Below are 55,096 nucleotides of genomic sequence, written 5' to 3' on the forward strand. Positions count from 1 at the left end.
GCCACCCGGCGGCTTGCCATAGCCGGTCACGATCACACCGGTAAACGGGTCAACTTCCTGTACTGGAAGGAAATTCAGCACATCCAGCGAAGCGCGCCACAGATAGCGGTTCACATTTGTGACCTGCTCGGAGTTGTTCGGTCCGAAGACATCCCAGATCGTTGTACGGCCCGGATCGCTGAGTTCGCGTTCATCTGTCGAAGAGCCATCGACAGTCAACGAGCGTGCATCCCCCGGCAATGGCTGGCTGCGCCCGCAGGCGGCGACAGCGGCGGTCAGTATTATCAAACCCAGAATCGTTTTCAGGCGCATCGTCGACAGGTCCTGCTTCATTGGTTTTGCATTGTTGGTTGATACTCCTAGACAAGGCGCAGTGCAGCAACAAGCCTATTCTTTTCTTATATTGGCGCAGAATGCGGGTTCCGGGGGTGGAAATCGACTGTGGCATCCTTGCACCAATCCGGGGCCAATGCAGGCGACGCAATTAAGGTAAGCTTGCGCGAAGGGGGCAAAAAGAGCGAAACGGTGTCCGTGCTGAGACATGTGCTGAGGCATATGTCGAGTAGAAAAACTTTTGAAACCGAGGGAAACAAGATGAAAAAAGTTCTCTTCGCATCGACCGCTCTGATTGCAACCGCAAGCGTTGCAGCGGCTGATGTTCGCTTCAGCGGTTACGGCCGTTTTGGTATCGGCTACCAGGAAGACCGTAGCTTCTCGACCTCCGCCGTTGTCCGCTCCGTGACAACCGGTGGTGCTGTCACCACCACAACCCTGACTGCATCGGTTCAGGGCTCGGACACCATCCTGGTATCGCGCTTCCGTCTGAACATCGACGCAAACGTTGAAACCGACGGTGGTGTAGAGTTCTCGGGTCGTGTTCGTCTGCAGGCTGACGAAAACGCGGCAACCGGCGAAGCCAACTCGGCTGGCCTGAACGGCGCACGTTTCTCGGTCATCTACGGTGGTCTGCGTGTTGACGCCGGCAACGTATCGGGTTCGTTCGACAACTTGGCAAACTACTACGGTAACGAGCCTGGCCTGGAATCGTTCATCGGTCAGTACTCGGGCGTTGACTACAGCTTCCTGTCGTACTCCTCGACCGGTTCGGGCGCAAACGCTGTGTTCTTCCAGTACGCAGTTGGTGATTTCGCCTTCGGCGCGTCGTACGACCAGGTTGACACTGTGACCACCACAATCGGTACCGTCGCAGGTGGCCCGGCTCTGACAACCGTTTCCGGTTCCGGCGACCGTTGGGACGTCAGCGCGACCTACAGCTTCGGCAACATCACTGCCGCTGTTGCTTACGGTCAGACCGACGTTTCGGGCGGTGGCAGCAAGCCTAGCCTGGCTGTTCTGACCCTGGGTGGCGAATGGGGCGACTTCTCGGGCACCCTGTTTGTTGCTGACGATAAAACCCGCGTAAGCGGCACCGACGGCACCGCATACGGTCTGTCGCTGGCTTGGAACGTTGGCGCAGCAACCACCATCACCGCAGCATACGGTGACGGTTCGGCAAGCAACGACACCCGTCAGTATGGTATCGGCGCTATCTACGACCTGGGCGGCGGTGCATCGCTGCGCGGTGGTGTAGGCAGCTCGAAGCCGGGCGGCGGAAGCAGCACCATCCGTGCTGACTTCGGTGCTCAGTTCAACTTCTAAGTTGATCTGAAACCGCAAGGTTTGAGGGCAGGTCGAAAGACCTGCCCTTTTCTTTTGTGCCGACTTGGTGTTTGTCTGCGCAGGTAGGCAGATTGAGGAACCCCATGTCGCTGCAGGAAATCACCGACCGTATCGCCGAGGCGGAAATTGCCAATGGACGGCCCGCTGGCGCGGTAAAGCTGATCGCCGTTTCCAAGGTTCAGCCCGATGAACGGGTTCAGGCGGTGCTGGATCAGGGCCATCGGTGTTTCGGTGAAAACCGGGTGCAGGAAGCAGCAGGAAAATGGCCCGCCTTCAAAGAGCGGTACGACGGCATTGACCTGCATCTGATCGGCCCGCTGCAAACCAACAAAGCACGTCAGGCGATGGAACTGTGCAACGCGATCCACTCGGTTGACCGCCCCAAACTTGCCAAGACACTGGCGCGTCTGGCGCAGGAACTGGGCCACTGCCCTGACCTTTTCATTCAGGTGAATACCGGGGAAGAGGAGCAGAAGGCCGGAATCATGCCTTCAGATGCGGATGCGTTTGTTGCCGAGTGCCGTGACCTCGACCTGCCAATTCAGGGATTGATGTGCATTCCTCCGATAGAGGAGGAGCCTTCGCTGCACTTCGCGCTGCTGGCAAAGATCGCAGCACGAAACGGCTTGTCCGGACTTTCCATGGGCATGAGCGGGGATTTCGAGAAAGCCATCGCGCTGGGTGCAACGCATGTTCGCGTCGGTTCGGCAATTTTTGGCGAGCGGGTCAGGCCGCAGGGATAATCAATCGCGTGCCTTGGGCGACACGCCTGGCAATCCATTTCAGATGGTCCCGGCGAAAGGCCACGCAGCCTTCGGTGGGAAACCCCTGTCGCCGCCATTGATGAATAAAGATGGCCGAGCCGCGCCCTGGAATCGCGTCGGGCCAGTTCCAGTCAACGACGAGCACAAGATCGTACAAAGGGTCTGATCTGCGCAGTTTTTCGTGGCTGTGGGCGTAGGGCGCCCGGACCAGATGGTTATAACCCGCATCCTGCATGTCGTCAGACCAAAGATCCCCCGGACCGATCGGACGCGCCCATGGCACGGGCCGACAGATGCGGTCCGGCCGGTACAGCATGGCCACAATCCGGTGCGTTCCAACCGGTGTTGCACCGTCGCCTTCGCGCTTGTCCGCGCTGATCCCGCCTTTGCCGATGGCGCAGGGGAAGACCCGGCCCAGAAACCGGACACCGCGTGGCGTCAGCACAAGATCATTTGGTGTCACAGCAGATGGCCTGACTTTGCCGCCTTGGTCGCCAGATATCCCCGATTATGCGCCGTTTCACCAACCTGCAGCGGTACCCGTTCGGTTACGGCGATTCCTGTTTTCTCCATCATCGCAATCTTTGCCGGGTTGTTGGTCAGCAGGCGGACTGCATTGAAACCAAGGGATTTCAGGATATCCGACCCCAGGCGAAAATCTCTCTCGTCATCTTCAAACCCGAGGCGGTGATTGGCCTCGACCGTGTCAAACCCTTGATCCTGCAGGAAATATGCGCGCATCTTGTTGGCCAGCCCGATGCCGCGACCCTCCTGATTGAGATACAGCAGGACGCCGGCACCTTCCGTGCCCATCTGGGCCAGGGCCCCGCGAAGCTGCGGGCCGCAGTCGCATTTCAGGCTGCCCATCAGATCGCCTGTAAAACACGCCGAGTGCAATCTGGCCAGAACCGGCTTGCTCCGATCCGGGCGTCCGATCTCGATGGCATAATGCTCTTCTCCACCATCTTCGGGGCGGAAAATGTGCAACCGGCCTGCCTCGGACACTTCCATTGGCAGGCGCGCTGCAACGACTTCGTGCAAGGCGCTGCGGTCGGCCAGATGAGGTGCCGCGCGCGTATGATCAATGCAGGTCAGTCCATGCGCTGCCGCAAAGGCGCGGCCGTCTTCGATTGCGGTGACAACAGCGGAAGGCAATAGGCGGGCGGATTTCGTCAGCGCAATCGCGATCCGGTGCAGATTGGCATGTCCCTGACGCTCGGACATCAGGGGGCCTTTCATCGGTGCGTTCAGATCGTCTGACGGATCGGCGACGGCCTGCACCCATCCAATATCCGCATCCGCCGGAAGGATCACGCGCGCCAGATCGCCGTCATAGGCCCGCGCCTTGAGCGTTTCCGCCCGCCGTCCGGTGATCGTGACAACCGGGTCGCTGCCAAGACCCCTGAGATCGGCAAGCCTTTGCGCGCTGAGTGTTTCCGACGCCAGGGCCAACACGCTAAGCCCGCCGTCATCTGTCAGGACCACAGGCAGGCCCATGCGCAGATCTGCCCGCGCCCGTGCCAGCAATTCCGAGATGTCTGGAATGAGACTCATCCGTGTTATCCTATAACGTTTCGTCCATCAGGTAGCCTGATCCGCGGAAAATGTGAAACATTTCCTATACGTCAGACACGAGGTCGTGAGACAGTTGCAGCAAATCTTGTTGATTGCATATTCCACACGCAAGTGATGCAAAAGGCATAGGAGGACGGGAACATGGCTCAGCTCAAGAAAATTCTGCTTGTGGATGATGACGAGGATCTGCGCGAAGCTCTGAGTGAGCAGCTTGTGATGACCGAGGATTTTGATGTCTTCGAAGCATCCGACGGGTCGTCAGCCATGGAGCGCGCCCGCGAGGCGATCTACGATCTGGTGATTCTTGATGTTGGCCTTCCTGACACCGACGGGCGCGAACTATGCCGCCTGATGCGTAAACAAGGTGTCAAAAGCCCGATTCTGATGCTGACTGGCCATGACAGCGACGCCGACACCATCCTGGGTCTGGACGCCGGCGCAAATGATTACGTCTCGAAACCGTTCAAATTCCCGGTTCTTTTGGCTCGCATCCGTGCCCAGCTGCGCCAGCATGAGCAATCTGAAGATGCGGTGTTCGTCCTGGGCCCCTACACTTTCAAACCGGCGATGAAGATGCTGATCACCGAAGAGGATCGCAAAATTCGCCTGACCGAGAAAGAAACCAATATTCTTAAGTTCCTGTACCGGTCCACCGACGGCGTTGTTGCCCGCGATGTCCTGCTGCACGAGGTCTGGGGCTACAATGCAGGTGTCACAACCCACACGCTGGAAACTCATATCTATCGCCTGCGCCAGAAGATCGAGCCCGACCCGTCCAATGCACGCCTTTTGGTCACAGAATCGGGTGGCTATAGACTCGTTTCGTAACTGGGTGTGGATTGAGGTGGATCAAAGTGATACTCTGTAAACATATTTAAGGTGATCGTATCCCGCGCATGTCCGGGTCATGACATGTACCTCCCTGTTGGACTGCCGGGCCTCCGGGCCCGGCTTTTTTTATTGCAACCGAAGGTTTACGTGTGAATTTCGGCGCTCCGGCCGTGTGGTTGCGCGCTGGCATTATGTTAAGTCAGTTGCCATTCCAGCGGTCTTCATACTCTCCGAGCAATCTGGACATCGCCAGCAGTGACGCGAAAAGCCGGGCGTAAACGTCCCGTGACAACATCGGTTTGTTGTTGTCCAGCAACTGCACTAGATCGCTCACACCTTCGGCAAAAGTGTCGCACACCTGGTGGTCCGCGATCGTGGGGTCCAGCGTCCAGATGCCGTTCTGATCGTAGTACGCTGCAGGCTGCGGTTCGTGTTCAATCATGGTGTGGCCTCATTCATCCGATGCACACCTGTGACCGCGACATACAGCGGGCAAGCCTGTTGGCAGGAAGTCACAAGGAATTGGCAAACTCGATAAAGCGATGAAGAAAACGAGCGCCTCACATCAAATTACATGCGGGTTCTTTTTCTCATGGCACCCTGACCACCGGGGCGTTAGGTTGCACCAACCGCGATACAGGAGACCTTCCACATGCCCTTCACAATTGCCACATGGAACATCAACTCGGTCCGGCTGCGCGAACCTATCGTGTTGAAATTGCTGCGGGAAGAGGCCCCCGACGTTCTGTGTCTGCAAGAGTGCAAGTCACCGGTCGAAAAAATCCCCACCGAAGGGTTTGCCGAGTTGGGCTATACCCATCTGATCGCGCGGGGTCAGAAAGGGTATAACGGCGTAGCCATCCTGTCGCGTCTTCCGCTGGAGGAGGTGGGCGACAAGGATTTCGCCGGGCTGGGTCATGCCCGCCATATCGCCGGGCGGCTGGAAAACGGCGTGGTGATTCATAACTTCTATGTCCCGGCAGGCGGCGATGTGCCGGACCGTGAGGTGAACGAGAAATTCGGACAGAAACTGGATTACCTGACGGATATGCGGGACTGGTTCCATTCGGAGAAACCCGAAAAATCCATCCTGGTCGGTGATCTGAACATCGCCCCGCGCGAAGATGATGTCTGGTCGCACAAACAACTGCTCAAGGTGGTGTCGCACACACCCATCGAGGTCGAGCAACTGGCCGAAACGCAGGATTCGGGCGGTTGGGTCGATGTCACACGCAAGGACATCCCCGAAGGCCAGCTTTTCAGTTGGTGGTCCTATCGGGCGCGGGATTGGGATGCCGCGGACAAGGGACGGCGGCTGGATCATGTCTGGGCGACGCCCGATATTTCGAACGCGGGCCATTCCAGCCGCGTTCTGCGCGAAGCGCGCGGTTGGGAGAAACCCAGCGACCATGCGCCTGTCTTTGCGACTTTCGACCTTTGAACCCGAAACTCTACTATTGGTTTCTGCCCTTTGTGGTTGCATATAGAGGCCAAGTTCGAACGAGAGAGTGTAAGCCATGGAACTTCTGAACGCCGCAGCCGGCGCTGATGTCACCGATCTGATCAAGGACGGAACCGAGGCCACGTTCATGGCCGATGTTGTTGAAGCGTCGCAGGAAACTCCGGTCATCGTCGATTTCTGGGCGCCGTGGTGCGGGCCGTGCAAGACGCTTGGACCCCAGTTGGAAGAGGCCGTGACCGCCGCCAAGGGCGCGGTGAAGATGGTCAAGATCAATGTGGACGAGGCCCAGATGATCGCCTCGCAGATGCGCGTTCAGTCGATCCCGACCGTCTATGCGTTTTTCCAGGGCCAGCCCGTTGACGGGTTTCAAGGCGCGGTGCCGGGTTCCGAGGTAAAGGCGTTTGTGGACCGCGTGATCGAAGCGGCCGGCGGCCAAAGCCCGGGCGGACAGTTGGATGATGCCGTTCAGGCCGCCGAAGAAATGCTGGCTGAAGGGGCCGCCGTCGATGCGGCGCAGACCTTTGCCGCCATTCTGGGCGAAGATCCGAACCATGCCGGCGCCTATGGTGGTTTGGTGCGTGCGCATATCGCGTCTGGCGATCTGGAACAGGCCGAAGCCATCCTGAACGGGGCACCGGTCGAAATCTCCGGCACAGCCGAGCTTGAGGCCGCGCATGCCCAGCTGGAACTGGCCAAACAGGCAGCCGATGCAGGCCCGGTGGCCGAGCTGAGCGCCGCCGTCGAAGCCGAACCCGGCAACCATCAGGCCCGGTTCGATCTGGCGCAGGCGCTGCATGCCAATGGTGATGTCGAGGACGCGGTGGCGCAATTGCTGGAACTGTTCCGCCGGGACCGCGAATGGAACGACGGAGCCGCCAAAACCCAGCTGTTCACGATTTTCGACGCGCTCAAGCCAAACGACCCTGTGGTTCTGAACGGGCGGCGCAAGCTCAGCTCGATGATATTTGCCTAATTCCGGATCAGGGCTACACTCGGATACATGATGCATCCCGCCGATCTTCCGGAAACGGTATCCGTTTTTCCATTGCCCGGGGCGCTGCTGTTGCCCCGTTCACGCCTGCCGCTGCACATTTTTGAGCCGCGTTATCTTCAGATGCTGGACGACGCGCTCAAGACTCAGGAACGGCTGATAGCCATGGTTCAGCCGAATCCGTGCCAAAGCGATGAAAGCAAGCTGCACCAGATCGGATGTGCCGGGCGGGTGACACAGTTTTCCGAAACGGAAGATGGCCGATATCTGATCACACTGACCGGGATTTCGCGGTTTCGGGTTAAATCCGAACTGGATGCATTTACGCCCTATCGACGGTGCTCGGTCTCGTGGGATGGGTTTGACCGCGATCTGGGCAAGGCGGAACAGGATGACGGGTTCAATCGCACAAGGTTTCTGAGCCTGCTGGAGCGATTTTTTTCCTCACGCCATCTGTCGACGGATTGGGACACTTTGAAGGACGCAGATGATGAGTTGCTGGTCAACTCTCTGTCGATGCTGCTGGATTTCGACCCCGAGGACAAACAGGCTCTGCTCGAGGCGCCCTGTCTGCGCACCCGGCGTGAAACGCTTGTGACGCTGATCGAATTCGCCCTGCGCGGCGGCTCTAACGAGGAAAAACTGCAATGAGCGAACCCGACACCACTTTTGATCGCCGCATGCTCGAGGCGCTGATCTGCCCGCAAACCCATACGACGCTGCATTATGATGCCGAAAAGCAGGAGCTTGTGTCGAAAGCCGCGAATCTCGCCTTTCCGATCCGCAACGGCATCCCGGTGATGCTCGTGGATGAAGCACGAGAACTCGACTGATCGTCTCAGGGTGCCCGGCGGCGTTTTAGATCGCGCGCCCCTGCAGCAGTTTTGGCAGGTCTCCGGTCAGCCCGGCGGCCTCGCGCACAAAGCCCCGGCGCAACCCGGGCATAGAGCCGACGATGCCCATGCCGATGTCGCGACCGATCCGCAGCAGCGGGTTGTCGTTGGAAAACAGCTTATTGAACACATCCGTCGCCATGGCCAATGCGGCTGTATCGAACCGCCGCCACTCCTGATAGCGTTCCAGCACCAGAGCCGAGCTGAAATCCTCGCCCCGCCGTCCGGCCAGCGTCAGCACCTCGGCCAGCGCGCCGACATCACGCAATCCGGCGTTTAATCCTTGCCCCGCGATCGGGTGCATGCCGTGCGCGGCATCCCCAACGAGCGCCAACCGCTCGCCGATGAAGGAATTGGCGATGGTCAGGTTCAGCGGGTAGGTGAACCGGTCGCCCTGCAAACGGATGTCGCCCAGGAAATCCCCGAACCGGGGGCGCAGGACCTGCAGATAGTCGGCTTCTGACAGGGCGTTGATGCGCCGGGCCGTGTCGGTCCGTTCACTCCAGACAATGGAGCTGCGATTGCCGGTCAGCGGCAGAATAGCCAGTGGACCTGGCGGCATGAAGAACTGGTGGGCAATGCCGTGATGGGGCAGGTCATGTTCGATGGCGCAGACCAGCGCCGTCTGCCCATAGTCCCAGCCGGTGCGCCTGATGCCTGCCCGCGCGGCAGTGCCGCTTCGGCGCCCGTCGCATCCGACAAGCAGGCCGCCGGTCAGAACAGAGCCGTCGTCAAGCGTCAGAGACACGCCCGTTGTATCGCATTCCTGCGCCACGACTGTTTTCCCGCTTAGTTGCGTTATGCCCTTTTCCTCGGCCATCGCCTCAAGAAAGGCGCGACGCAGATGGCGGTCTTCGACCATGTAGCCCATCGGGCCTTCTTCGATCTCGGCATGGTCGAAATGCATCAAGAAGGGCGACGGGCCGGCCCCTGCATGCCCGTCGGTGACCTTGATCTCGAGCATCGGTTGCGCATGCCCGGCAACCCTGCTCCAGACGCCGGTCGCCGCCAGCAATCTTTGCGAAGCAAGCGCAAGTGCGTAGGCCCGGCCGTCAAATGCGGCGTCCTTGCGCACGGTCTCGGCCAGCGCGTCGATTACCGTTACAGAATGCCCGGTCTGCGCCAGTGCCAGTGCCAGTGCGGGGCCGTTCAGGCCGCCGCCAACGATCAGGATATCCGAAACCTTAGTCATGCCCCGCAATATGCGCGCCCTTTCGGGATTGTCCATGTGCGGTCGTGTCGCTACCGTCCCCTCATCGTAGATAAATGGAGGTGAGGGATGCAGGAGTGGCTGACCATGACCGCGTGCGATCTGGGGCGCGGCATCGGAATGGGGCAGATCGACCCTGTGGATCTGACCGAAACCTATCTGGCGGCCATCGACGCGCATCCGCATCGTGATCGTATTTATGCCCGCGTTACCCATGACCGCGCCCGGGCCGAAGCCAAGGCCGCAAAGGAACGAGCCGGCTTGGGGCTGCGCCGATCCTTGCTGGACGGTGTGCCAATCAGCTGGAAAGACCTGTTTGACACGGCAGGCATCGCAACCGAGGCAGGCACGGCCCTGCTGAAAGGTCGCGTTCCGGATGCCGATGCCGTGGTCGTGCGCAACGCCACCGCCATGGGAACGGTGTGTCTGGGCAAGACACATATGAGCGAGCTGGCCTTTTCCGGCCTAGGACTGAATCCCATCACCGGTACGCCGCCCTGTATTGACGATGAAGAGGCGGTGCCCGGCGGCTCATCCTCGGGCGCGGCGGCTTCGGTAGCGTGGGGCCTGGCGGCTTGCGGGATCGGATCGGATACCGGGGGGTCGGTACGCATCCCGTCGGCCTGGAACAATCTGGTGGGCCTGAAAACAACAGCCGGACGCGTCAGTCTTGAGGGCACTGTGCCATTGTGCCTGCGGTTTGACACGGTTGGGTCGCTGGCCCGTTCGGTCGAGGATGCTGCGCACGTGCTGGCGTTGTTGGAAGGTGGCACTCCCGCCGACTTGCGGGGGGCCAGCCTGAAAGGGCGGCGGTTTGCCGATCTGCAGAATGTTGCCAGGGATGATTTGCGGGACGGCCCGCGCAAGGCGCATGAGGAAGCCCTGAACCGACTGCGGGAGGCCGGCGCGCAAATCGTACCGCTGGATGTTCCTGAACTGAACGACGCCATGGGTCTGACCAGTGTAGTCTATACGACAGAAGCGTATGGGCTGTGGCGTGACGTGATCGAAGCGAACCCCGATGCCATGTATCCGGAAATTCTGGAACGATTCCGCATCGGCAAGGCGCATTCCGGCCCGGACTACGTAGCGGCCTGGTCCAGGCTCAAGGCCTGCCGCAGCGCATGGGACGCCGCAACCGCCGGGTTTGACGCGGTTCTGGCCCCGACGGCACCCATTCTGCCGCCGAATCTGGACCGTCTGATGACCGACCATGACTACTACGTCACCGAAAATCTGCTGGCCCTGCGCAACACGCGCATCGGCAATCTGATGGGTTTGGCTTCTCTGACTTTGCCCACCGGAACACCCGGTTGCGGATTGATGATGCTAGGCTATCCCGGTTCGGAAGAAGCGCTGTTACGGTTGGGATCTGCGACCGAATCCGCGTTGGCCTGAATGCCACAATCCCCTGATTCGGCACCTCTTTGTCTGGACGAGGCGGGGTGCGACCTGTAATCTGCCAGAAAATCGGGACAAAAACGATCCCGGCATTGAGGCAGTTGTTATGAATTTCCCCGAGCGGTTTTCGGACCTACCGGCATATGCATTCCCGCGTCTGCGCGCCCTGTTGGATCACCATCAGCCGGGCGGTGAGGTCATTCATATGACTATCGGCACGCCAATGCATGATTTCCCGGCGTGGGTGACGGATATCATCGCCGAAAACGCTGCTGATTTTCAGGGATATCCGCCGAACGAAGGTTCGCCCGCGCTGCGGGGCGCGATCACCGATTGGATCGAACGTCGTTATGGTGTTTCGCTTGATCCCGATACCAACGTGATGGCCCTGAATGGCACGCGCGAAGGTCTGTATAACGCAGCTATGGCGCTGTGCCCGGAGCAGAAGAACGGCCAGCAGCCGATCGTGCTGTGCCCGAACCCGTTTTATCAGGTCTACATGGTCGCCTCGATCTCGGTCGGGGCGCAGCCGGTTTTTGTTCCGGCCACGGCCGCCACTGGTCACTTGCCGGACTATGCCGGTCTGCCCGAGGACGTGCTGAACCGAACTGCGGTGGCCTATATCTGCTCGCCCGCCAACCCGCAGGGCGCGGTTGCGTCGCGGGACTATTGGGCTGAACTGATCCGTCTGGCCGAGAGATACGATTTCCGCATCTTCGCCGATGAATGCTATTCCGAGATTTACCGCGACGAAGCTCCGACAGGTATTCTGACCGTGGCGCAGGAACTGGGAGCGGACCCTGAGCGGATCGTTCTGTTCAATTCGCTGTCCAAACGATCCAATCTGGCCGGGCTGCGTTCGGGTTTGATTGCTGGTGGACCCGAGACGATCAAAAGGGTCAAACAGCTGCGGGCCTATTCCGGCGCGCCTCTGCCAGCGCCTTTGCAGGCCGCTGCCGCCAAGGTCTGGGCGGATGAGGCGCATGTAAGGGAAAACCGCGCGCTTTATCAGGATAAATACGCCATTGCGGATGAGGTTTTCGCTGGCGTGCAGGGCTATATGCCGCCTGAGGCCGGGTTCTTCCTGTGGCTACCGGTCGAAAACGGCGAGGAAACAGCGTTGAAGCTGTGGCAGGAGACAGGGGTGCGTGTCCTGCCAGGCGCATATCTTTCTCAAGGCGATCCGGGACAGAACCCGGGCGAGCAATTTATCCGGGTCGCCATGGTGGCCCCAAAAACAGAGTTGCAGCGCGGGCTGATCACGCTTCGCGACTGCATCTATTCGTGAGGTACGAGGGCAAAATGGCATCATTGAACGCGCGCAACCGCGATCCTTTACTGGACAGCACAACGCAGGCCGCGATTGAGCGGCGCAGCAAGGAATTGATCGGGATCGCCCTGATCCTGCTTGGTTTTGCGGCAGCGGCAATGATCTGGTCCTACACGCCGGATGATCCGAACTGGATGGTATCGACCGACGCGCCGGTGCAGAACTGGATGGGCCGTATTGGGGCCTCGATCGCTGCGCCTCTGTTCATGATCGTGGGCTGGGGAAGCTGGAGCATCGCTTTGGTGTTGATTGGCTGGGGCATCCGCTTTGCCGGTCACTTCGGCGAAGATCGCGCCGTTGCGCGCCTGATCTTTGCGCCGATCTGGATCGCGGTTGTATCGGTTTATGCAGCGACTTTGGTGCCGGGCGACGCATGGCGCGCCACCCACAGCTATGGTCTGGGCGGTTTGTTTGGCGATACCGTGATGGGTGCGTTGCTGACATTGTTGCCGATTTCCTCGCATTTCATGGTCAAGCTGATGTCGCTGGCGATGGCGGTGGGGATGCTGGCGCTGGGCGTTTTTGTGCTTGGGTTTACCAAAGACGACGTCCGGCGTGGGTTCCGGGCTTTCCTGCTTGGTCTTGTTCTGTCCTACGACATGCTGATGAAGGGTCTTGGCCGCAGCGCATCTGCCACGGCGCAGGCCGCGCGTGACCGCCGCGCGCGGTGGGAAGATCGCAAGGCCGCCCGGATCGAGGCTGATGACCTCGTGTTCCAGGACGATATGGATTTTGCCGATCCTGTATTCGAAGAGCCTGAATTCCGGCCCGGGCCGCAGAAAACCGGCCTGCTGGCCCGAATGCCCGCGTTGATCCGGCGACCGGAACCGATGCCGGAACCCGAGCTTGTCGACCCTGAACCGGTTGCAGGTTTCGACGAAATGCCGGGTGAGGATCGTATCCGTTCAAAAATTTCGGCAGCCGTCCGCAGCCGCCGGGTCGCCACTGGTGAGATGACGCCCGAACCCGATCCGAACCTTCCGCTGACCAAGGGCCGCGGCAGAGGGCCCGACCCACTGATCCTGAACACAGCGCGGCCCGGAGAATTGCCGCCCGAGCCACCCATTACTGCGGCCGGGTTGCCACCCGAACCGCCGTTGACTTCAGGGGCGGCGCCGGAATGGCAGGCACCTGATCCGAACGCGTACCTGCCTGAACCCGATCACATACAGGGCTTTCAGCCGGAACCCGATTTTGACGACGACGACGTGTTCGAGGACGCACCCGAACCCGCGCCAGAGCCGCGCCCTGCAATGAAAATCCCGGTGGCCGAACCGCGCAAACCGGTCGTGGCACAGCCTGTTCGCCGCAGCCCGCCACCGTCGCGCCGTGCCCAGGCCGAAGCGCAGCCGACCTTGTCGTTCGAGGAACGGCATTCCGATTTCGAGCTGCCGCCGCTGGGCCTGCTGTCCAATCCGGCGAGCATTCAGCGCCATCATCTGAGCGATGAGGCGCTGGAGGAAAACGCGCGGATGTTGGAAAACGTTCTGGACGATTATGGCGTCAAGGGTGAGATCGTCAGCGTCCGCCCCGGTCCTGTTGTGACCATGTATGAACTTGAACCGGCTCCGGGCCTGAAAGCCAGCCGTGTGATCGGTCTGGCGGACGATATCGCGCGGTCCATGTCCGCCTTGTCGGCGCGGGTTTCGACATTGCCGGGGCGTTCCGTGATCGGTATCGAACTGCCCAACGAAAATCGCGAGATGGTGGTGCTGCGCGAAATCCTCGCCAGCCGGGACTTTGGCGATGGCAACCACGCGCTGCCTTTGGCACTGGGCAAGGATATCGGCGGGGAATCCGTTGTCGCAAACCTGGCCAAGATGCCTCACCTGCTGATCGCGGGTACGACCGGTTCCGGTAAGTCGGTGGCGATCAACACCATGATCCTGTCACTGCTGTATAAGCTGACGCCGGATGAATGCCGCCTTATCATGATCGACCCAAAGATGCTGGAGCTGTCCGTTTATGACGGCATCCCGCATCTGCTGTCACCCGTTGTGACCGACCCGAAAAAGGCGGTTGTGGCTCTGAAATGGGTCGTGGGCGAGATGGAGGACCGCTATCGCAAGATGTCCAAAATGGGCGTGCGCAATATCGCGGGCTACAACGGCCGCGTGAAGGATGCGCTGGCCAAGGGCGAACTGTTCAGCCGTACGGTCCAGACCGGGTTTGATGATGACACCGGCGAACCCACATTCGAGACCGAAGAATTCGCACCCGAAGCGATGCCCTACATCGTCGTCATCGTCGACGAGATGGCCGACCTGATGATGGTCGCGGGCAAGGAAATCGAAGCCTGCATTCAGCGTCTGGCACAGATGGCGCGGGCTTCGGGTATTCACCTGATCATGGCAACGCAGCGCCCGTCGGTCGACGTGATCACCGGTACGATCAAGGCAAACTTCCCGACGCGGATTTCGTTCCAGGTGACCTCGAAAGTCGACAGCCGTACCATCCTTGGTGAAATGGGGGCTGAGCAACTGTTGGGGCAGGGCGACATGCTCTACATGGCTGGTGGGGCCAAGATTACCCGCTGCCACGGTCCGTTCGTTTCGGACGAAGAGGTCGAGGAAATAGTCAACCACCTGAAACAGTTCGGCCCACCGGACTACATGAGTGGGGTAGTCGATGGCCCGGCCGAGGAAACCGCTGACAATATCGATGCTGTTCTGGGCCTGAATACCGGTGGAAACACCAACGGTGAGGATGCCCTGTACGACCAGGCAGTCGGGATTGTAATCAAGGATCGCAAATGCTCGACCTCGTACATTCAGCGGAAACTTGCCATTGGCTACAACAAGGCCGCGCGGCTTGTTGAGCAGATGGAAGACGAAGGCGTTGTTTCGTCAGCAAATCACGTCGGCAAACGCGAAATCCTCGTCCCCGAGCAGTAGGATATTTAATAACAAGGGCAAAGCGCTTATCTGGTGTCTCATGAAACAGATAGCCTTTGCCCTTGCTTTGACACTGGCCGCGCCTGCGGCCTGGGCGGCAGACAAACTGCCATTGTCGCAGATTTCAAAATACCTGAACGATATGAAAACCGTTCAGACGTCGTTCACTCAGGTCAACGATGACGGATCGCTAAGTACCGGAAAGCTTTGGATCCAACGCCCCGGCAAGATGCGGTTCGAATATGACCCTCCTAATGATGCCGTCGTTCTGGCGCGGTCCGGATCGGTGATGATCTTTGATCCGAAATCAAACCAGCCGCCCGAGCAATACCCGCTGAACCGGACGCCGTTGTCACTGGTGCTGAAGCGAAATGTAAATCTGGGTGAGGCGAATATGGTGGTGGGGCACGAGTTTGACGGGACTGCCACGATCGTTACCGCGCAAGACCCCAAAAACCCCGACGCAGGCCGGATTGAGCTGATGTTTACAGGCGATCCCATTGAGCTGCGAAAATGGGTGATTCACGACAATGCCGGGGGGCAGACCACGGTCCTGCTGGGCGCATTGGAAACAGACGGACGCTTGAACCAGAGCCTGTTCTCACGCCCGAATTAGGACAGGCCGGGTAACTGCCGGCCTGCGCAATGGTGTCAGACTCGGCAGGACGCCAGCTGGGCCTGATAAAGACGCGCACGCGCATCGACATCATCCGCCACGTTCAGCAACCAGGATTTACCGTTGTAGGTGCCACGCGCAAAGCCGGCGTGACCTTCGTGATAGGCCAGGTACTGGTTGCGGGTGTCGCTGGGGTGGATGCCGTTGCGTTCGTAGCTTTTGTTCATGTACCAGCCGATGAAGTCCGACGCGTCGCGAATGCGATCCCGCTTGGCGCGCCGTTTTCCGGTTTCGCGCTGATATTGCTCCCACGTGCCATCAAGGGCCTGGCTGAAGCCGTAGGCGCTGCTCTGACGGCCTAGCGGGATCACTCCCAGTGCGTATTTGTGCGGGGTCCGTGCATCGTGGCGATAGCGGCTTTCCTGATAGATTGTCGCCATCTGAACGTGAATGGGCACCCCCCATTTCCGTTCGGTGGATTTGAACGCCTTGATATAGTCCGGCCTTTCGCGCGCAATACTGCACGCGTCATTCAATCTGCTGGGCGGTTGCTTGGAACCGCCCCCACAGGATGCCAAAAGCAGCACCCCAAGGAGTACAACTAGAATTCTGCTCATGTGCCTCGTGCCTTTTTTGTTCATTCTAGCGCAGATTGTAGTTTGAGGAAATCACTTTCGTTACAGAACAATAGCCAGAATGACAGGTAATGCCCCAACGGAAAGAAGGGTCGAGACCATGACCATTCCGGCAACCGCGTCTGAATCGGCCTTGAACCGCTCGGCCAGAAGGTACGATGTGACTGCCACCGGGGTGCACATCTGCAAGACCAGCACACCGAATGCCACGGCCCCAAGATCGAACGTCGCTGCAACGGTCCAGCCCAAAACAAAGCAAACGCCAAGCTTCAGAACAGACAGCCAGATTGCCTGCCCCAGCTTGTCCGTGGTCAGACGTGCAATCGCGACGCCGAGCGTGATCAGCATCATGGGCACCGCCATTTGCCCCAGCAGCTCGAGCGTATTGGTCAGAAACAGGGGCGTTTCCCAGCCTTGCCACAAAAACAGCGCGCCAAGCAGCGTGGCCCAGACCATCGGCTCGCGTATGACTTTGCCAAACGCGCCTTTTCCGGCGACCAGATAGATTCCGTAAGTGAATGAAAACAGGGCCGTGACCGCCAGAAAGATCACCGCATAGCCCAGTCCCGCCTGCCCGAATGCAAAAATACACAGAGGCAGGCCAAGATTTCCGGTATTCCCGAAAATGAGCGGCGACAGATACGTGCGCTGCTCCAGTTTCAGAAGATGCACGGTCACTTTGAAGACCACGGCAAGCGCCAGATTCCCGGCAATGGTGGCCAGCGTGAACCGTGACAGATCCCCGCCCGGAATTTCGGTCTGCATCAAGGCGACGAAGATCAGACTTGGCACGGCCAGTGTCATTGCAAACCGTGTCACGAACTGCAAACGGTACTCGAATCCCAGCCTGACCCAGGTAAACCCAATCCCTGAAAGCAGAAATACCGGAGCGACGATTTCGAACACTGTCAGTAGTAGGTTCACAGACTGTTTCCCTGAATTTCAGATCAATGATTGGCATTTTGGCCCGGAAAGAGGTAGTAAGACCTCCGGGGGCTGAAACAATGCTGAAGACAAATGCCAAATACGGCTTGGGCCAGGTGGTCCGCCATAAGAAACATCCCTTTCGAGGGGTGATTTTTGACGTGGATCCGGAGTTCTCGAATACGGAAGAATGGTATCAGGCGATTCCTGAAGACAGTCGACCGATAAAGGATCAGCCGTTTTATCACCTTTTGGCGGAAAACGACCAATCCTTCTATGTTGCTTATGTTTCAGAACAAAATCTGGTTGCCGACCAGTCCGGAGAGCCGGTTGAGCACCCCGATATTCCCAACATGTTCGGCCCGTTCGAGGATGGCGCGTACCCGCTGCACTTTCATCTGAACTGATGACCGCATAGCTGCCGCCTTCCGGTCGCCGAAAATCAATACCCAAGCGCACATCCGTCTTTTCTGGGGTCACTTGCCCCCTCAAGAACACCGCTTTCACAGATTCGGATCGCCTGTGCACCGCCGAGGGGCGTGTCAGGAATTGAAACAGTGTGGCCAATGTCAGACAATTGTTGCGCTACTGCTTGCGGATATCCGCGTTCCAGTTTCAGTACCCCACCATCGGCAAAGGCGCGCGGCGCATCGATGCTGCCCTGAAGACTCAAATCAAAATCGACAAGATTGGACAGGAATCTGGCGTGTCCGGTCGGCTGGTAGGCCCCGCCCATGACGCCGAATGGCATCACTACCCGGCCGTCCTGTTTCAGCATCCCGGGAATGATCGTGTGCATCGGGCGTTTTCCACCGTTCAGCTCATTGGGGTGCCCGGCTTGCAGCGTAAAGCCCGCCCCGCGGTTCTGCAGCAGAATACCATATTTTTCAGACGCGATCCCTGATCCGAAGCTGTGGAAGATCGAGTAGATGAGTGATACGGACATCCGGTCCCGGTCGACCACCGTGATATAGACGGTATCCTTGTGAACGGACTCGGTCAGCGGTGCGGCGGCCGCCATAGCGTTTTTGGGATCGATAAGCGCTGCCAGCTTGTCTGCAATGTCCTGATCGGTGAACCGTTCGGCCCTGGCCATATGATCGGGGTCCGCAATAAACCGGTTCCGGGCATCGTAGGCCAATTTGGTGGCCTCGGCCTCGATATGAACCCTTTGCGCACCAAAAGGGTCCATCCCGGCCAGATCAAAGTTCTTCAGCATATTGAGCAACAGGATCGCAGTCGCCCCTTGCCCATTTGGCGGGTGTTCGACAAGGTCCGTGCCTTTGTAGTGCCCGCTCATTGGGGTGGTTTGCGTCCATCTGGTGGCTTGAAAGTCATCCGATGTGTGGACCCCACCCAGTGTGTTCAGGGCGGAAATCATGTCTTGCGCGATGTCACCGGTGTAGAATGCTTCGCGCCCGTGACGAGCAATTTGGCGCAGAACTTCCGCCTGACCCGGAGCGCGAAAGATCTGACCTGTTTCCGGGGCCTTGCCATCAATCAGATAGTGGTCGCGGGCCGCACCCTGCAATACAGCCGCGCCGGATTTCCAGTCAAAGGCCACCCGTGCGGCAACCGGAACACCGGTTTCGGCGTAGTCGATGGACGGTTGCAAAATCGCCTCAAGCCCCAGCCGCCCTTCCGTTTCCGCCAGGTGGCAAAACGCATCAACAGCACCCGGAACTGTCACCGCATCCGGGGTGTTCAGGGGCACGGTCTTCAGGTCCTTTGCGCGCAACGCTTCTGCATTTGCTGCTTGGGGCGCGCGGCCTGAACCGTTCAGCGCGCGAATTTCGTTCTCGCCTGCGCGATTGAACAGGACAAAACAATCGCCACCCAGACCGGTCATTTGTGGTTCGCAAATACCCAGCAGAACCGCACCAGCGATGGCGGCGTCCATCGCGTTTCCGCCCTGCGCCAGTATGTCCAGCGCCACCTTGGCCGCCAAAGGGTGTGACGTCGCACACATGCCTTCGGTCGCCAGTACTTCGGAACGTCCGGGTTTGTGCAAATCGCGCATGACGGGGCTCTCCTCATTGAACGCGCAGACCGTATCGCGCGGCAGAGGAATGTCCAGTCAACTTGAGGGGAGGTTCCTCGGCGCCGGTCACTGGGTGGGGGCTGTGATGCTAGGCGCCGAGGGAAGCTATCTGAGCTACAAGACCCTTTTGCCAATTATTTGCGGCGCGACAATGTTTCGATCTGGGCCTTATTGTGGCCATTTCGGGTCAATTCGCCTCATCCGGGAAATCGAAGCGCAAAGACAACCTATTGCACCCTTCGCGCCGCTCATAGTGGATGGCGCTGGTCAATTGGTGAATCAGGAACCATCCGAATCCCCCTTCAGGCAGACTCTGTCTGGTTGTGTTGACGTCCGCCGGAATTCCATCGGGCACTCGACACCCCGGCAAAGGGTTGCCGGTATCCGTAATGACAATGACAAGCCAATCCCTGTGCAGGCGGCACCTGACAAGAACACGGGCTGGGGCGATGCCTGCGTAGGCATGTTCGACCACGTTGTTTATCGCCTCGGCCAGCGCGATTTTGACGTCGCTTGCCTTTGGCGCGGGCAATCCACGCTCAGCGAGGCTGGCGCTAAGACTGGCGATACCCATGCTCGCCTCAGCTTCGGTTGCGGCAAAGCTCAGTTCCAGAAAGTCATGATCATGAACAGAGGCCACGCGAATGGTTTCCTGTGCAACTTTAATCCGCAGCCGGCGTCAGAGCGTCTTCCAGCGTCGCAAATAATCGAAAAACTGTATCCATGCGGGTCAGCCGAAATACTTTCTCGACAAACGGATGCAGACCCGCCAGATCCAGGCTGCGGTCATCGCCAAGCTGTTTCATGGATGCCACGATGGCACCCAGTCCGCTGGAATCGATGAATTCGACATCCGACAGGTCCAGCACCACCCGGCCCGCGCCGCCGTCAGTCTGATTACGCATATCTTCCTTGAACTGTATCGCAATGGCGGCGTCGATCCGGTCGGCCTGAACCGTGATCACCTGCGTCTCACCGGTTGTCGTACTGATCAGACCCATGTCCGGTTGCCCTCCAGAATGAAAAAACCTCGTAGAAATACGCTAGACGGCAATTCTTACCATTCGGTATTCAGAACCTGGAAAACCAGAAGGAGAATCCGGATGAAGCAGGTCGTGATCGCGGGTGCAGCCCGCACCCCAATGGGCGGGTTTCAGGGCATGTTCGATGGGGTTGCGGCGGCCGATCTGGGTGGCACGGCCATTCGAGCGGCCATGCAGGGGGCCGGAGTACAGACCGTGGACGAGGTTCTGATGGGCTGCGTTCTGCCCGCCGGTCAGGGGCAGGCTCCGGCGCGGCAGGCCGGTTTTGCCGCCGGTTTGGGCGAAGACGTGCCCGCAACGACCCTGAACAAGATGTGCGGGTCCGGGATGAAGGCGGCGATGATAGCGTTTGACCAGATTGCGCTGGGTCATGCCGACACCATGGTCGCGGGCGGTATGGAAAGCATGACAAACGCCCCCTACTTGCTGCCCAAAATGCGCGGCGGGGCGCGAATCGGTCACGGTCAGGTGGTGGACCATATGTTTCTGGACGGGCTTGAGGACGCATATGACAAGGGTCGACTAATGGGCACCTTCGCCGAAGACTGCGCCGAGGCCTATCAATTCACGCGTGAAGCGCAGGACGAATACGCGTTGCAGTCTCTGTCCAACGCGCTGGCCGCTCAGGAAAACGGGGCGTTTGACGGCGAAATTGCGCCGCACGTCGTGCGGACCCGCAAAGGTGAAGTCACACAAGATATTGACGAACAGCCAAAATCGGCGCGGCCGGAAAAGATTCCGACCCTGAAACCCGCGTTTCGCAAGGACGGGACCGTAACAGCCGCCAACTCCTCATCGATCTCCGATGGTGCGGCGGCGCTGGTTCTTGCCTCCGCCGAAGTGGCCGAGGCGCAGAGCCTGAACGTTCGTGCGCGCATCCTCGGGCATGCCAGCCACGCGCAGGCTCCGGGCCTCTTTACGACCGCTCCGGTTCCGGCGGCGCAAAAGCTGCTGTCCCGCATCGGATGGAGCAAGGATGACGTCGATCTGTGGGAGGTGAACGAAGCCTTCGCCGTCGTTCCCATGGCGTTCATGCGCGAAATGGGTTTGCCGCGTGAAAAAGTGAATGTGAATGGCGGCGCCTGCGCCCTGGGTCATCCGATCGGCGCATCAGGTGCACGAATCATGGTGACGCTGCTCAATGCTCTGGAAAAACGAAACCTCAAGCGGGGTGTGGCAGCCATCTGCATCGGCGGCGGCGAAGGCACCGCAATAGCAATCGAACGGGTTTGACCCTTCATCTTTTTCCAAATACTCCGGGGGTGAATTGAGCCAACGGCTCAAGAGGGGGCAGCGCCCCCTTTACCCACCACAGACGGGACTTCCACCATGACAGCAGACTACACCATGCTGGCCAGAACCATTGCCGCTCTGACCGAAGGCGAAAGTGACGAGGTTGCACTGATGGCCACCGTCGCCTGCGAGGTGCATCATTCCGACGACCGGTTCAACTGGACCGGGTTTTATCGGGTGACCGAACCGGGGTTGCTGAAAATCGGCCCTTACCAGGGGGGCCATGGCTGTCTGGTCATTCCCTTCGACCGGGGTGTTTGTGGTGCGGCGGCGCGCACAGGGCAGGTGCAGCTTGTTCCGGATGTCGACGCGTTCCCGGGGCATATCGCCTGCGCGTCCTCAACCCGATCCGAACTGGTCCTGCCTGTTCTCAATGCCGCAGGTGAGGTAATTGCGGTTTTCGACATCGACAGCGATCTGCCCGATGCGTTTTCGGAGGATGACGCCGAATACCTGACGGAGATATTGTCCCAAACTTTCGCGCGAGCCTGATGGAAACGCAGGGGGCGAAAGGCCCACTCTCGGACTTCGACATTTTGCTTCACGCAAAGACCCGCTAAACTCCGAAGGCTTCGAAACCTGGCGGGTCCGGCATGATTCCACACCAATTCTCTACTCAACGGCTTTCAGTCAGCCACTGGAAAGACCATCTTGCCGAACCGCACTTGCGGCGCAAGCTAGCTGACGATCTTGCCGCGCTTCTGACCCCTGCGGTCCTGAAAAACCTGCCGCCGTCCATGCAGCTGCAGGATCAGGGCATGTCGAACTGGATTGATACCCGTCGCGCCGAAAGCGACATTCTGCTGGTGCGTCAAGGCACCGACAATGAGCTGATCGGACTGATGGTGCTGGCCGTCGATACGGAGAGTGATGCGCCTCCGAGTGTCCATATCGGCTATCTGATTGCAGAAACTGCCTGGGGAAACGGATATGCCTCCGAACTGTTAAAGGGGCTTCAGACCGCAGTGTTGTCAGGCCCTGCCATGCGACTCGTTGCCGGTGTCGATCGCGACAATCCAGCCTCTGCCCGCGTGCTTCAGAAAGCAGGCTTTGAACTTTGGACGGAACGCTGTTCCGCCACCACCGAGATGTATGTTCGCAACATCGGCTGATTGACGGTGCCGTCAGGTCTTGTCACCGCACGAGGGTGGGCAGGCCGTTGGTCATGACAAGATACAGGGCCAAGACCTGCAACGTGGCAACTCCGAACAGCCAGGCCGAGAATCCGCGTTTTCGGGTTTTGTGTCGAAACAGCCATCGTCCCAGCAACGCGCCGGGGCTGCCGCCCAAAGCCGCAAGCCACAACAACCTGCGTTCTGGAATTCTGCGCTTGCGCCGCTGCGCCCGGACCTTGTCCCAGCCGAAACACAGCAGGGTCAGACCGTTAACCGCCCAAAGATAGATCACTGCAATCCACATGAGTGGGACATAGCCAATCGGACATGTCGACCCAAGTGAAAAAACGCTTGGAATTTTCACGGAATCGCGCCATCGTGAAAAACGAGGAGAAAATTTCACGAGAATCGGAGTGGCCCCCGTGAACAGCCAGGCCCCGCAAAGCGCGACACTCGGAGCGGACATCCGCGCCCTGCGCAAGGCGCGCGGGCTGACGCTGACCGATATCGCGACTCGTCTGGACCGGTCCGTCGGCTGGCTCAGCCAGGTTGAGCGCGACAAATCCGAACCATCGATCTCGGATCTGCGCCAAATTGCCGAGTGTCTTGGCGTTCCGATGTCGATGCTGTTTGCGCATTCCGCGGCGCCTGACGCCGAACAGGGCTATGTCGTCCGGGCCGGATCACGGCGACCGATGGGGTCTGGCGAAGAAGGGCTGATCGAAGAACTGCTGTCTCCTGATCTGACCGACGATTTCGAGATGGTGCATTCTACCTTTCAACCCCAGTCCCGCATGCAAACCCCTGCAAATCGCCCGACGCAAGAGGTCGGTTACATGGTCTCCGGGCGGCTTGACCTCAAAATTGGCGATCGTGAATACACGGTGGGTCCGGGTGACAGTTTTCGGATCAAGCATGAGCCCTATCAATGGTCCAACCCGTATGACGAGCCCGCGGTTGCGGTCTGGGTCATCGCCCCGCCGGTATACTGATGAGCTTTGAAGCCTGGACCATATTCGCGCTGTTCTGGGTGGTATTCGTTACCACACCGGGGCCGAACGCGGTCAATTGCATCTCGAACGGGATGAACCTGCCATTTGCCAAGGCGATGTTGGGTGTTCTGGCCATTCTGACTCAGGCCAGCGCGTTTCTGATCCTGTCGGCGCTGGGCGTGACCGCATTGATCGCGGCCTCGCCAACCGGTTTTTTCATCGCCAAACTGATCGGGGCAGGGTTCCTGATCTGGATGGGCGTGCGCGGTTGGATGAACGCGGCAAAGCCGGCACCTGCCACGGAACGTCCAGCGCGGCATGTTTACCTGCACGCGTTGGCCGTCGCGACGATCAACCCCAAGAGCGTTGCCGGATACCTCGCCGCCTTTTCCCAGTTCGTGCAGCCGGACGTTCCGATCTGGCAGCAGATGGTCGTCATCATGCCAACGGCGCTGGCCATCACAACGCTCAGCTACACAGGGTTCACGCTGCTGGGGGCCTTGATGGGCAAGGCCGCGTTGGGCGCGGTGTTCAACATCTGGGTGCGGCGTGTCATGGCGTCCTGTTTCATCATCTATGGCGTGCTGTTGGGTATCAGCACGCCATCTACGGCAAGGGGGTAATCATATGACAACCGGTTCCTGCCTCTGCGGCAAAGTTGCGTTTACCATCGACGGCGACCTGACGCCGCCATCCGCCTGCCATTGCGGTCAGTGCCGCAAGCAATCGGGGCATGTCTGGGCGTCCACGTCAACGCATCAGGACAATCTGAGATTTGCAGCCAGTGACACGCTCACCTGGTTTCGCGCATCGGACACTGCGCGCCGGGGCTTTTGCAGCGCATGTGGCGCGTTCCTCTTCTGGCAACATAACGATGAGGACACGATTTCGATTTCCATGGGGGCGTTTGACGACCCCACGGGCCTTTCGCTCTCAAAACATATCTTTGTCGCCGACAAGGGCGATTACTACGACATCACGGACGATCTGCCCCAACGGGCACAGTAACAGGGATCAAAACGAATGAGTGATTTTCCGACAAAAGCCCGCGTGGTCATTATCGGTGGTGGTGTGGTGGGGGCCTCCTCGCTGTACCATCTGGCCAAGAAAGGCTGGACCGATTGTGTGCTGCTGGAAAAGAACGAGCTGACCGCAGGTTCGACCTGGCACGCGGCGGGTAACGTTCCGACCTTTTCGACCTCATGGGCGATCATGAACATGCAGCGCTACTCGACCGAGCTGTATGCGCGGCTGGGCGAAGAAGTCGACTATCCGATGAACTACCATCAGTCCGGCTCGATCCGTCTGGCGCACAGCAAGGAGCGGATGCAGGAATTTGAGCGGGCGATGTCGATGGGCCGTTACCAGGGCATCCCGATGGAGATGTGGACCCCGGAAGAGGCCAAGGAACGCTATCCTTTCCTTGAAACGCATGATCTTGAGGGCGTGCTGTATGATCCGACCGATGGCGACATCGACCCCGCGCAACTGACGCAGGCGCTGGCCAAGGGAGCCCGCGACATGGGCCAGAAGATCATCCGTTTCTGCCCGGCAACCGGCGTGACCCAGCATGACGACGGCACCTGGACCGTGCACACGGACAAGGGCGATATCGCCTGTGATTATGTGGTCAACGCCGCCGGTTACTACGCGCAGCGTGTGGGAGAGTGGTTCAAACCTTATGGCGGCCGAACCGTTCCCGCGATGGTCATGAGCCACCAGTATCTGCTGACCGACGAAATCCCCGAAGTCCAAGCGTGGTCCAAGGAAAACGGGGGCAAAAAGCTGCCGCTGCTGCGCGACGTGGATATCTCTTACTACCTGCGTCAGGAGAAGAACGGCTTCAACCTTGGCCCGTATGAGCCCAATTGCAAGGGCCACTGGATGACAGAAGATGACCCGATGCCCGAGGACTTCAGCTTCCAGCTGTGGAATGACGATCTGGATCGCATCGAAGACATCGTGACCGACGCGATGGAGCGGGTGCCGCTGATGGCGACCTCGGGCGTTGGCCGCGTGATCAACGGCCCGATCCCTTATGCACCGGACGGTCTGCCGCTGATCGGCCCGATGCCCGGAGTGAAGAACGCGTTCGAGGCGCACACCTTTACCTTCGGTATCGCGCAGGGCGGGGGTGCCGGCAAGGTGCTGGCCGAATGGATCGTCGATGGCGCGACCGAATGGGATATGTGGGCTGTCGATCCGCGCCGGTATACCGATTACACCGATCAGGACTACTGCAACCAGAAAGGTCTGGAGGTTTATGGCAACGAATACGCCATGCACTTCCCTCATCACGAATGGCCTGCGGCGCGCGACAAGAAACTGTCGCCGGTTCATGCCAAGGTGAAAGAGCTGGGCGGTGTCATGGGGGCCTATAACGGCTGGGAACGGGCCAACTGGTTCGCGCAGCCCGGCGACGACACGTCGCTTGAAGCCACCCACACATGGGGTCGCTCGGGTCCGTGGGAGCAGCGCGTCAAGGAGGAATGCGAGGCCGTGCGCGACCATTGTGGTGTACTGGATCTGCCGGGATTCTCGCGCTTCATGGTCAAGGGCGAAGGTGCTGCCGAGGCGCTGCGTGGTCTGGTCACGGGTGGACTACCCAAGACCGGTCGCATGAACCTTGTCTATATCTCTGATGATCGTGGTCGCATCCTGACCGAGATGTCCTGCATCCGGCTGGGCGAGGACGAGTTCGTCATGATCACGGCCGCAACTGCCCAGTGGCATGACCGCGACATTCTGCTGAACGCTATGCCCGAAGGCGTTTCGGTCGAGGATGTGACCACCACCCGCGATACACTGATCGTCACGGGGCCGAAGTCGCGAGAGATCCTGTCGGGCATGACCGATGCGGACCTGTCGACCGGATGGCTGACCCACCAGTCGGCAACCGTCGCCGGGCAACCCGCTTACCTGATCCGTGTTTCCTTCGCAGGTGAGCTGGGTTGGGAGGTTCATGCCCTGAACGAACACATGCCAGCGATCTATGGCGCCATCATTGACGCGGGTGCCAAGCCCTTCGGGATGTATGCGCTCAATTCCCTGCGTGTCGAAAAGGGTTATCGTGCGTGGAAAGGCGACCTGTCGACCGACTACTCGCTTCTGGAAGGCGGTTTGGAGCGGTTCGTGAAACTGGACAAACCACAGGACTTCCCCGGCAAGGCTGCGATCCAGAATGAAAAGCAGCAGGGCGTGAAAAAGCAGTTCGTCACCATGCTGGTCGAGGCCGGAGATTGCGACGCACCGTACATGTCGTGCCTCTGGCATGATGGTCAGATCGTGGGTGAAACCACATCCGGTGCATGGGGGTATCGCATCAATGCGTCGGTCGCACTGGGCATGGTGCGTCCTGATCTGGCTGCTCCGGGCACCGAGCTGGAGGTCGAAATCTACGGTCAGAAATGCCGAGCTGTCGTACAGCAGGATCAGCCGCTCTGGGATCCGGAAAACGCGCGGTTGCGTGCCTGATCCATCAGGGAAACTGCGGGTCCGCCAAAAGTCAGGCGGACCCGTGATTTGATGCAACACCGCTGTCGGGCATAATGCATCCGCAAAACCTGTAACGGGGAGAGATGGCAATGACCCAACCGGAGACAATGTCCGGTGTTTACCTGACACGCCATGGCGGGCCGGAGGCACTGGAATGGCGTCAGGATATTCCCCTGCCCACCCCAGGACCCGGGCAGGTTCTGGTCCGGGTGGCTGCGGCAGGCGTCAACAATACCGATATCAACACGCGTGTTGGCTGGTATTCACCGGATGTCACGGGTGCAACGGACGCGGTCGATCAGGATGTCGATGCCGGCGGTTGGGGCGGCGCCCTGCAGTTTCCCAGAATACAGGGCGGTGATTTGTGCGGCATCGTTGAGCGGACAGGGTCCGGCACCGGTTTCCAGCCAGGTCAACGTGTCACCTGTCCGATCAACTTGCCGCGCCCACGTCCCGGTCAACCCAGCGGTTTCATTGCATTGGGTTCTGAGATTGACGGCGCTTTCGCGCAATACTGCCTGGTCGAGGCAAGCGACCTCTACGACGTGTCCGCGTCACCCCTGTCGGACACCGAGATTGCGGCAATCCCCTGCGCTTTCGGCACGGCCGAAAACCTGCTGACCCGCGCAGGTGTAACGGCCGGACAAAAGGTTCTGGTAACCGGGGCATCCGGTGGGGTCGGGCTGGCTGCCGTCCAACTTGCAACATTGCGGGGGGCTTCGGTCTGGGGTGTCACCAGCGCTGCCAAAGCAGATGTGGTCAAGGGACAGGGTGCGATAGATACCTTTGATCGCGACGCGGCCTTGCCGCCAGACATGTTCGATGTGGTGGTCGACGTCGTCGGCGGACCGGCATTTCCGGGGTTGATTCTGGCGCTGAAGCCGGGCGGGCAATACGCCGTTTCCGGCGCCATAGCAGGCCCGATTGTACAAGCGGATCTGCGCGATATCTACCTGAGGGACATCACCATTCATGGCTGTACGCACCAGGCATTCGACGTTTTCGGACGGCTTGTCGAACTTATCAATGCAGGGCGGATCAGGCCGCTTGTTTCGAAGACGTATCCTCTGAAAGACATTGCCCGGGCGCAGGAAGATTTCCAATCCAAAGCGTTTCCGGGGAAACTGGTCCTGATTCCGTAACGAGGTAAGACATGGCAGACATCACCCTTCTGGACGGCTCCATCGGGCAGGAACTGGTCAAACGCAGTGGCGACCGGGCAACGCCGCTTTGGTCAACGCGGGTGATGATGGATCACCCGGAACTGGTGGGCGACGTTCACGCAGATTATTTTCGCCGCGGCGCTACGATCGCGACCACCAATACCTATGCCGTTCACCGTTCGCGCCTGGAACGTGTGGGGTTGGAAGACCAGATCGGAGCGCTGACGGACACCGCCCTTTCTCAGGCAGAACGCGCACGCGCGGGAACCAAAGGGCGCATTGCAGGGTCGCTGGGTCCGCTGCTGGCCACCTACAGGCCCGACCTGCGGCCCGATCCTGAGGACGCCGCTTCGAAATACGCCGAACTTGTCGAACTGATGGCTGACAGGGTCGACCTGTTCCTGATTGAAACCGTTTCGTCGGTACAGGAAGCAGAAGGTGCGTTGCGCGGCACGGTCAACGGCGGGCGTCCCGTCTGGCTGGCCCTGACCGTCGATGACACAGACGGCACACGTTTGCGGTCGGGTGAACACCTGTCGGAAATCTCACCTCTGGTCGACCGCTTTGCTCCAGAGGCCGTGCTCGTCAATTGCTCGCCCCCCGAGGCCATGCCTGCGGCTTTGCAGATCATCGCAACCATGGGACGGCCGTTTGGCGCCTATGCGAACGGATTCACCGAAATTTCCGAGGGATTTCTGAAGGACGCCCCGACCGTCGACGCGCTTGAACAGCGCAGCGATCTGGGGCCTCAGGTCTACGCCGAACACGCCATGCGCTGGGTGGAACAGGGGGCCACGATCGTAGGCGGTTGTTGCGAGGTCGGTCCGGACCATATCGAGGCACTGGCCGAACAGTTACGCGCAGCCGGGCACAGGATTGTCTGAGGGCACGAGAATGCAAAAGCGGACAGGACCCGAACCGCAAGGATCCGGCAAACAGCATCAGTTCGATATCATGGTTGCGCCGGGATACGTTTTGCTGGAGCTCGCGTCATTGGTCGATGTCCTGCGGATTGCCAACCGCGTTTGCCCGAATCCTCCGTTTCGGTACACCTATCGATCGTTGAAAGGCGGCCCTGTTGAAAGCAGCAGCGGCGCAACCGTTTCAACCGAACCGGTTTCTGCACAACCTGACGCCGACTATCTGTTCGTGATCGGCAATTCCGACCCGGACCTGCCGGACCTGTCACTTGGGCGGGTGGTTTCGGACTATACCTACCGCGGCGCACAGGTGTTTTTGCTGGCCGAGGCCGCCAGCCGCTATATTGACGAGCAAGGCACGGATGACATGGCCACCCACTGGGAGAACGCATCTTTCCTGCGCGAAAGGGGCGCCCGGTTCGAAGCCAAGATGTCCATCGCAACCCAGCAGGGTTCGGTCGTCACCTGCGCTGGAATGGAGGCGACCACCGATGTCGCGCTGGCCGTTATCGGGCGCCATGTTTCGGGCCCTGCCAGGATGACGGTTGCTGACATCATGCTGCACGAAAACATCCGGGACTTTTCCTCGCAGCAGCCGTTTTCCGGGATTCGGACAACCGCGACCGGGGATGCAAAGCTGGACCAGTGCATCAAGCTGATGCAGGCCAATATCGAAGACCCTTTGCCGATCCAGGACATCGTCAATCTGCTGGGGCTGTCGAATCGGTCGCTCGAACGCAAGTTCCGGTCGATCTTCGGAACCACACCAAACGGTTTTTACCGCGAAATGCGGCTGGCGCGCGCGAACAATCTGCTTCTGAACACCACCATGAGCGTGCGTGAGATCGGGCTGGCATGCGGATTTCCCAACGGATTCTCGTCGATTTACAAAAGCTTTTACGGAATCACGCCGTTTGTTCTGCGGCGGGAAAAGCGGGCGTCTTCGCAAAGGTGATTTTTGCAGAAGACCTGACGATTTTGATGCATTTGTTGTCGCACATCCGTGGCATTTTATCCCAAACCTGACACAGCGGAGACATCAGGATGGTTGATCTTCCCACCAAGGCCCGAGTGGTCATCATCGGCGGCGGCGTTATCGGATGCTCGGTCGCGTATCATCTGACCAAAAAGGGTTGGACAGATGTCGTGCTGCTGGAACGCAAGCAACTGACCAGCGGCACCACCTGGCACGCCGCGGGTCTGATCGCGCAGCTGCGCGCGACCGCCAACATGACCAAACTGGCGAAGTACAGTCAGGAACTCTATGGCTCGCTTGAGGAGGAAACCGGCGTTGCGACCGGGTTCAAGCGTTGCGGATCGATCACCGTGGCCCTGACCGAAGAGCGCAAGGAAGAAATTTATCGCCAGGCCGCCATGGCGCGGGCATTCGGGGTCGAGGTTGAAGAAATCTCGAATGAACGCGTAGCGGAGCTTTATCCGCATCTGAACCTCGAAGACGTTAAGGGTGCGGTTTACCTGCCGCTGGACGGACAGGGCGATCCTGCCAATATCGCGCTGGCGCTTGCCAAGGGCGCACGGCAGCGCGGCGGCATTGTCAAAGAACGCGTGAAAGTCACCGAGATCGTCAAACAGGGCCGCAAGGTGACAGGTGTGGACTGGGTTGCCGATGACGGCAGCGCCTCGGGCCACATCGAATGCGACATGGTGGTGAACTGTGCAGGCATGTGGGGGCACGAGGTTGGCCGGATGGCGGGCGTCAACGTCCCGCTGCACGCCTGCGAGCATTTCTACATCGTTACCGAGAACATCGATGGTCTGACGCAGCTGCCCGTGCTGCGGGTGCCGGATGAATGCGCCTATTACAAGGAAGACGCGGGCAAAATCCTGCTGGGCGCGTTCGAGCCGAACGCCAAGCCATGGGCCATGGACGGTATCCCGGATACCTTCGAATTCGACCAGTTGCCCGAGGATTTCGACCATTTCGAACCGATCCTCGAAGATGCCTGCAACCGGATGCCCATGCTGGCCGAGGCCGGAATCCATACCTTCTTCAACGGCCCCGAGAGCTTTACCCCCGACGATGCCTACCACCTTGGCCTTGCGCCCGAGATGGACAATTTCTGGGTCGCGGCAGGGTTCAACTCGATCGGCATTCAGTCCGCCGGTGGCGCGGGGATGGCACTGGCCGAATGGATGGATACGGGTGAGAAACCGTTTGACCTTGGCGATGTGGATATCAGCCGGATGCAGCCGTTCCAGGGCAACAAACAGTACCTGTTCGAACGTTCGAAAGAGACGCTGGGCCTGCTCTATGCCGATCACTACCCCTATCGTCAAAAGGCGACCGCGCGCGGTGTGCGGCGGACACCGTTCCACCACCACCTGAAGGAACAAGGCGCGGTATTTGGTGAACTGGCCGGATGGGAACGTGCCAACTGGTACGCCAGTGAAGGGCAGGAGCGTGAGTATCAGTACAGTTGGAAGCGCCAGAACTGGTTCGAGAATTCGGCCGCCGAGCACCGCGCCGTGCGCGAGAATGTCGGCATGTACGACATGTCGTCGTTCGGCAAGATCCGGGTGGAAGGTCCCGATGCCGAGGCGTTCATGAACTATATCGGCGGCGGTGACTACTCGGTGCCCAATGGCAAAATCGTCTATACCCAGTTCCTGAACCGCAGCGGTGGGATTGAAGCGGACGTGACGGTCACCCGCCTGACTGAAACGTGCTATCTGGTGGTTACTCCGGCGGCGACCCGTCTGGCGGATCAGACCTGGATGCAACGCCATGCCGGCAATTTCAACGTGGTCATCACTGACGTCACCGCGGGCGAAGGGGTGCTGGCCGTGATGGGCCCGAACGCCCGCGCGCTGCTCGAAAAGGTCTCGCCCAACGATTTCACCAACGCAACCAATCCGTTTGGTACCGCGCAGCAGATCGAGATCGGCATGGGGCTCGCCCGCGCGCATCGCGTGACCTATGTGGGTGAACTCGGCTGGGAAATCTATGTCTCGTCTGACATGGCGGGTCATGTGTTCGAAACACTGCACGAGGCTGGTCAGGACATGGGGCTGAAGTTGTGTGGGATGCACATGATGGACAGCTGCCGGATCGAAAAGGGCTTCCGCCATTTCGGCCACGATATTACTTGCGAAGACCATGTTGTCGACGCCGGACTCGGGTTCGCTGTCAAGGTCGACAAGGGCAGTGATTTCATCGGCCGCGAGGCGGTAATCGCGCGCAAGGAAAGCGGGCCAAAGAGTCGCCTGGTGCAGTTCAAGCTGACCGATGCTGAGCCGCTGCTGTTCCACAATGAACCGATCCTTCGTGATGGTGAGTATGTCGGCTATCTCAGCTCAGGCAACTATGGCCACACGCTGGGCGGCGCCGTTGGTCTGGGATACGTGCCATGCGAGGGCGAGAAGGCGGCTGATGTGTTGGCATCGAGCTATGAGATCGACGTGTGCGGTGTGAAGGTTAGGGCAGAGGCATCGCTGAAGCCGATGTATGACCCTAAATCCGAGCGCGTCAAAGTCTGAACCGGTGCGCTGGGGGCGCTGCCCCCGCCGCAGCAAGCTGCGCCTCCCCCGGGATATTTGCGGCCAGATGAATGAAGGATCCCTTGTTCATCTGGCCAAAAATATCCCGGAGCGCGAGGCAGAGCCTCGCAAACGGTGAAAAGCCAGCTGAAAGCCCAAGGCGCGATCCTATCAAGGTTCGTGATACGAGCCTTCACAGAATTCACAGTTCCCAACCCGGCCTGAACTGCCGTAAAGACGAACGGTATCATCCGGAGACCTGACATGGCGGACATCGCCGCTCCAACTCAGAACGTCGATACGCCGCGCGGTCTGGCGCTGGCTGTAACCGCCTATGTACTGTGGGGGTTTCTGCCGCTGTACATGAAGGCGATGGCGCATATCGGTCCGGTCGAGGTTGTGGCTCATCGGGTGATCTGGTCCGTGCCGGTCGCCGGTCTGTTGCTGATCGCGCTGGGGCGTACAGGCGATCTGAAGCCAGCCCTGCGAAACCCAAAAATGCTGGGCATGGCCTGCCTGACGGCCGCTTTGATTTCAGTGAACTGGGCGGTCTATGTCTGGGCTATTGCCACCGGGCGGGCGCTGGACGCGGCCTTGGGGTACTATATCAACCCCTTGTTCAGCATTGCACTGGGCGCAGTTTTGCTGCGCGAACCTTTGAACCGAACGCAGATAGTAGCGGTTGGGCTGGCAGCGCTGGGCGTCATCATACTTGTGCTAGAAGCCGGAGCACTGCCCTGGGCCGCTCTGGGGATGATGTTCACGTGGGGCTTTTACGCGTTCTTCAAACGCTCCCTTCCCATCGGACCAAACCAGGGATTCCTTCTCGAGGTTCTGGTACTTCTGATCCCGGCGCTGGCCTACGTGACCTGGCTGGGTGCGCAAGGCCGCGGACATTTTGGTTTGGCCGGGGCGGATACGATGCTGCTGGCGGGTGCCGGTGTGGTGACGGCGGTGCCTTTGCTGGTTTACGCCAACGGCGCCAAGCTGGTGCGGTTGTCCACCATGGGCATTCTGCAATACATCGCCCCAACCATGATCTTCATCACCGCGATTACCTTGTTTGGAGAACAAATCGATCGTGGTCGCATGATCGCCTTTCCGCTGATCTGGGCGGCTTTGGTTGTCTATTCGGTTCCGATGATCCGGCAGATTCGGGCTCAGTCCTGACGCAGCGCGCGGTCAACTTCATCCGCCCAGATCGCGTAGGTTTTCGGACTGGGGTGATACCCGTCGGGCGCGGCAAGCGCCGGGTCATCCGGCAAATCCAGCACGAGGTGCCGGCACTGAGGGCGCTCTGCAACCACCTTCTGCAGCGCCTGATCCAGCCGTCGCGCCTGCCGGTCCAGAACCCAGGCCAAAGGTTGGGGTAGGGCCGGAAAACGGCCCATTTGCGGGACTGCAGTAACAATCACGCGCCGCGCGCCCATGGCGCCTGTCAGCAGGGACATCAGATGGGCTTGTCGTTCGGCAAACCGGCGTTGCGTTACGGCGCGGGTGACGTCATTCGCACCCAGTGCCGTCACCACGGCATCGAACTGAGTATTCAGCGTCCCAAGACGGTCTATCGTATCCTGCGTTGTATGGCCGGTCGTAGCCTCCAGCCGCCATTCAACACAATAGTGCCGCGCCAGCCGCTGGACGAGTTGCCCGGACAAGGCTTGTTTCTGCGTGCCTGCGCCTACGCCGGCAGCCGAACTGTCACCCGTGATCAGCAACCGCAGCCGGGGCCCGCGGCCTTCGCGGCCTTCGCGCGGCCCTGATGGCTCGGGCAGCATCTGGGCATTGCGCCGGACAGACAGGCCCTGCATCGCCAGAACCGGCAGCAGCGGAAGGCGCAGAAGCTGATCAGCGGCGACAGGAGCACGCATGGTCAACTCAGGGCCTTGCGAAATTCCAGAAAGCGGGCGTCGCTCATCACCCGCGCCATCATCGCCTCACGCAGGGCGCCGACGGTTTTGTGCGGGCGCATGACCACTTCGAATTTCTGGATCAGGCCATCGTCATTCAGCGTGATCAAATCCACACCCACGGCATCCAGTTCACTGACCTTGCATTGGAACTCCAAAGCCCAGTCGCAACCTTCGCCCATAACGCGGCGATAGCGAAACTCGGAAAACACCTGGCTGACATGCCCAAGCACCGCCGCAACCGGTGCACGCCCGGTCCATGTGCTATAATAAGTCGGCGGCAGGAACTGCACATTCTCGGCCAGCAGATCCGGTATCCGGGCCTCGTCACCTTTTGCAACCGCGTCCTGCATGCGCTCGATTGTCGGATGCATCTCTGTTCCTCCTCAACTGGGTCCGAGAGTTGCCGAACGATGGGTCGCAGGCAAGGACGACGTTGCGGGAGGTCGCGCGCTGCGATAGGCAAGCCCGCATGAGCGAGACCTACACCCCCCCGAACACGCCACTGGATGTGCTGCATGAAGACGCGCAGCTGATCGTGGTGAACAAGCCGCCGGGCCTGCTTTCGGTACCCGGCCGGGGGGAGCATCTGTCGGATTGCCTTCTGACCCGGGTGCAGGCGGCTTTTCCTCAGGCCCTGCTTGTTCACCGGTTGGACCGGGACACGTCAGGTGTGATGGTGTTTGCACAGACACCGCATGCGCAACGCCATCTGGGTCAGCAGTTCGAACAGCGCCAGACGCGCAAAACCTATGTTGCGCGAGTGTGGGGCCGGGTTGAACCCAAATCCGGAACGGTTGATCTGCCTCTGATCGTCGACTGGCCAAACCGGCCGCGCCAGATGGTGTGTCACGAGACCGGCAAACCTGCGGTGACGGACTGGCGGGTCGTCCGACATGAGGACCGCAGCACGCGCATTCGGTTGTTTCCCAAAACCGGCCGGTCGCATCAGCTGCGGGTTCACATGCAGGCATTGGGGCACCCGATCCTGGGTGATCCGTTCTATGCGACGGGTGCGGCGCGGGATTACCCGCGCCTGATGCTGCATTCCGAAGAGCTGCGCCTGAAGAACCCCGAAGGCGGAGTTGCGATGAAATTCAGGGCCAAGCCCGACTTCTGAAGCTAAAGCACCCAGCCCCATATCATCTTGAGGTTGCCCAGAGAAAATCGTCTGACACGCCTTCGCTGTTGCACGGACCGACAGTGGCGTTCGGCCATGATCTGGCGTTCAATCTCAAACCCGCGCAAGGTGTGATCCTGCGACCATCTTCCGAGTTTCAGCGTCATCATGACGTGGTTGTCGCGGCTTGGCATGATTGCTCTCCATTTGTTCGTGATATGCCAAGCATTGCAGCCCTCTCCTGACACTACTCTGTCAGTGGGGTGTGCTATTGTGTCAGCAGACCGTCAGGAGGATGCGATGGGCCGATCTACCCGTCTGTTTGAAATTATCCAGATCCTGCGCATGTCCGATGCGCCGGTGACAGCGGATGCGCTGGCTGAGCAACTGGAAGTATCTGTTCGCACCGTGTACCGCGATATCGCGGCTCTGCAGGCGCAGCGGACGCCGATCGAAGGAGAGGCGGGCGTGGGCTACGTGATGCGCCGGGGGTATGATCTGCCGCCGCTGAACTTTGATGCGGAAGAGATTGAGGCGCTGTGGGTTGGACTGTCAATGCTGGCCCGCACGGGTGACAGCACCCTGCAACAGGCCGCAGACCGCGTTTGCCGAAAAATCGAAGCGCTGCAGGTGCCCGCAGACTGGTTGCAGGTGGCGCCGTGGGGGGCGCCTCGGGACGATCCTGACAAAGGGTGTGTTCCGGTTGCCAGCTACCGCGAGGCAATCCGGGCGGAACAGAAACTCAGGCTGGTTTACGTCAATTCCGAAGACGAACGTACGGAACGTGTCGTACGCCCGGTTGCGCTGATCTATCACATCGAATGCACGATGCTGGCGGCATGGTGCGAGTTGCGAAACGGGTTTCGACACTTTCGCACGGACCGGATCTGGGCGTGTGACGTTCTGGACGCGCATTTCTGCGGTCAGGGCCAGCCGCTGCGCAACATCTGGCAGGAGAACAACAATTGGGATGCGTCATCAGCCCCTGCTTGACCGGCAGGTAATTGCCGATTTCACCGGAATGTTGCTTGAGGCTTCAACGGCCTGCCGTGATATACTGGCCCAAACAAATCAAACCCGATGAACGGGTTCATGAGCAGAGGGTAAATCCATGACGATTTCCAAGTTTGTTATTTCTGCCGGGCTGTGTTCGGCACTTGTTCTTGGCGCATGTACCGACCCAGGTACGCTTTCAGTGCAAAGTGACCCCAATCAGAATGCAAAGCAGGGTGCCTTGCTGGGCGGTTTGATCGGTGCAGGCGTCGGCGCTATTGCAAATGACTCGGATCCGCTTTTGGGTGCGCTGGCCGGTGGTGCCATTGGTGCCGCAGGTGGCGGCGTCATCGGCAATCAGCTTGATCGCCAGGCGGCGGAACTGCGTCAGCAACTGGCCAATGACGGGATCACCATCGTCAATACAGGCGACCGCCTGATCGTCACCGTCCCCAATGACATCACCTTTGATACCGACAGCTCAACCGTGCGCCCGGGGCTGCGGTCCGATCTGGTGAAGGTGGGGCAGAATCTGGTCAACTACCCGAATTCGAACGTTCAGATCATCGGCCATACCGACAGCGACGGCGACGCCACCTATAATCAGGGCCTGTCCGAGCGGCGGGCCAATGCCGTGGCCGATATCCTGCAGGCCAATGGCGTCAGCTATTCCCGCATCACTACAATCGGTCAGGGTGAAAACAATCCGGTCGCTTCGAACCTGACGCCGGATGGCAAGGCGCAGAACCGTCGGGTCGAGATTGTCGTCGTGCCCAGCGGCAACGCCTGATCTGATCCAACAATCGTGGACAGGGCACATTCTCTTGCCCTGTCCATGCGCACTGACTGTGCGTCAACAGGGCTATGGTCCCGGTCCATCCCCGTATAAGTTCCCGAAAACAACAAAGCGGAGTTCCCGATAATGTCCGAACCGACCCTTCTGGGCCTGTCCGGTTCGTTGCGCCAGAACGCGACAAACCGAAAGTTGCTGCGCGAGGCCGCGCGGTTGTTCGAGCCCGGCACTTTCATCGAGGCCGACCTCAACCTGCCTCTGTATGACGGTGATCTGGAGGCGGGTGAGGGCATTCCCGCGTCGGTTCAGGTGCTGGCTGACCAGATTGCGCAGGCCCATGCGGTGATCATTTCGACCCCGGAATACAACAAGGGGCCGTCCGGTGTGCTGAAAAACGCGCTGGACTGGGTCAGCCGAACCAGTGGCAAACCATGGGCGGACAAGCCCGTTGCGGTGATGTCCGCCGCCGCTGGTCGGGCCGGCGGCGAACGCGCGCAGATGATGTTGCGCGCCTATATGGTGCCGTTTCAGACGCGCATCTTGCAAGGTCCTGAAATCCATCTTGCCGACAGCTCGAACGCATTTGACGATCAGGGGCGGCTGAGTAGCGAGCGCTATGAGAACCCGCTGCGGACGCTGATGCAGAAGCTGAAAGCCGAGGCCGGTTTCTGAGGCCAAGGCGCGGTACTTGTTCCGCAATGCCCTGGCGCGTAACGTGCGGGCATGTCAGATGAAACTCGGGCCGAAACACAGCAGGACATGATGGATCCCGCGCGCGCCGCTGCCTTGCAGGTGGCGCTCGGACAACCAGTTTCCGTTGCGGCGGGCGCACCGCTTCCGCCGTTTTTTCACCAGTTGTATTTCTGGTCACCGCTTCCGCCCGATCAGCTTGGCCGGGATGGGCACCCCAGAGTGGGCGGCGGCCTGATCCCGGATCTGGGCCTGCCACGTCGCATGTGGGCCGGAGGCCGGTTGCGGTTCTGCGCGCCCCTGGTCGCGGGCAAGCCAGCCCGGCGCCGGTCCTTTCTGGAAAGCGCCACGTCAAAAACTGGCCGGACCGGGCCACTGGGTTTTGTCACCTTGCGGCACGAGATCTGGCAGGGGGAAGATCTGTGTCTGACGGAATGGCAGGATCTTGTTTACCGTGAAGACCCTTCGGCTGATGCAATCAAGCCGAAGCCGCCAACGGCCAGAACCGACCAAACGGATCGCCGAGAGGTTGGGTTTTCCTCAACTTTGTTGTTTCGGTATTCGGCACTGACATTCAATGGCCACCGGATCCACTATGATCTGGACTATGCGCGCGACGTCGAAGGCTATGACGGGCTTGTTGTTCATGGACCGTTGCTGGCGCAGCATCTGATGTTGTTTGCAACCGATCTGATGGGGCCGCTGTCCGAGTTTTCGTTCCGCGCGTCCGCCCCACTCATGCACTTCGAAACGGCGGCCCTGTGCCGGAACGGTTGCGAGCTGTGGGTCGCGGGGCCGGACGGCCGGCAATGTATGCAGGCGGTTGCCACTCCGATGTCAGAGTGAAGCTCCGGGCCTGAATCCCTCCGGTATCTGATCGCGGTTTTCCAGTATCAGATCGGCCATGACATCGGCCACTTTGGGGGCCATGCCGAAACCGATCTTGAAGCCGCCATTGGCAATGTACTGACCCCTGTGCATCGGATGTTCGCCCAGCATTGGTGCGCGGCTTTTGCTGCGGGGGCGGACCCCGGCCCAGCGTTCAATCACTTCGGTGCCGTGCAGAACGGGAACGGCGCGCGTGGCGCGGTCGATCACGTCTTCCAGGGCGCTGTCGGTGCTGGAAGGGTCTTCATAGTCCCGCTCGGATGTCGATCCGATGGCCAGAGTGCCGTCCGCATGGGGCACGATGTGAATTGCATCAACAAAAAGCTGAGGCACCGTCCCTGCATCGAACCTAAGCAGGGCAGCCTGGCCCTTGACCCCATTGCCAACAGTTTTGCCATAGTGGCGGTTCAGTTCCAGTAGGCCCGCCAATCCGGTGGCGTGTACGACCCGACCCCGGTCGGGCGCGTCTGTGGCAATTTCGACCCCCATTACGGACAGGGCCGCAACCAGCGCGGCACAGGCCCGTCTGGGATGCATGCGCGCACTCAATGTGTCGTGGATGACGTATCCCGTCGGGCTGGGCGGGCACCAGGCGCCAGCCTTGGCGGTTTCAACAACGCGCCATTCTGCCTGTCCCTGCCACAGTTCGATGGCCGTTTTAGCGCGCTGATGCGCAAGATCCAGATTGCGCTGGTCAGCGATGGGTTGCAGGCGACCCAGACGCGCATAACCGGGTGACACGCCACCTGTCGCTTCGACCTGTTTCCAGAACGCTTGGGCCATGATCAGGCTGTCGAACTGAAATGCCTTTTTAGCATTCCAGTTTTCCGGCACATGAGGTGCCAGTGCACCGACCAGACCACCGCTGGAGCCCGAGCCGGGACCAAAAGGATCGACTACCTGCACCTTTGCGCCGCGCCGCGCGCAGGTCCAGGCAATGGACAGGCCGAAAACACCCGCGCCACGCACTGTCACATCGACCATTGCCAATCCCCTTTTCCTTGTTCAGTGTCGCGCCGCCTAGCTACAGGATTCCCCGATGGCAGACCAGCGCGCCGAACTGACCTGGACGGACGAGCAGATCCCGATTTCGGACCGGTTCGACGATCCATATTACTCGCTCCAGAACGGGCTGGAAGAGACACGGCATGTGTTTCTGGCGGGCAACGATCTGCCCGGTCGCTTCGCGCCGGGTTTTCGAATCGCCGAGCTTGGATTCGGAACCGGCCTGAACATGCTGACGGTCTGGTCCGCGTGGGAGGCATCGGGCCAAACGACGCCTCTGAGCTTCACCAGTTTCGAAGCCTTTCCGATGGATCCTGCAGACATGGCACGCGCACTGGCATGTTTCCCAGAGCTTCAACCCTGGAGCAGCCGGTTTCTGGCGCATTGGCAAGGTGGCGAATGCGATCTTGGCACACTGCACCTGAAAGTGATCGAAGGCGACGCGCGTGAAACCCTGCCCGCTTGGTCGGACATTGCGGACGCCTGGTTTCTGGACGGGTTTTCCCCGGCCAAGAACCCGGAGTTGTGGCAGTCGAACCTGATAAAGCAGGTCGCCGGTCACACTGTGGCTGGCGGAACAGTCGCGACATATACTGCGGCCGGTTTCGTGCGGCGTGCGTTGACCGAGGCCGGGTTTTCAGTCACGCGTTCGCCCGGATACGGGCGCAAACGGCACATGACACGGGCGATCAAAGAATGAGTCAGCAGAACAATGTGCGGGCCGGGATCGCCCTGATGGTCGCGGCCACAATCGTCTTTGCGTTGCAGGACGGGATTTCGCGTCATCTGGCCGGAACCTACAACACCTACATGGTCGTGATGATCCGGTATTGGTTCTTCGCGGCATTTGTCATCACCATCGCGGCCCGCGCCCCCGGCGGGCTGAAGGCGGCAACACAAACCAGCCAGCTTGGGCTTCAGGTCATCCGGGGTGTGTTGCTGGCGGCCGAGATCTGTGTGGCCGTTTTCGGATTCACGGTTCTGGGTCTGATCGACAGCATGGCCGTTTTCATCTGTTATCCCCTGTTAGTGGCCGCGCTCAGCGGGCCGGTTCTGGGTGAAAAGGTGGGCTGGCGGCGCTGGTCCGCGATCGGGGTCGGTTGCATCGGGGTCCTGATCATTCTCGAACCGGGTGTTGGCGTCTTCAACCCCTGGGCGGTCATTCCTTTGATTTCGGCCCTGATGTTTGCGGTCTATGGATTGCTGACCCGATACGTTGCCCGTCGCGACAGCACGGCCACCAGCTTTTTCTGGACGGGTGTCGTCGGGGCGGTGGCCATGACGCTGGTTGGCATGTGGTTCTGGGAACCGATGGCCCAAGCGGACTGGTTGTGGATGGCACTATTGTGCGTCAGCGGCGTGACAGGGCATTGGTTGCTGATCAAATGCTATGAAATGGCGGAAGCCAGCGCAGTTCAGCCCTTTGCCTATTTCCATCTGGTCTGGAGCGCATTGTTGGGCATTTCGATATTTGGCGAAACGCTGCGCCCAGCTGTTGTCGTGGGCGCGGCGCTTGTCGTGGCGGCAGGTCTGTTCACCCTATGGCGCGAAAGAAGCCAGGGTTGAGCCGGTAAGTTCCTGCGAAAACGGAATGGGCAGGGCGGGTTTGCCCAGGCGCGCGCGATAGACGGGCATGCTTTCCGCGACGCGCATGACATAGTTGCGCGTTTCGCTGAACGGGATGGTTTCGATCCAGTCGATGACGTCGACCTCTCCGGCGCGGGGATCGCCAAAGCGTTCCATCCACGAAATCGGACGCTTGGGTCCCGCGTTGTACCCGGCCGCCATCATGACCACGTTACCGTTAAACTCGGCGGCCAGCCCGGACAGGTAGTTCGCCCCCAACTTGGCGTTGTATTGCCAGTCCGATGTGAGGCGTCCGGTCTGATGGCCGCTGAGGATACCCATCTCCTGCGCGACCAGCTTGGCGGTGGCTGGCATGACCTGCATTAAACCGCGTGCGCCGGCTCCGCTGACCACGACCGGGTCAAACTCGCTTTCCCTGCGGGCAATGGCCAGGGTCATTTCCTTCGCCATGGGCAGGCCCATATCGGCCACCGGATGGACAGGGTAGTAGGCCGCAGGCAGAACCGATCCTGTTCTGGCGGCGCGCTTGGCGATCATGACTGCCAGATGTGGCTCCTTCAGTTCCAGCACCAGATCACCCAGTTGACCGGCCTCAACCGGATCGAGACCTTCCACCAGATGGGTCAGAAACTGTTCTGTCAGATTATCTTCGCCGGCTCGCAGCAGCAGAAGCCCAGCTTCCAATACACTGGAATTCGCAAAACCCGCCTGCTTCCAATGCGGTGCACGGCGCGGGTTGGCAAGCTCGCTGTCAAACGGGCGCCCGATGCGCTCGGCAGCCAGCAGGCCATAGAAGGATGTCTGGTAATCCGCGCCGATTGCGTAGGCGTCATAGGCCTTGTCCGCATCGCCCTGCGCCGCATAAGCCCGGCCCAGCCAATAGCCGCCGCGCCCTTTGGAAATTGGCGACTGAACTGCGGCCGAGAAATTCTGGAAATGGCGCACGGCCGTGTCCGGATCGTTCAGTTTGCGCAGGGCGAGGAACCCGGCCAGCCATTCCAGATCAGCGTAACCATAGCCCATTTCGGGCGTCATGTGATGGTTGGCTGCCACGTCATAGGCGCGTGCGATATTTCCGTTGCGCATCTCCAGCCGCGCCAGCCTGCGCCGCCCTTCGGCCCATTTGTCCGGCTCGCCCAATGCCTGTGGGCTGGTCGAGCGTTCCAGCATCAAATCGATGGCGCTGTCGTCAAGTTCCTTGCGATCCCGCCATACGAATCGGTCGAAGGCCAATCCGGCTGACGACGCCAGCGAGTCCGGCACTGCCGAAATCTTTGCATCCACACCGGGCTGGCGTTTTTGTAGCGCGATTCTGGCTTCGGCCAATTTGCGTTCATCCGCACTGACCAGCGGCAACATCTGATCAGCGCTGACCAGATGCCCGTCCCAGAGCATACGGTCCAGCCGGGCCGCGTGATGCGGTTTCAGCAATTTGCCGAAGTTTTCCAGATAGTCCTTCTGCAAACCCGACCCCATGGGCATCGTGCGCCAGGCCATCACGATATCCGCCTCGGCATCGCCCCTGCGACCCTTGGCCATTAGGGCAACCGCGAAATTCAAGGCACCCTCGGCGGTTTGCGGCGGTGAGCCGTCGTAGAACTTCAAAACCCGGTCCGGGTCGGCCCCGGTGAACGAAGGTTCGCTTTTGCGGCGCAGCCACCCCAGTCCGGGCCAGTCCGACCGGCGGTCGAGAAACACAAGTACATCGCCCGAACTGCCAAAGCCGCTGCGCAACCAGTGCCAGACGATGATGTCACGAGACACCGACCCGCGCGTTCCTGCGACGCGCAGGGCCTCGTTCCAGTCGCCTTTGCGCATCTCGTTCAGCGCGGCGCGCAGGTCCGCGGCGGCATCCGCGCGCGCCTGAGCCGTCGAACAAAGAATCACGGTGATCAATACCGCCAGAAAACGTGTCATCCCTTGCATTTCCCAACCAACCAAGGATACAGCCATTCAGGATAAACCTTGCGCCGCCGGGATCAACTCACAAACCGAAGATTGTGATAAAGGGTGGCGCGTTCACAGCAAACTGTACGCTAAGGAGCGTTCCATGTTCAAAGGCTCGATGCCAGCACTCGTCACCCCGTTCCGAAACGGTGAGTTGGACCTGGACACGCTCAAACATCTGGTGGAATGGCAGATCCAGGAAGGTTCGACCGGGCTGGTGCCGGTGGGAACCACGGGCGAAAGCCCAACGCTCAGCCATGAAGAACACGAAGTGGTGGTGGAAGAGGTCGTCAAGGCCGCTGCCGGCCGCGTACCGGTCATCGCGGGTGCCGGATCCAACAACACGGTCGAGGCGATCCGGTTCGTGCAGTTCGCCGAGAAGGTCGGCGCGGCTGCGGCTCTGGTTGTCACGCCGTATTACAACAAGCCGACCCAAAAGGGTCTGATTGCCCATTTCAGGGCGTTGCATGATTGCGCGGATATTCCGATTGTCATTTACAACATCCCGGGCCGCTCGGTGATCGACATGACACCGGCGACAATGGGCGAACTGGCACAGCTGCCGCGCATTGTCGGGGTGAAGGATGCAACCGGCGATCTGGCGCGGGTCAGCCAGCAGCGGGCAAGCTGCGGTACCGACTTCTGCCAACTGTCCGGGGAAGATGCGACTGCCCTTGGCTTCAACGCGCATGGCGGGGTCGGATGCATTTCGGTGACGGCAAACGTGGCCCCGCGCCTGTGCGCCGAATTCCAGCAGGCGACCCTTGCAGGTGATTACGCCAAGGCGCTGGCCTATCAGGACCGTCTGATGCCCCTGCACGAAGCGATCTTCATTGAACCCGGCCTTGTCGGCGCCAAATACGCGCTCAGCAAACTGAACCGTTGCAGTGAAGACGTGCGCTCGCCCCTGACCGGGCTGGACAGCAGCACAAAATCTGCCATCGACGCGGCAATGGCCCACGCCGGACTTCTCTGAACGCGCTCGACACGAAAAAAGGGCGGCATTCACCGGGTGAAGCCGCCCTGTTTCTTTTCGGTAATCGGACTTCTTTTGTTCGAAAATCCCCCGGCGGTTGACTGCGCCTATGGTTCAGGAGGGGGCTGACCCCCTCGCTTCAGCGCTTGCCGTAATACAGTCCGACCACATGCTCTGCCTGAGCGAAGAACAGCCAGCGTGATACGGCAACGCCAGCCAGGTGCGACAGCACGGCCAACAGCACAAAGAAATGGCTGAACGGCAATACCAGCAACACAACGGGGACAAGGAAGGCCAGCGTGAACGAAATGATCCGCAGCTTTTCGGCGTGTTTGCGTCCGACCACATGCACGAATTCGCGCAACAGGTAGTTAGTCCCGGTATGCGGCGGTTCAAACGCCCGGACGGTCCCCCTCGACCCAAGCCCTGTTGCGGTGCCCAGATCCGTTCCCGAAGCCGCAAGGGCTTTGTCGCCTCGCACCCAGTACAGAATCTGAACCAACCCGGCAATCATCAGCAGGGGACGGGCCAGTCCCGTCTGTCCGGACAGCAAGGCGCCGCCGGCCAGGCTGAAGGTAATAAACATGAGCGGGGTCAGTTTCATGTTCCAGCGTGGAATGGTTTTCAGCTGGGTATAGATCATCGAGGTGGTAAACACGGTCGCCAGTGAAAACAGCGCCCCCAATGCGCCCAGAACGCTCCAGCTCTGGCCCAGAAAGACCGCGCCAAAGGCATAGAGGCCCATAAGAACCAATGCGATGACCGCGCACCAGCCCTCACGCGACAGCCAGCTTGATCGCCACTGCGAAAAGGCTTTGAGCGCGCGTTCGGGGTGGCCCAGATGGAAGGTCGACGCCATCAGGCCGCCAACGGCCAGACCATAAGCGATAGCGTAGAAAACAAAAGCCACCCAGCCGGTGACGTCCGGGCTGCCAAGGCCAAGAAAGAACAGCAGGCCAAAACCAAGGCCGGACAGCGTGGTGAAGATGATAACGGAAGGTGCCGGATGCATCAGAGCTTCTCCAGGGTTTTGTCGAGCCAGCCCAGAAAGCCCTTAGGTTCTTCGGCGACGGGTGCCAGAAGCGGTGCCAGGATGTCGATCTGTTCTTCGACGGTGTCCTTCGGGCGCGGCGGCAGGTATTTGTTGACGGGCTTGGTGCCCATTTCCGGCATCAGATCCATGCCATCCCGTTCGGCGACCAGTTTTGATACATCGCTGTTCGGGTCGCCCAGATCGCCGAAATGCCGGGCCCCGGCGGGGCAGGTACGCACACATGACGGGATGCGATCCACCTCGGGCAGGTTGTCGTTGTAAATCCGGTCGACGCAGAGAGTGCATTTTTTCATCACGCCTTCTGCCTGATCCAGTTCGCGGGCACCGTAAGGGCAGGACCATGCACACAGGCCGCAGCCGATGCAGTCGCTTTCATTGACCAGTACGATTCCGTCCTCGACCCGCTTGTAGCTGGCTCCGGTCGGGCAGACGGTGACACAAGGCGCGTCTTCGCAGTGCAGGCAGGATTTGGGGAAGTGGATCAGCTGGGCGTGCCCTTCGGCAGGCTGCACCTCGTAGGAATGCACGCGGTTCAGGAAAGTCCCCGACGGGTTGCCGCCATAGGCATCCTGATCCGACAAAGGCGCGCCATAGTTTTCGGTGTTCCAGCCTTTGCAGGAAATCACGCAGGCGTGGCAGCCGACACAGGTGTCCAGGTCGATCACCAGACCCATCTTGCGCTCGGTTGACTGAGGGAGTTGGGTCATGTCATTGGATCTCCGCTGCCGGGGAGGGGGCCAGCCCCCTCTTGAGCCTGCGGCTCAATTCACCCCCGGGATATTTCTGGCCAGATGAAGTTTGGACCTCGGTCATTTGCCCACCTTCCATGCCAGATCGGTCGGACCGGTTCCGACAGGTGATTTGATCGGTGGGAAGGCCGGCTGGCTTTCCGTCATTTCCTGCGGCGCGGCTGCTTTTTCGATTTTGACTTTCAGATCGAACCATGCGGCCTGCCCGGTGATTGGATCGGAGTTTGCCCAACGCAGCCCGTCGCCTTTCGGCGGCAAAAGCTCGTGGATCAGGTGGTTCAGCAGGAAGCCCTTGGTGGCCTCGGGGGCGTCCTCCTGCAGGGCCCACGCGCCTTTACGTTTGCCAATGGCGTTCCAGGTCCAGACAGTGTTGTCGTTCAGCGCCGCCATTTCCATCACCGGCACGGTGATTTCACCATGCGGAGACGTGACTTTGGCCCAGTCGCCGTCCGACAGGTTGTGTTCCCGCATCAGTTTGGTCGGAACATAGAGCGGGTTGCGTCCGTGCAACTGGCGCAGCCACGCATTCTGGGTACCCCAGCTGTGATACATTGCCATGGGCCGCTGGGTCAGGGCGTTGACGGTGAACCCCTCGTTCCCGGTCTGATCAGTTTCGTACCAGATCGGTAAAGGATCCATCGTGTCCTTGATGCGCTGGCGTAGATGATCGGGCGGTTGGCGCTCGCCATGCCCTTCGGCTGCCAGTTGGAACTTCCGCATCGGCTCGGAGTAGAGCTGGAACAGGTATGGTTGCGGGCTGTCATAGAGGCCCAGATTGACGGCCCAGTCCTGATAGGCGCTGTTCCAGGGTTTGTAGTACAGCGCCTCATCCGGGACATGTTCGACGTAGAACCCGCCATTTTCAATGTAGCGGTTCAACTGATCCGGGTTAACCTCGCCGCGCCCGGCCTGATCGCCGTTCTCGCCGCGGAAGCCGGCCAGTGGGCCAATGCCCGGCTTGCGCTGGTGATTGACCATATAGTCGGCGTAATCGGTGTATTTGGCGGCGCCGTCTTCGTTCGCAAAGCCGGGCAGGCCCAGCTTGTTGGCAAGCTGGATCAGAACCGTCTGGAACCCGCGCACATCCCTGTCGGGCTCGATCACCGGCCAGCGGATGGCGTCTGCGGCGCCGTCTGCCTCGCAGATCGGGCGGTCAAGCAGCGAAATGCAATCGTGCCGCTCCAGATACGTGGTGTCGGGCAGGATAAGATCGGCATAGGCGACCATTTCCGAGGAATAGGCGTCGGAATAGATGATATGCGGGATCACATATTCGCCGTTTTCATCCTTGTCCGTCAGCATGTCCATGACACCCTTGGTGTTCATGGTCGAGTTCCAGGACATGTTGGCCATGTACATGAACAGCGTGTCGATCTTGTAGGGATCGCCGGCATGTGCGTTTGAGATCACCATATGCATCAGACCATGGCTGGACATTGGGTTTTCCCAGGTGAACGCCTTGTCGATCCGCGCTGCGCTGCCGTCGGCCTTCAGCGCCAGATCATCCGGACCGCGTACAAAGCCCAGATGCGGGCCGTCCAGCGGTGAGTTCGGTGTGACCTTGCAGTGTGGCGTCGGGTGTGCCTCGACCGGTTTGGGGTAGGGCGGTTTGAACCGGAAGCCGCCGGGCACTTCGACCGTGCCCAGAATGATCTGCAGCACATGCAGCGCCCGGCAGGTCTGGAATCCGTTGGCATGGGCCGAGACGCCGCGCATCGAGTGCATGGCGACGGGGCGGCCGATCATCTTGTCATGTTTCTCGCCCCGGAAGTCGGTCCATTCCTGATCGATCTCGAAAGCCTCGTCAAAGGCGACGCGGGCGAGTTCCGCTGCAATGGCGCGGATACGCTTGGCGGGGATGCCGCACTTTTCGGCGATGGCTTCGGGGGCATATTCCTCGCTGAGGTATTTCTCGGCCATCAGGTGGAAGACCGGGCGGTGGGTGACGCCGTCTTTTTCGTAGGTGGCCGACAGGTCTGGGCGCACGCCGGGTTTGTCAAAGGCGGTCAGTTCGCCGGTTGCACGATCAATGACCAGCGGTTTGCCGTCTGTATCGCGCAGGAACAGACCATGTTCCGGTCCGTCCGAGGCGTTTACCAGCACAGGCGCGTTGGTGTAGCGGCTGAGATAGTCCAGATCAATCTTGCCGGCCTTCATGAGCACATGGATCATCGACAGGATGAACAGGCCATCGGTGCCGGGCGTGATCCCGACCCAGTCGTCGGCAACAGCGTTATACCCCGAACGGATCGGGTTCACGCCGATCACCCGCGCGCCGCGCGCCTTGATTTTGCCGATGCCCATCTTGATCGGGTTGCTGTCATGGTCTTCGGCCACGCCGAACAGCATGAACAGCTTGGTGTGATCCCAGTCGGGCTGTCCGAATTCCCAGAATGCGCCGCCCATCGTGTAGATGCCGCCCGCCGCCATGTTGACCGAGCAGAACCCGCCATGGGCCGCATAGTTACAGGTGCCGAAATTCTGCGCCCAGAAGCTGGTGAAGGATTGAGACTGGTCGCGGCCTGTGAAAAAGGCCAGCTTCTCGGGGTTGTCTTCGCGCAGGGGCTTCAGCCAGCCGACGGCGATGTCCAGCGCTTCGTCCCAGCTGATTTCTTCGAATTCGCCCGAGCCGCGCGGCCCAACCCGTTTCAACGGTGCGCGCAGCCGTGACGGCGCGTTGACTTGCATGATCCCGGCACTGCCCTTGGCGCACAGAACGCCCTTGTTCACCGGGTGATCGCGGTTGCCTTCGATATAGGCGACCTTGCCGTCTTTCATGTGCACATTAATGCCGCAACGGCAGGCGCACATATAGCAGGTGGTCCGCCTGATCTCGTCCGAGACCTTGGGAGAAGTGTCTAGGATCGGCTGCTGATGCGTCATTGGCGGGTCCTGTCGGTTGTGTCGGGATGAACTTGTCACTTTCATTCCGAATTGAGAACACCGTTCTGTGAACGGCGCAAATATAAGTTCTATGTTCTGTCGGCCTGCAGGGCGGTTACGGCGATCATCTGAGTCACATCCTCGGCGCTGCAGCCGCGTGACAGGTCGTTGGCCGGCTGTGCCAGCCCCTGCAAAACCGGGCCGATGGCAGAATATCCGCCAAGGCGCTGGGTGATTTTGTAGCCGATATTGCCCGCGTCGAGATTGGGGAAGATCATGACGTTGGCCTGACCGGCCACAGACGATCCGGGGGATTTGCGATCTCCGACCGATGGTACGAAGGCCGCATCGAACTGCAATTCGCCGTCGACCTCAAGATCTGGTGCCGTCTGCCGCAGGGTTTCGGTGGCTTCGATGACCTTGTCCACAGCGGCGTGTTTCGCACTGCCCTTGGTTGAAAAGCTGAGCATGGCGATTTTGGGATCAACACACAGCAATGCCCGCGCGGAGTTGGATGATGCGAGTGCGATCCTGCTCAGCTCAGCAGCGCTGGGATCGATCACAAGGCCGCAATCAGAATACAGCATCGCCCGCGCGCCGGGCATTGCGTTTTCTGGCGGGTACATCAGGAAGAATGAGGACACCATTCCCGCGTCCGGCGCCATGCCGATCACCTGAATGGCCGTCCGCACGATATCACCGGTGGTATGGACGGCACCGCCGACCGTTCCGGTGGCGCGCCCGCTGCGAACCAGCATGGCGGCATAAACCAGAGGAGATTCGGCGGCTTTTCGGGCTTTGGCCTGATCCACGCCCTTGTGCTGGCGCAGTTCGAAATAGGTTTGGGCAAACTCTTCGGTCAGCTCCGAAGTTGCAGGGTCATGTATCGTCACGCCATCTGATGCGGACGCGCCCAGGTCTTTCAGAGTGGCTTCGATGTCGGCGTGTACGCCAACCAGAATGACATCGGCCAGTTCAGCCGCATGGGCGGCTAGCGCCCCCGCAACAATGCGGGGATCACTGCCTTCGCATAAGGAAATTACAGGTCGGATTGCCGGGGCGCGCTGACGCAACAGCTCGATGGGTGTCAGGGTCATGCGCTCCGGCTCCGTCCTGCAATTACACGATCTGTTCGCGCATGTCGTCTGCGGACACACCGGCAACGGCGACGGGTTTCTTCATCGCGTCACGGCGGAACGGTTCGCCCAGTTCCTGGTTGATCAAGGCTTCGATCAGGGTGGTGATGCCGTTCTTCTGATCTTCGATCGCCTGGTTCAGTGCTGCGGTCAGCTCGTCCTGGGTGCGGGCAACGACGCCTTTCAGACCACAGGCCTGCGCGATTCCGGCGTAGGAGACCTTGGTGTCCAGTTCGGTGCCGACGAAGTTGTCGTCGAACCACAGGGTCGAGTTCCGCTTTTCCGCACCCCACTGGTAGTTGCGGAAGACGATCTGGGTCACGGCGGGCCATTCGTCACGACCGATGGCGGTCAGTTCGGTCACGGCAATGCCGAAGGCACCGTCGCCCGAGAAGCCAACGACCGGAGTGTCCGGGCAGCCGATTTTGGCGCCAATCACCGATGGCAGGCCATAGCCGCAGGGGCCGAACAGGCCGGGGGCCAGGTATTTGCGGCCTGCCTCAAACGACGGGTAGGCGTTGCCGATGGCGCAGTTGTTGCCGATGTCGGACGAGATGATCGCCTCTTTCGGCAGTGCGGCCTGAATGGCGCGCCACGCCATGCGCGGGCTCATCCAGTCGGGCTTGGCAGCACGGGCGCGTTCGTTCCAGGTGGTGCCCGGATCGTCCTGCTCGTGATCCATCGAGGTCAGTTCCTGCGCCCAGCGCGACTTGGTTTCCGCGATTTTCGCCTTGCGCGCATCGCGTCCTTCGTCGCCTGCTGTGTCCGACAGCTGCGCCAGAATGTTGGTTGCAACGGTGGCCGCATCGCCCACGATGCCGACCGAGACCTTCTTGGTCAGGCCAATACGGTCGGGGTTGATGTCAACCTGGATGATCTTGGCGTTTGTGGGCCAGTACTCCATGCCATACCCGGGCAGGGTCGAGAACGGGTTCAGACGGGTGCCAAGGCACAGAACGACGTCAGCTTCTTTGATCAGCTCCATACCCGCTTTCGAACCGTTGTAGCCCAACGGGCCGGCAAACAGCGGATGGGAGCCGGGGAAAGCGTCATTGTGCTGGTAGCCAACGCAAACCGGCGCGTCCAGACGCTCGGCCAATGCCTTGGATGCCTCGATTCCGCCCTTGGACAGAACAGTACCGGCGCCGTTCAGGATGACCGGGTTCTTGGCCTCCGACAGCAGGGCGGCCGCTTCGGTGACGGCGGATGCGCCGCCCGAGGGAAGTTCGAATTCGACGACGGCAGGCAGGTCGATATCAACAACCTGGGTGAAGAAGTCGCGCGGTACGTTGATCTGTGCCGGTGCCGAGGCGCGCTTGGCTTTGGTGATCACGCGGCTCAGGACTTCGGCCATCCGCGAGGGGTCGCGCACTTCTTCCTGATAGCAGACGCAGTCAGCGAACATGCGCATCTGTTCCATTTCCTGGAAGCCGCCCTGACCCATGGTCTTGTTTGCGGCCTGCGGGGTGACCAGCAGCAGCGGGGTGTGGTTCCAGTAGGCGGTTTTGACGGCGGTGACAAAGTTGGTGATGCCGGGGCCGTTCTGCGCGATCATCATCGACATCTTGCCTGTGGCGCGGGTGTAGCCGTCGGCCATCATGCCGCCCGAGCCTTCGTGTGCGCAATCCCAGAAAGTGATGCCAGCTTTTCCAAAAATGTCGGAGATCGGCATCATAGCCGACCCGATGATCCCGAACGCGTGTTCGATTCCGTGCATTTGCAGGACCTTAACAAAGGCCTCTTCCGTGGTCATTTTCATGTGTGCGCTCTCCAAGCAAAGGTGGAACGGGCCAGGCACCTTGCCTTGCCTTTGCATATGGTTTTGGCGCAAGGGTGGCAGCTGCGTTAGGGCCAGAAAGCGCGGCGGAATATGTCCAGAGTCGGGCTGGATCACTCGCCAATAAAAAGTACCGCCGGTCCCCTGTCGCGCCGTTGGCGTCCTTGGGGCGTTGGAGATACAGGGGGATTCTGTTTGAAAGCCAGGCGTCCTAATACGCGCGGATTGCGTCGGCAATCAGCTTGATGCCAGGGGCTATGCGATCCGATGTGATTGACGAATATCCGAGGCGGTAAAAGTTCCGCGGGCGGTCCGGTCCGGAAAAGAATGGCTCGCCCGGTTCGATATGCACGCTCTGGCTTTGCAGGTTGCGCGCAAGCTGTGTCGCATCCACATGGTCGGGTGCCGACATCCATATCGATGATCCGCCCAACATACCGCGACCGGCAACCGTCAGGCCGTATTGTTCTACGGCTTTCTCAAGGGCGTCCCGCCTTTGGGCAAGCGCGTTCGACATGCGCCGGATCTGCGCGTCATAGTGCCCGAGCGACAAGAAATAGGCGGCTGTGCGCTGGATGTGGCCGGGCGGGTGGCGCAGAACCAGCGATCTCAGGGCGCGGGCTTCGCGAATGAAGGGCTCGGACCCGACCATGTAGCCCAGGCGTAAGCCGGGAAACAAAGATTTCGAGAAGCTGCCGACATAGATTACGCGCCCGTCCCGGTCCATGGATTTCAAAGCGGGTGAGGGCGCGCCAAGAAAGGACATCTCGAATTCGTAATCGTCTTCGACGATCATCGCGTTCAGTTGGCGCGCCCTGTTCAGCAGTTCGCCCCTTCGAGACACCGGCATGGTCGCGGTGGTCGGGCTTTGGTGACTTGGCGTGGTGAAGATGACGTCCGTATCGTCGGGGATGATGTCCGGCGAAAGGCCGTCCCGGTCGACCTTCAGCGGTGTGAGCTGACACTCGGAGTGGCTCAAAAGTTCGCGGAGGGCGTAATAGCAGGGGTCCTCAATCGCCGCCTTGCGTGTTTTGTTCAGCAGTATACGCGAGGCCAGCCAAAGCGCGTTCTGGGCGCCCAGCGTGATCAGAATCTCTTCTGGGCGCGCCGCGATTCCCCGGCGCGGCAAGGTATGACGGGCAATAAACTCGATCAGCAGGGGATCATCCTGATCCACATAGTCGCCGGTCAGCGAGGCAAAATCCTTGTGACCCAGCGCCCGCACGGCGCACAGACGCCAGTTTGCGTGATCGAACAGGGTTCGGTCTGCCTGGCCGTAGATGAAAGGATACCGGTAATCGCGCCAGTCGCTGGGCTTGGGAAGGACATCGCCTTCGGAGAACCGGCGCGCCAGCGCGGTATTCCAGTCAACATTTTCAGCCCCACGCTGAACCGGAGTGTATTTTGGCGGCACCGGCGCGTTGTTTGAGACGTAATACCCGGACCGCCCTTTTGCAGTCAGGTAGTCATTTGCCAGAAGCTCGGTGTAGGCCAGAGTCACCGTGATCCGGCTGACGCCCAGATGCGCGGCAAGTTTGCGGGACGAGGGCAGTTTTTCGCCAACGTGGAACCGCCCTGACAAGATGCCTTCGGCAATCATCTGCTGGATTTGCGCCTGCAGCGTGCCCTGTCCGTTCAGCTCAAGAAAGAATGTGTCGACCGATATCCCCATAGGGCCTTATAGAGTGGACTTAATCGCGGGGCAATCTGGACTTAACATCTTGTGGCACGATTTGGCAAAAATCTGTTGACACGATGAAACCATAAACCTAAATAACTAGAAAATTAGTTTAATAGAGGTGATGAAAATGTGGGAAACCGCTGCTGCAGGGTTTTCAGCCATGGGGTCCGAGGCCCGGCTGAAAGTTCTTAAGACGCTGGTCCGCGCTGGGCAGGCGGGCCTGACCGTGGGCGAAATCCAAAGTCGCACGGGCATTGCGCCATCGACGTTGGCCCATCATCTGCGGTTCCTTGCCGCTGGTGGTGTCGTGGAACAGGAAAAGATCGGGCGCACCACGATTAACCGCGCCTGTTTCGATGAGCTTCGGGATCTTGCCCAGTTCATTCTGAGTGAGTGCTGCATGGACGAAGTGGGAAAGGCCGCGAACGATGGCTGAACTGGCACAAAATCCGAAGGTACCGGCCAGATCCATCGCCGATCTGATTAAAACGCCCTGGGCAGTGATCGTGGCGCTTCTTGCAGCCGTCGCTGTTCTGGATCCCGGAAACTGGACCGAGGTGGTGACGTTTGCCGGCAAGGCGCTGGGCCATACCGGTCAATACATCCTGTTTGCCGTGTTGCTGCTGTCCTATCTCAAGGCAACAGGGGCCGAGGTCATGGTGGCACGGGCCTTTGAGGGGCGCGAGACACGAATGATCTTTCTGGCCGCCTTGTTTGGTGGCCTGGCTCCGTTCTGCTCCTGCGAGGTCATCCCGTTTATCGCCGGACTTCTGGCCCTGGGCGCGCCTTTGTCGGCCGTTATGGCCTTCTGGCTCAGCTCACCCCTGATCGATCCGCCAACGCTGTTGATCACGGCCGGGGCACTGGGGTGGCCGTTTGCCGTAGGCAAAGCCGTTGCGGCAGTGGCGCTTGGGCTGTTCGGCGGGTTCGTGGTGCGTGCCCTGATGCGCAACGGCGCCTTCTCGCAACCTCTGCGTGAATACAAACCCGCCGGTTGCTGCGGCTGCGGCCCGAAGAAGGACGACAAACCGGTCTGGCGTTTCTGGCAGGACCCGGATCGCCGCGTGCGCTTCCGGTCCGAGTTTGTGCACAATGGTGTGTTCCTGCTCAAATGGCTTGCGCTGGCCTATGTGCTCGAGGC

Annotated in this window: 56 protein-coding genes (2 of these 56 running past the window's edge); 34 read left to right on the forward strand and 22 right to left on the reverse strand. The window is 60.0% G+C overall.

The genetic code is table 11. From position 1 onward, the window contains the following. Window positions 1–312, reverse strand: partial view of a DUF3576 domain-containing protein gene (locus ACR1XU_RS13625; protein ID WP_170614449.1) — the 5' portion only. The gene continues 177 nt to the left of window position 1, outside the view; the window shows 312 of its 489 coding nt (coding positions 1–312); it begins with the start codon at window positions 310–312; its stop codon lies beyond the left edge, outside the window. A 282-nt stretch (window positions 313–594) separates the two neighbouring features. On the opposite strand from ACR1XU_RS13625, the gene ACR1XU_RS13630 reads away from it, so the two are divergent. Together ACR1XU_RS13630 and ACR1XU_RS13635 are read left to right on the forward strand one after the other, a co-directional pair. Then, a complete protein-coding gene (locus tag ACR1XU_RS13630; protein WP_480904436.1) occupies window positions 595–1,659 on the forward strand; it encodes a porin in 1,065 nt (354 codons plus the stop codon). Window positions 1,660–1,763: 104 nt separating this feature from the next. Beyond that, the gene (locus ACR1XU_RS13635) at window positions 1,764–2,423 is read left to right on the forward strand and encodes a YggS family pyridoxal phosphate-dependent enzyme (RefSeq protein WP_480888856.1); all 660 of its coding nucleotides are present in this window, start codon (window positions 1,764–1,766) and stop codon (window positions 2,421–2,423) included. On the opposite strand, the gene ACR1XU_RS13640 is transcribed toward ACR1XU_RS13635, so the two are convergent. Then, window positions 2,407–2,907 (reverse strand): L,D-transpeptidase family protein, encoded by a 501-nt coding sequence (locus ACR1XU_RS13640; RefSeq protein ID WP_480888855.1) that lies wholly within the window; start codon window positions 2,905–2,907, stop codon window positions 2,407–2,409. The two genes, ACR1XU_RS13635 and ACR1XU_RS13640, sit on opposite strands and share 17 nt — an antisense overlap. Next, window positions 2,904–3,998 carry a GTP cyclohydrolase II gene (gene ribA, locus ACR1XU_RS13645; protein ID WP_480904440.1) on the reverse strand — a complete coding sequence of 365 codons (1,095 nt, stop codon included), beginning with the start codon at window positions 3,996–3,998 and terminating at the stop codon, window positions 2,904–2,906. The genes ACR1XU_RS13640 and ribA overlap by 4 nt, the downstream gene beginning before the upstream one ends. Before the next feature lie 162 nt (window positions 3,999–4,160). Here ribA and ACR1XU_RS13650 point away from each other — a divergent pair, with 162 nt between their 5' ends. Continuing rightward, complete coding sequence (locus tag ACR1XU_RS13650) at window positions 4,161–4,847, forward strand: response regulator transcription factor (protein WP_050605036.1); 687 nt, start codon at window positions 4,161–4,163, stop codon at window positions 4,845–4,847. Window positions 4,848–5,049: 202 nt separating this feature from the next. Here ACR1XU_RS13650 and ACR1XU_RS13655 read toward each other — a convergent pair whose 3' ends face one another. Further along, window positions 5,050–5,292 (reverse strand): hypothetical protein, encoded by a 243-nt coding sequence (locus ACR1XU_RS13655; RefSeq protein WP_480904443.1) that lies wholly within the window; start codon window positions 5,290–5,292, stop codon window positions 5,050–5,052. Between the two features lie 210 nt (window positions 5,293–5,502). On the opposite strand from ACR1XU_RS13655, the gene ACR1XU_RS13660 reads away from it, so the two are divergent. The 4 genes from ACR1XU_RS13660 (at window position 5,503) to ACR1XU_RS13675 (ending at window position 8,136) form a co-directional block, all read left to right on the forward strand. Next, window positions 5,503–6,291 (forward strand): exodeoxyribonuclease III, encoded by a 789-nt coding sequence (locus ACR1XU_RS13660; protein WP_480904446.1) that lies wholly within the window; start codon window positions 5,503–5,505, stop codon window positions 6,289–6,291. 76 nt (window positions 6,292–6,367) lie between these two features. Beyond that, the gene (gene trxA, locus ACR1XU_RS13665; RefSeq protein ID WP_170614248.1) at window positions 6,368–7,285 is read left to right on the forward strand and encodes a thioredoxin; all 918 of its coding nucleotides are present in this window, start codon (window positions 6,368–6,370) and stop codon (window positions 7,283–7,285) included. Between the two features lie 27 nt (window positions 7,286–7,312). Continuing rightward, window positions 7,313–7,954: an LON peptidase substrate-binding domain-containing protein gene (locus ACR1XU_RS13670; protein ID WP_480904449.1), complete on the forward strand. Its 642-nt coding sequence runs from the start codon at window positions 7,313–7,315 to the stop codon at window positions 7,952–7,954. Next, entirely contained in the window at window positions 7,951–8,136 is a 186-nt protein-coding gene (locus ACR1XU_RS13675; RefSeq protein ID WP_170679437.1) for a Trm112 family protein, read from the forward strand. The genes ACR1XU_RS13670 and ACR1XU_RS13675 overlap by 4 nt, the downstream gene beginning before the upstream one ends. A 25-nt stretch (window positions 8,137–8,161) precedes the next feature. On the opposite strand, the gene ACR1XU_RS13680 is transcribed toward ACR1XU_RS13675, so the two are convergent. After that, complete coding sequence (locus tag ACR1XU_RS13680) at window positions 8,162–9,424, reverse strand: FAD-dependent monooxygenase (RefSeq protein ID WP_480904453.1); 1,263 nt, start codon at window positions 9,422–9,424, stop codon at window positions 8,162–8,164. Window positions 9,425–9,475: 51 nt separating this feature from the next. On the opposite strand from ACR1XU_RS13680, the gene ACR1XU_RS13685 reads away from it, so the two are divergent. From ACR1XU_RS13685 to ACR1XU_RS13700, 4 genes are all read left to right on the forward strand, one after another. Next, window positions 9,476–10,804 (forward strand): amidase, encoded by a 1,329-nt coding sequence (locus ACR1XU_RS13685; RefSeq protein ID WP_480904456.1) that lies wholly within the window; start codon window positions 9,476–9,478, stop codon window positions 10,802–10,804. Between the two features lie 109 nt (window positions 10,805–10,913). Then, entirely contained in the window at window positions 10,914–12,095 is a 1,182-nt protein-coding gene (locus ACR1XU_RS13690) for an aminotransferase class I/II-fold pyridoxal phosphate-dependent enzyme (protein ID WP_480904459.1), read from the forward strand. A 14-nt stretch (window positions 12,096–12,109) separates the two neighbouring features. Then, window positions 12,110–15,031 carry a DNA translocase FtsK gene (locus tag ACR1XU_RS13695; RefSeq protein WP_170807312.1) on the forward strand — a complete coding sequence of 974 codons (2,922 nt, stop codon included), beginning with the start codon at window positions 12,110–12,112 and terminating at the stop codon, window positions 15,029–15,031. 40 nt (window positions 15,032–15,071) lie between these two features. Next, window positions 15,072–15,647, forward strand: coding sequence for a LolA family protein (locus tag ACR1XU_RS13700; RefSeq protein WP_170614254.1), 576 nt, complete (start codon window positions 15,072–15,074; stop codon window positions 15,645–15,647). A gap of 35 nt (window positions 15,648–15,682) precedes the next feature. On the opposite strand, the gene ACR1XU_RS13705 is transcribed toward ACR1XU_RS13700, so the two are convergent. Further along, window positions 15,683–16,264, reverse strand: a complete 582-nt coding sequence (locus ACR1XU_RS13705; RefSeq protein WP_170614255.1) for a transglycosylase SLT domain-containing protein — start codon at window positions 16,262–16,264, stop codon at window positions 15,683–15,685. Between the two features lie 60 nt (window positions 16,265–16,324). Further along, complete coding sequence (locus ACR1XU_RS13710) at window positions 16,325–17,206, reverse strand: AEC family transporter (protein ID WP_480904462.1); 882 nt, start codon at window positions 17,204–17,206, stop codon at window positions 16,325–16,327. A gap of 80 nt (window positions 17,207–17,286) precedes the next feature. Between ACR1XU_RS13710 and hspQ the strand changes: the two genes are divergently transcribed. Further along, window positions 17,287–17,613: a heat shock protein HspQ gene (hspQ, locus tag ACR1XU_RS13715; RefSeq protein WP_170614257.1), complete on the forward strand. Its 327-nt coding sequence runs from the start codon at window positions 17,287–17,289 to the stop codon at window positions 17,611–17,613. Window positions 17,614–17,648: 35 nt separating this feature from the next. Here the strand turns inward: hspQ and ACR1XU_RS13720 are convergent, their stop codons facing one another. The 3 genes from ACR1XU_RS13720 to ACR1XU_RS13730 form a co-directional block, all read right to left on the reverse strand. Beyond that, window positions 17,649–19,226, reverse strand: coding sequence for a gamma-glutamyltransferase family protein (locus tag ACR1XU_RS13720; protein WP_480904465.1), 1,578 nt, complete (start codon window positions 19,224–19,226; stop codon window positions 17,649–17,651). A 208-nt stretch (window positions 19,227–19,434) separates the two neighbouring features. After that, window positions 19,435–19,887 carry an ATP-binding protein gene (locus ACR1XU_RS13725; RefSeq protein WP_480904468.1) on the reverse strand — a complete coding sequence of 151 codons (453 nt, stop codon included), beginning with the start codon at window positions 19,885–19,887 and terminating at the stop codon, window positions 19,435–19,437. A gap of 22 nt (window positions 19,888–19,909) precedes the next feature. Continuing rightward, window positions 19,910–20,248 carry an STAS domain-containing protein gene (locus ACR1XU_RS13730; RefSeq protein ID WP_480522771.1) on the reverse strand — a complete coding sequence of 113 codons (339 nt, stop codon included), beginning with the start codon at window positions 20,246–20,248 and terminating at the stop codon, window positions 19,910–19,912. Window positions 20,249–20,350: 102 nt separating this feature from the next. On the opposite strand from ACR1XU_RS13730, the gene ACR1XU_RS13735 reads away from it, so the two are divergent. The 3 genes from ACR1XU_RS13735 to ACR1XU_RS13745 all read left to right on the forward strand — a co-directional run bounded on the left by ACR1XU_RS13735 (window position 20,351) and on the right by ACR1XU_RS13745 (window position 22,695). Then, complete coding sequence (locus ACR1XU_RS13735) at window positions 20,351–21,523, forward strand: thiolase family protein (RefSeq protein WP_480904471.1); 1,173 nt, start codon at window positions 20,351–20,353, stop codon at window positions 21,521–21,523. A gap of 96 nt (window positions 21,524–21,619) precedes the next feature. Continuing rightward, complete coding sequence (locus tag ACR1XU_RS13740; protein WP_480904474.1) at window positions 21,620–22,075, forward strand: GAF domain-containing protein; 456 nt, start codon at window positions 21,620–21,622, stop codon at window positions 22,073–22,075. Window positions 22,076–22,176: 101 nt separating this feature from the next. After that, on the forward strand, window positions 22,177–22,695 hold the full coding sequence (locus ACR1XU_RS13745; RefSeq protein ID WP_480904476.1) for a GNAT family N-acetyltransferase: 519 nt from the start codon (window positions 22,177–22,179) through the stop codon (window positions 22,693–22,695). A gap of 22 nt (window positions 22,696–22,717) precedes the next feature. On the opposite strand, the gene ACR1XU_RS13750 is transcribed toward ACR1XU_RS13745, so the two are convergent. Then, a complete protein-coding gene (locus ACR1XU_RS13750) occupies window positions 22,718–22,990 on the reverse strand; it encodes a DUF1294 domain-containing protein (RefSeq protein WP_480904479.1) in 273 nt (90 codons plus the stop codon). Window positions 22,991–23,120: 130 nt separating this feature from the next. Between ACR1XU_RS13750 and ACR1XU_RS13755 the strand changes: the two genes are divergently transcribed. The 9 genes from ACR1XU_RS13755 to rarD all read left to right on the forward strand — a co-directional run bounded on the left by ACR1XU_RS13755 (window position 23,121) and on the right by rarD (window position 33,936). Beyond that, window positions 23,121–23,690, forward strand: a complete 570-nt coding sequence (locus ACR1XU_RS13755; protein WP_480904482.1) for a helix-turn-helix domain-containing protein — start codon at window positions 23,121–23,123, stop codon at window positions 23,688–23,690. Continuing rightward, complete coding sequence (locus tag ACR1XU_RS13760; protein WP_170815825.1) at window positions 23,690–24,313, forward strand: LysE family transporter; 624 nt, start codon at window positions 23,690–23,692, stop codon at window positions 24,311–24,313. The genes ACR1XU_RS13755 and ACR1XU_RS13760 overlap by 1 nt, the downstream gene beginning before the upstream one ends. A 4-nt stretch (window positions 24,314–24,317) precedes the next feature. Then, window positions 24,318–24,698 (forward strand): GFA family protein, encoded by a 381-nt coding sequence (locus tag ACR1XU_RS13765; RefSeq protein ID WP_170815824.1) that lies wholly within the window; start codon window positions 24,318–24,320, stop codon window positions 24,696–24,698. A gap of 15 nt (window positions 24,699–24,713) precedes the next feature. Further along, a complete protein-coding gene (locus ACR1XU_RS13770) occupies window positions 24,714–27,164 on the forward strand; it encodes a GcvT family protein (protein WP_480904486.1) in 2,451 nt (816 codons plus the stop codon). A gap of 110 nt (window positions 27,165–27,274) precedes the next feature. Then, window positions 27,275–28,327 (forward strand): zinc-binding dehydrogenase, encoded by a 1,053-nt coding sequence (locus tag ACR1XU_RS13775; RefSeq protein ID WP_480904488.1) that lies wholly within the window; start codon window positions 27,275–27,277, stop codon window positions 28,325–28,327. A gap of 11 nt (window positions 28,328–28,338) precedes the next feature. Next, entirely contained in the window at window positions 28,339–29,232 is an 894-nt protein-coding gene (locus tag ACR1XU_RS13780; RefSeq protein ID WP_170807323.1) for a homocysteine S-methyltransferase family protein, read from the forward strand. 10 nt (window positions 29,233–29,242) lie between these two features. Beyond that, complete coding sequence (locus ACR1XU_RS13785) at window positions 29,243–30,223, forward strand: GlxA family transcriptional regulator (RefSeq protein ID WP_480904492.1); 981 nt, start codon at window positions 29,243–29,245, stop codon at window positions 30,221–30,223. Window positions 30,224–30,312: 89 nt separating this feature from the next. Then, window positions 30,313–32,766, forward strand: coding sequence for a GcvT family protein (locus tag ACR1XU_RS13790; protein WP_480904495.1), 2,454 nt, complete (start codon window positions 30,313–30,315; stop codon window positions 32,764–32,766). A gap of 264 nt (window positions 32,767–33,030) precedes the next feature. Next, window positions 33,031–33,936, forward strand: coding sequence for an EamA family transporter RarD (rarD, locus tag ACR1XU_RS13795; protein ID WP_480915619.1), 906 nt, complete (start codon window positions 33,031–33,033; stop codon window positions 33,934–33,936). On the opposite strand, the gene ACR1XU_RS13800 is transcribed toward rarD, so the two are convergent. Next, on the reverse strand, window positions 33,927–34,637 hold the full coding sequence (locus ACR1XU_RS13800) for an SGNH/GDSL hydrolase family protein (RefSeq protein ID WP_480904500.1): 711 nt from the start codon (window positions 34,635–34,637) through the stop codon (window positions 33,927–33,929). The genes rarD and ACR1XU_RS13800 overlap by 10 nt on opposite strands. Window positions 34,638–34,639: 2 nt before the next feature. Next, the gene (locus ACR1XU_RS13805) at window positions 34,640–35,050 is read right to left on the reverse strand and encodes a nuclear transport factor 2 family protein (RefSeq protein WP_480904503.1); all 411 of its coding nucleotides are present in this window, start codon (window positions 35,048–35,050) and stop codon (window positions 34,640–34,642) included. Window positions 35,051–35,148: 98 nt separating this feature from the next. Between ACR1XU_RS13805 and ACR1XU_RS13810 the strand changes: the two genes are divergently transcribed. Beyond that, window positions 35,149–35,796, forward strand: a complete 648-nt coding sequence (locus ACR1XU_RS13810; RefSeq protein WP_480904506.1) for an RluA family pseudouridine synthase — start codon at window positions 35,149–35,151, stop codon at window positions 35,794–35,796. A 2-nt stretch (window positions 35,797–35,798) separates the two neighbouring features. On the opposite strand, the gene ACR1XU_RS13815 is transcribed toward ACR1XU_RS13810, so the two are convergent. Continuing rightward, entirely contained in the window at window positions 35,799–35,990 is a 192-nt protein-coding gene (locus ACR1XU_RS13815) for a hypothetical protein (RefSeq protein WP_170807328.1), read from the reverse strand. Window positions 35,991–36,096: 106 nt separating this feature from the next. Between ACR1XU_RS13815 and ACR1XU_RS13820 the strand changes: the two genes are divergently transcribed. The 4 genes from ACR1XU_RS13820 (at window position 36,097) to ACR1XU_RS13835 (ending at window position 39,118) form a co-directional block, all read left to right on the forward strand. After that, window positions 36,097–36,789, forward strand: coding sequence for a helix-turn-helix transcriptional regulator (locus tag ACR1XU_RS13820; RefSeq protein ID WP_170614276.1), 693 nt, complete (start codon window positions 36,097–36,099; stop codon window positions 36,787–36,789). 118 nt (window positions 36,790–36,907) lie between these two features. Beyond that, complete coding sequence (locus tag ACR1XU_RS13825) at window positions 36,908–37,579, forward strand: YiaD family glycine zipper/OmpA-like lipoprotein (RefSeq protein ID WP_170679489.1); 672 nt, start codon at window positions 36,908–36,910, stop codon at window positions 37,577–37,579. A 132-nt stretch (window positions 37,580–37,711) separates the two neighbouring features. Continuing rightward, on the forward strand, window positions 37,712–38,254 hold the full coding sequence (locus ACR1XU_RS13830) for an NAD(P)H-dependent oxidoreductase (RefSeq protein WP_170614278.1): 543 nt from the start codon (window positions 37,712–37,714) through the stop codon (window positions 38,252–38,254). Between the two features lie 51 nt (window positions 38,255–38,305). After that, on the forward strand, window positions 38,306–39,118 hold the full coding sequence (locus ACR1XU_RS13835; protein WP_480904510.1) for an HTD2 family dehydratase: 813 nt from the start codon (window positions 38,306–38,308) through the stop codon (window positions 39,116–39,118). On the opposite strand, the gene ACR1XU_RS13840 is transcribed toward ACR1XU_RS13835, so the two are convergent. After that, a complete protein-coding gene (locus ACR1XU_RS13840; RefSeq protein WP_480904513.1) occupies window positions 39,110–40,144 on the reverse strand; it encodes an NAD(P)/FAD-dependent oxidoreductase in 1,035 nt (344 codons plus the stop codon). The genes ACR1XU_RS13835 and ACR1XU_RS13840 overlap by 9 nt on opposite strands. A 55-nt stretch (window positions 40,145–40,199) precedes the next feature. Between ACR1XU_RS13840 and mnmC2 the strand changes: the two genes are divergently transcribed. Then, window positions 40,200–40,865, forward strand: a complete 666-nt coding sequence (mnmC2, locus tag ACR1XU_RS13845) for a tRNA (5-methylaminomethyl-2-thiouridine)(34)-methyltransferase MnmC2 (protein ID WP_480904516.1) — start codon at window positions 40,200–40,202, stop codon at window positions 40,863–40,865. Further along, on the forward strand, window positions 40,862–41,731 hold the full coding sequence (locus ACR1XU_RS13850; RefSeq protein ID WP_480904519.1) for a DMT family transporter: 870 nt from the start codon (window positions 40,862–40,864) through the stop codon (window positions 41,729–41,731). The genes mnmC2 and ACR1XU_RS13850 overlap by 4 nt, the downstream gene beginning before the upstream one ends. On the opposite strand, the gene ACR1XU_RS13855 is transcribed toward ACR1XU_RS13850, so the two are convergent. After that, window positions 41,705–43,669 carry a lytic transglycosylase domain-containing protein gene (locus ACR1XU_RS13855; RefSeq protein ID WP_480904522.1) on the reverse strand — a complete coding sequence of 655 codons (1,965 nt, stop codon included), beginning with the start codon at window positions 43,667–43,669 and terminating at the stop codon, window positions 41,705–41,707. The genes ACR1XU_RS13850 and ACR1XU_RS13855 overlap by 27 nt on opposite strands. Window positions 43,670–43,802: 133 nt before the next feature. Here ACR1XU_RS13855 and dapA point away from each other — a divergent pair, with 133 nt between their 5' ends. Then, complete coding sequence (gene dapA, locus ACR1XU_RS13860) at window positions 43,803–44,675, forward strand: 4-hydroxy-tetrahydrodipicolinate synthase (protein ID WP_170614284.1); 873 nt, start codon at window positions 43,803–43,805, stop codon at window positions 44,673–44,675. A gap of 139 nt (window positions 44,676–44,814) precedes the next feature. On the opposite strand, the gene ACR1XU_RS13865 is transcribed toward dapA, so the two are convergent. The 6 genes from ACR1XU_RS13865 to pdxR form a co-directional block, all read right to left on the reverse strand. Then, window positions 44,815–45,687 carry a dimethyl sulfoxide reductase anchor subunit family protein gene (locus tag ACR1XU_RS13865; RefSeq protein WP_480904526.1) on the reverse strand — a complete coding sequence of 291 codons (873 nt, stop codon included), beginning with the start codon at window positions 45,685–45,687 and terminating at the stop codon, window positions 44,815–44,817. Continuing rightward, window positions 45,687–46,436 carry a 4Fe-4S dicluster domain-containing protein gene (locus ACR1XU_RS13870; RefSeq protein ID WP_170614286.1) on the reverse strand — a complete coding sequence of 250 codons (750 nt, stop codon included), beginning with the start codon at window positions 46,434–46,436 and terminating at the stop codon, window positions 45,687–45,689. The genes ACR1XU_RS13865 and ACR1XU_RS13870 overlap by 1 nt, the downstream gene beginning before the upstream one ends. Before the next feature lie 102 nt (window positions 46,437–46,538). Then, window positions 46,539–49,361 (reverse strand): molybdopterin oxidoreductase family protein, encoded by a 2,823-nt coding sequence (locus tag ACR1XU_RS13875; protein ID WP_480904529.1) that lies wholly within the window; start codon window positions 49,359–49,361, stop codon window positions 46,539–46,541. Between the two features lie 89 nt (window positions 49,362–49,450). Next, window positions 49,451–50,458, reverse strand: a complete 1,008-nt coding sequence (gene pta, locus ACR1XU_RS13880) for a phosphate acetyltransferase (protein ID WP_480904532.1) — start codon at window positions 50,456–50,458, stop codon at window positions 49,451–49,453. A 22-nt stretch (window positions 50,459–50,480) separates the two neighbouring features. Continuing rightward, complete coding sequence (gene xsc, locus ACR1XU_RS13885; RefSeq protein ID WP_170614289.1) at window positions 50,481–52,256, reverse strand: sulfoacetaldehyde acetyltransferase; 1,776 nt, start codon at window positions 52,254–52,256, stop codon at window positions 50,481–50,483. A gap of 229 nt (window positions 52,257–52,485) precedes the next feature. Beyond that, entirely contained in the window at window positions 52,486–53,946 is a 1,461-nt protein-coding gene (gene pdxR / locus ACR1XU_RS13890) for a MocR-like pyridoxine biosynthesis transcription factor PdxR (protein WP_480904535.1), read from the reverse strand. Between the two features lie 136 nt (window positions 53,947–54,082). On the opposite strand from pdxR, the gene ACR1XU_RS13895 reads away from it, so the two are divergent. Together ACR1XU_RS13895 and ACR1XU_RS13900 are read left to right on the forward strand one after the other, a co-directional pair. Continuing rightward, window positions 54,083–54,391 (forward strand): ArsR/SmtB family transcription factor, encoded by a 309-nt coding sequence (locus tag ACR1XU_RS13895; RefSeq protein WP_170807456.1) that lies wholly within the window; start codon window positions 54,083–54,085, stop codon window positions 54,389–54,391. Next, on the forward strand, window positions 54,384–55,096 hold the 5' portion of the coding sequence (locus ACR1XU_RS13900) for a permease (protein WP_480904538.1). 319 nt of this gene lie beyond the right edge of the window; the window shows 713 of its 1,032 coding nt (coding positions 1–713); the start codon lies at window positions 54,384–54,386; its stop codon lies off the right edge, out of view. Before ACR1XU_RS13895 ends, ACR1XU_RS13900 begins: the two co-directional genes overlap by 8 nt.

This window comes from Ruegeria sp. D1(2025) (genome assembly GCF_056536425.1).

Excerpts from the sequence above, each read along its gene's own strand:
- ACR1XU_RS13630 (WP_480904436.1), top strand. The coding sequence starts at position 595 with ATGAAAAAAGTTCTCTTCGCATCGACCGCTCTGATTGCAACCGCAAGC.
- ACR1XU_RS13635 (WP_480888856.1), top strand. The coding sequence starts at position 1,764 with ATGTCGCTGCAGGAAATCACCGACCGTATCGCCGAGGCGGAAATTGCC.
- ribA (WP_480904440.1), bottom strand. The coding sequence starts at position 3,998 with ATGAGTCTCATTCCAGACATCTCGGAATTGCTGGCACGGGCGCGGGCA.
- ACR1XU_RS13650 (WP_050605036.1), top strand. The coding sequence starts at position 4,161 with ATGGCTCAGCTCAAGAAAATTCTGCTTGTGGATGATGACGAGGATCTG.
- ACR1XU_RS13655 (WP_480904443.1), bottom strand. The coding sequence starts at position 5,292 with ATGATTGAACACGAACCGCAGCCTGCAGCGTACTACGATCAGAACGGC.
- ACR1XU_RS13660 (WP_480904446.1), top strand. The coding sequence starts at position 5,503 with ATGCCCTTCACAATTGCCACATGGAACATCAACTCGGTCCGGCTGCGC.
- trxA (WP_170614248.1), top strand. The coding sequence starts at position 6,368 with ATGGAACTTCTGAACGCCGCAGCCGGCGCTGATGTCACCGATCTGATC.
- ACR1XU_RS13670 (WP_480904449.1), top strand. The coding sequence starts at position 7,313 with ATGATGCATCCCGCCGATCTTCCGGAAACGGTATCCGTTTTTCCATTG.
- ACR1XU_RS13675 (WP_170679437.1), top strand. The coding sequence starts at position 7,951 with ATGAGCGAACCCGACACCACTTTTGATCGCCGCATGCTCGAGGCGCTG.
- ACR1XU_RS13680 (WP_480904453.1), bottom strand. The coding sequence starts at position 9,424 with ATGGACAATCCCGAAAGGGCGCGCATATTGCGGGGCATGACTAAGGTT.
- ACR1XU_RS13685 (WP_480904456.1), top strand. The coding sequence starts at position 9,476 with ATGCAGGAGTGGCTGACCATGACCGCGTGCGATCTGGGGCGCGGCATC.
- ACR1XU_RS13690 (WP_480904459.1), top strand. The coding sequence starts at position 10,914 with ATGAATTTCCCCGAGCGGTTTTCGGACCTACCGGCATATGCATTCCCG.
- ACR1XU_RS13695 (WP_170807312.1), top strand. The coding sequence starts at position 12,110 with ATGGCATCATTGAACGCGCGCAACCGCGATCCTTTACTGGACAGCACA.
- ACR1XU_RS13700 (WP_170614254.1), top strand. The coding sequence starts at position 15,072 with ATGAAACAGATAGCCTTTGCCCTTGCTTTGACACTGGCCGCGCCTGCG.
- ACR1XU_RS13705 (WP_170614255.1), bottom strand. The coding sequence starts at position 16,264 with ATGAGCAGAATTCTAGTTGTACTCCTTGGGGTGCTGCTTTTGGCATCC.
- hspQ (WP_170614257.1), top strand. The coding sequence starts at position 17,287 with ATGCTGAAGACAAATGCCAAATACGGCTTGGGCCAGGTGGTCCGCCAT.
- ACR1XU_RS13720 (WP_480904465.1), bottom strand. The coding sequence starts at position 19,226 with ATGCGCGATTTGCACAAACCCGGACGTTCCGAAGTACTGGCGACCGAA.
- ACR1XU_RS13730 (WP_480522771.1), bottom strand. The coding sequence starts at position 20,248 with ATGGGTCTGATCAGTACGACAACCGGTGAGACGCAGGTGATCACGGTT.
- ACR1XU_RS13735 (WP_480904471.1), top strand. The coding sequence starts at position 20,351 with ATGAAGCAGGTCGTGATCGCGGGTGCAGCCCGCACCCCAATGGGCGGG.
- ACR1XU_RS13740 (WP_480904474.1), top strand. The coding sequence starts at position 21,620 with ATGACAGCAGACTACACCATGCTGGCCAGAACCATTGCCGCTCTGACC.
- ACR1XU_RS13745 (WP_480904476.1), top strand. The coding sequence starts at position 22,177 with ATGATTCCACACCAATTCTCTACTCAACGGCTTTCAGTCAGCCACTGG.
- ACR1XU_RS13760 (WP_170815825.1), top strand. The coding sequence starts at position 23,690 with ATGAGCTTTGAAGCCTGGACCATATTCGCGCTGTTCTGGGTGGTATTC.
- ACR1XU_RS13765 (WP_170815824.1), top strand. The coding sequence starts at position 24,318 with ATGACAACCGGTTCCTGCCTCTGCGGCAAAGTTGCGTTTACCATCGAC.
- ACR1XU_RS13770 (WP_480904486.1), top strand. The coding sequence starts at position 24,714 with ATGAGTGATTTTCCGACAAAAGCCCGCGTGGTCATTATCGGTGGTGGT.
- ACR1XU_RS13775 (WP_480904488.1), top strand. The coding sequence starts at position 27,275 with ATGACCCAACCGGAGACAATGTCCGGTGTTTACCTGACACGCCATGGC.
- ACR1XU_RS13780 (WP_170807323.1), top strand. The coding sequence starts at position 28,339 with ATGGCAGACATCACCCTTCTGGACGGCTCCATCGGGCAGGAACTGGTC.
- ACR1XU_RS13785 (WP_480904492.1), top strand. The coding sequence starts at position 29,243 with ATGCAAAAGCGGACAGGACCCGAACCGCAAGGATCCGGCAAACAGCAT.
- ACR1XU_RS13790 (WP_480904495.1), top strand. The coding sequence starts at position 30,313 with ATGGTTGATCTTCCCACCAAGGCCCGAGTGGTCATCATCGGCGGCGGC.
- rarD (WP_480915619.1), top strand. The coding sequence starts at position 33,031 with ATGGCGGACATCGCCGCTCCAACTCAGAACGTCGATACGCCGCGCGGT.
- ACR1XU_RS13800 (WP_480904500.1), bottom strand. The coding sequence starts at position 34,637 with ATGCGTGCTCCTGTCGCCGCTGATCAGCTTCTGCGCCTTCCGCTGCTG.
- ACR1XU_RS13805 (WP_480904503.1), bottom strand. The coding sequence starts at position 35,050 with ATGCATCCGACAATCGAGCGCATGCAGGACGCGGTTGCAAAAGGTGAC.
- ACR1XU_RS13810 (WP_480904506.1), top strand. The coding sequence starts at position 35,149 with ATGAGCGAGACCTACACCCCCCCGAACACGCCACTGGATGTGCTGCAT.
- ACR1XU_RS13815 (WP_170807328.1), bottom strand. The coding sequence starts at position 35,990 with ATGCCAAGCCGCGACAACCACGTCATGATGACGCTGAAACTCGGAAGA.
- ACR1XU_RS13820 (WP_170614276.1), top strand. The coding sequence starts at position 36,097 with ATGGGCCGATCTACCCGTCTGTTTGAAATTATCCAGATCCTGCGCATG.
- ACR1XU_RS13825 (WP_170679489.1), top strand. The coding sequence starts at position 36,908 with ATGACGATTTCCAAGTTTGTTATTTCTGCCGGGCTGTGTTCGGCACTT.
- ACR1XU_RS13830 (WP_170614278.1), top strand. The coding sequence starts at position 37,712 with ATGTCCGAACCGACCCTTCTGGGCCTGTCCGGTTCGTTGCGCCAGAAC.
- ACR1XU_RS13835 (WP_480904510.1), top strand. The coding sequence starts at position 38,306 with ATGTCAGATGAAACTCGGGCCGAAACACAGCAGGACATGATGGATCCC.
- ACR1XU_RS13840 (WP_480904513.1), bottom strand. The coding sequence starts at position 40,144 with ATGGTCGATGTGACAGTGCGTGGCGCGGGTGTTTTCGGCCTGTCCATT.
- mnmC2 (WP_480904516.1), top strand. The coding sequence starts at position 40,200 with ATGGCAGACCAGCGCGCCGAACTGACCTGGACGGACGAGCAGATCCCG.
- ACR1XU_RS13850 (WP_480904519.1), top strand. The coding sequence starts at position 40,862 with ATGAGTCAGCAGAACAATGTGCGGGCCGGGATCGCCCTGATGGTCGCG.
- ACR1XU_RS13855 (WP_480904522.1), bottom strand. The coding sequence starts at position 43,669 with ATGACACGTTTTCTGGCGGTATTGATCACCGTGATTCTTTGTTCGACG.
- dapA (WP_170614284.1), top strand. The coding sequence starts at position 43,803 with ATGTTCAAAGGCTCGATGCCAGCACTCGTCACCCCGTTCCGAAACGGT.
- ACR1XU_RS13865 (WP_480904526.1), bottom strand. The coding sequence starts at position 45,687 with ATGCATCCGGCACCTTCCGTTATCATCTTCACCACGCTGTCCGGCCTT.
- ACR1XU_RS13870 (WP_170614286.1), bottom strand. The coding sequence starts at position 46,436 with ATGACCCAACTCCCTCAGTCAACCGAGCGCAAGATGGGTCTGGTGATC.
- ACR1XU_RS13875 (WP_480904529.1), bottom strand. The coding sequence starts at position 49,361 with ATGACGCATCAGCAGCCGATCCTAGACACTTCTCCCAAGGTCTCGGAC.
- pta (WP_480904532.1), bottom strand. The coding sequence starts at position 50,458 with ATGACCCTGACACCCATCGAGCTGTTGCGTCAGCGCGCCCCGGCAATC.
- xsc (WP_170614289.1), bottom strand. The coding sequence starts at position 52,256 with ATGAAAATGACCACGGAAGAGGCCTTTGTTAAGGTCCTGCAAATGCAC.
- pdxR (WP_480904535.1), bottom strand. The coding sequence starts at position 53,946 with ATGGGGATATCGGTCGACACATTCTTTCTTGAGCTGAACGGACAGGGC.
- ACR1XU_RS13895 (WP_170807456.1), top strand. The coding sequence starts at position 54,083 with ATGTGGGAAACCGCTGCTGCAGGGTTTTCAGCCATGGGGTCCGAGGCC.